The organism is Rhodobium orientis, assembly GCF_003258835.1.
Taxonomy (GTDB): Bacteria; Pseudomonadota; Alphaproteobacteria; order Rhizobiales; family Rhodobiaceae; genus Rhodobium; species Rhodobium orientis.
The window spans coordinates 51,250-108,920 of sequence record NZ_NPEV01000006.1; the positions used below are offsets into that span (position 1 = coordinate 51,250).

Below are 57,671 nucleotides of genomic sequence, written 5' to 3' on the forward strand. Positions count from 1 at the left end.
CGCCGGGCCTCCGGCGCGGACGAGGGTTGATGTCAGTCAGAAGGGTCGCCCTTTTATGAGGGCTTATGCGATCAGTCGCAGACCTCGACGGTGCCCGTCTTGACGCCCTGGCAGACGGTTTCCTTGCTCACCCAGCCGGCGTCGATGACGACGTCGAGATTGTCGCGGGTGATCGGAATCGGCGCCAGGAACGTGGAAATCATCTCCACGCCCTTCGGCCCGCCGGAGAATTTCTGCGCACCCTCGACATCGGCCATCTTGGTGCCCTTTGCCATTTCCACGGCGATCTTGGCGGCCGCCTTGCCGAGTTCGCGGGAGTCCTTCCAGACCGACACGGTCTGGGTGCCGAGCGCGATGCGGTTGAGGGCCGCGTGGTCGCCGTCCTGGCCGGAGACCGGAACCGAGCCGGCCATGCCTTGCGCGGAGAGCGCGGCGATGGCGCCGCCGGCGGTGCCGTCATTGGAGGCGACGACCGCGTCGACGTCGTTGTTGTTGGCGGTCAGGAACTGCTCCATGTTGCGCTGGGCGTTGGCCGGCAGCCAGCTATCGGTATAGGCCTCGCCGACGTTCTTGATCTTGCCGGAATCGAGCGCTTCCTTCAGCACTTCCATCTGGCCGGAGAACAGGAAGTCCGCGTTCGGGTCGGCAGCATTGCCCTTAATGAAGACGTAATTGCCTTCCGGCTGCACCTTGAAGACCTCGCGGGCCTGCATGCGGCCGACTTCCTTGTTATCGAAGGTGATGTAGAAGGCGTCGGGGTTCTCGATCAGGCGGTCGTAGCCGACCACCGGAATGCCCTCGTTGACGGCCTTCTGGACGGCCGGGGCGATGGCGTCGGTGTCCTGGGCGAGAATGATCAGCGCGTCGGCGCCGTTGGCGATCAGGCTCTCCACGTCGGTGAGCTGCTTGGCGGCGGACGACTGGGCATCGGCCGAGATGTACTTGGCACCGGCCTCGTCAAGGGCTTCCTTGATCGCTGCCTCGTCGGTCTTCCAGCGCTCTTCCTGGAAGTTCGACCAGGACACGCCGACCACGAGATCGTCAGCCAGGGCCACCGTCGCCATGGTCGTGGCGATCGCGGCCCCCGCAATGAGGGTAACGAACTTTTTCATGAGATCCTCCCGGTGTTCCGGCGAACACCAATCCATTTTTGATCACGTCTCGCCGGAAGGCTGCGTGAATTTCTGTATGACGGGTCTTATTTTTTTCGAGACCCGAGAAAAAGAGTGACGCAATTCCAAATTTGCGTCAACATCTAAACACCACTCCCCGGCAAAAAGACCGGAACGGAAACTCCGGGCCGGAACCGGGTGCACAAAAAGCCGGGAAACCAACGAAAACCCGGACCCTTCGGAAACGCTCGATCGACACGCCAGCCATGTCCTACCGCACCGTCAAGGCCGACAGCGAAACCGTCCGGCGCCAGAACCGCCACCTGATCCTCGACCGGGTCCGGCGGCACGGATCCGTCTCGCGCACCTGGCTCGCCGCCTCCACCCAGCTCTCCTCCGCGACCATTTCGGCGATCACCGGCGACCTCATCGCCGAGGGCGCCCTCATCGAGGCGCGCGGCAAGCGCCCGGCGGGAACGCCGCGCGGCCGGCCGCAGGTCCGCCTCAAGCTCAATCCCGATTTCGCCCGGGTCGTCGGCGTGCTGGCGTCCGTCGAAGAGATCGGCGTCGTCGTCGCCGACTATTCCGGCGCCACCGTTGCCAGCCGCAAGACCTCGATCGCCGGCGCCCGGCTCGGCGCGCGCGAGACCGTGGAGGCGATCGCCGGCGAGATCGAGGCGGCGCTGGCCACTGAGAACATTCCGCTCGATACGGTCCGCCGCCAGGTGGTCGCGGTGCAGGGCATCGTCGATGCCTCGCGCCAGCGGCTCCTGTGGACCCCCTTCTCCACCGTCCGCGACATCAACCTTGCCGAACCGCTCGGCGCCCGGCTCGGCGTGCCGACAAGCGTCGTCAACGACTGCGCGACCATGGTCGAAGGTCTGCACTGGGCCGAGCCCGACCGCTACAGCGGCGATTTCGTCGTCGTGCTGGTCGGCTGCGGCGTCGGCATGGGGCTCTATCTCAACGGCCGCAATTTTTCCGGCTGGCGCTCGTCGGCGGCAGAACTCGGCCACACCATCCACCGGCCGGAAGGCGCGCTCTGCCGCTGCGGCCGGCACGGCTGCATCGAGGCCTATTCCGGCGACTACGCCATCTGGAGGACGGCTAACGGGCTCGACCCGAAGACCAACCCAGCCTTCATCAATCCGAGTGCGGAGGAGATGGCGGACCTTGCCAGCAGGGCCCGCGCCGGCGACGACGCCGCGCTCCTTGCCTTTCGCGATGCCGGCACGGCGCTCGGCCACGGCCTTGCCAGGGTCTTTGCCCTCGTCGATCCGCGCAAGATCGTCTTCACCGGCACCGGCATGCCCTATTTCGACCTCCTGGAGCCGCATATCCGCAAGGGATATGACGACGGGCTCGTCGAGGCGCTGTTTTATCCGCTGGAATTCGACCTTGTCGCCGACGAGACCGCGCTGGTCTTCAAAGGCACGGTGATGGACGCGCTCTCCGCCCTCGACCGGGACATTTCACGGGCGGCGCATGCGAGCGCGGTCCCGGCCGCGGACCGCAACGCATCGTCGCTTTCCTGACCACGTCGTCCGGAGTAAGACCGCTCTTCACTGCTTACTGGAATACATCTAACTAACTTTTTCAATTCATTGGGTTATACGATAGTGGCAGTTTTCGCCGACCGCGCTGCCACGGTGCGACAGGAAAGCGGCCGGACAGGCTTTTTAGATGTTGAATTCATCCCCGTATGCCGCCTATACGGAGACCTTCCCGCCGCGGCGACATCGTGACCGCTTCTGCTGCCGCCATCGTGACGACACGATGGACCGGCATAGCAACGGTTGACGCTTTTCTTGCCGCGTCCGATCCGTCTTTTCGAGCCCGACAATGCCCGACAACACCACCTACTACGACACCTCGACCGGCCGCAGCGACGAGATCGACACGCTCATCGCCGTTGCCGCGACGGCTGTCGAGGGTCCCGTGGCAGCGTTTGTCAGGGATATGTCGGAGCGGCTGGCGACCATCGAGGCGGAGACCCCGTACAAGCTCGGCATCAACGAGACGCGAATCGCCAAGGAGATCGCCCGCGCGCTGGTGCTGGACATCGTCCATGGCGGCATCCGCTCGTTCGAGAACGGCAAGGCGCTGCGCAGCGACACGGTGCTGGAGGTCTACGAGCAGGCGTGCGTCGAGGCCGAACGCGCGGTCGAGCTGGCCCTCAGGCGCAGCGCCGGCGACGGGGACGACGAAGAAAACTAGCCCTGCCGGCCCTCGGCCAGGCGCAGGCGCATTTCCTCGTTGATTCGCTTCAGCTTTTCCAGGCTCTCTTCATAGGCAGCAAAGCGCGAGCTCAGCTCGCGCGCCGCAGACAGCGCACCGGGCTCCGGCGTCGCAGCGCGGGCCGGTTCTGCGCGCGCCGCTTCGGCGGCCGCCGTCGGCGGGTCCTGGCGAATGAGGCTCAGATTCGAGGTTCTTGACGGGAACTGAAAGGCATTGGCCATCGCGTCCGCTCCAGCAGGTCTCACGTTTCGGAAATGTCGGGGACGCAACCACAGACCGAATCAGATTCGGCTCATACTTTCCGTACCTTAGCGATCCAGGCGAAAATGTGCCAGCGCTAATGCACGCAACCTTTCCGGGCCGCCGACGCATTGCAGCTCCGAAGCATTGGACATGGAGCACGAACCGGCGCAAACTCATGCATCTTTTTGAATATAACGGCTCGGCAAACGGGCCGGACGGGAGGATGTCATGCTATCCATTTCGCGCGGTTTCGCGATTGTACTCGGCCTTGTCATGCTGGCGGCACCGCTAGCGGCCTCGGCCGCTTCCGGGCTGTTCGTGCGTCAGGTTGAAAGCGACTTCGACAGCGTCGCCTTCGACGTCAACGATGCCATCGTCAATCGCGGCTATGTGGTCGACTATACCGGCCGGATCGGCGAGATGCTGAAGCGTACCGAGGCCGACGTCGGCGCCGACGCCTCGCCCTACGTCAACGCGCAGATGACCCAGTTCTGCTCGGCCGTGCTGTCGCGAAAGGCGATGGAGGCCGACCCGCAGAACATCGCCTTTTGCCCCTACACGATCTTCTATTTCGAGCGCAGCGATGCGCCCGGCACCGTCCATGTTGGGTTCCGCCGGCTGGCAGGCGCCGAAACGCCGGCCTCGGAAGCCGCCCTCGGCGAGATCAACGCACTTCTGGAAGAGATTGTCACGGAAGTGACGGGCGAGTAGGGACCTACGCCCCCTCGCCCGTCGAAAGCGTCCCGGAAAGGATGTCGGCAAGGGTGCGGGCCACCACGGCCGTTGCCGCATGCAGATCGTCGAGCGCGATGTGCTCGTCGGCGCTGTGGGCGCTCATCTCGCGGATGTCCTTGGGTCCCGCGCCGTAGAGCACGGTCGGGATGCCGGCCGCGGCATAATGGCGGGCATCGGTGTAGAGCGGCACTCCGGTGATCGGCACGTCCGAGCCGAGCACCGCGCCGGCGTTTTCCTGCACCAGTTGGGCGAGCGGCAGGGTCTCCGGCGCCGGGCACAGCGGCTCGGCCAGCATCTTGCGCCGGCATTCCACGTCGAGACCCTCAAGCGCCGGCGTCGCTTCGGTGACGAGCTCGATGAGGCCGGCCTCGACCGCCTCGCCGTCCTCTTCCGGGATCAGCCGCCGGTCGAGCTGCAGCACGACCCGGTCCGGCACCACGTTGAAGCTGATGCCGCCGGTGATCATGCCGACCGTCAGCTTGGCCGTGCCGATGCCGGGCTCGGCGCTGCGGATGCCGGAAAGCCGGTCGCGTTCGGCATAGAGGGCGGTCAGGATCGGCGTTGCCGCGGCGAGCGCATCGACGCCCGTCTCCGGGATCGCGGCGTGGGCCTGGCGGCCGCGCACGACGATCTCCAGATGCAGGCAGCCATTGTGGGCCGTCGTCACCACGTGGGTGATGCCGGACGAAATGGCGAAGTCCGGCTTGCTGAGCCCCTGGCCGAGGATCCAGGACGGCCCGAGCGCGCCGCCGACCTCGCCGTCGAAGGTGACGTGCAGTTCGACCGCGCCGTTAAGCCCCTCGGCGGCCGCGTCGATGAGGGCGAGCAGCGCGAAGGTGTAGGTGGCGATGTCGCATTTGGCGTCGGCCGCGCCCCGGCCGTAGATGGCGCCGCCGCGCTTGTGGCCGCCGAAGGGGTCCTCCGACCAGCCGTCGCCCGGCGGCACGGCGTCGCCATGGGCCTGCAGCACCACGGTCGGCCCGGTGCCCTCGCCGAAGGTCTTGCGCACCAGGAGGTTGGCGGTGCTGCGCATGCCGTATTGGTGGACGAAAGGTTTCGGAACCGGCAGGCGGGCGACCTCAAAGCCCTGCTTTTCCAGGAGCTTTGCCACCGATTCGGAAACCTTGGCGCATTTGCCGGGCGGATTGCTGCTCGGGATGCGGATCAGGCTTTTCAGGAAACCGATCTGGTCGTCGAAGCGTGCGTCGATATCGGGGGTCATGCCGCAACGCACCCCGCCGCTTGGCGCGCGCGGCCGCTTTGCGGCGGGCGTCTACTGTCCGGGTCGTCGGTCACGAAAGGGTTCCAGGGTCATTCAGGTGCCGGCGATCTTGCAACCATTCGCCGGCGCGGCCAAGGGATAATGGACCGCGATTTCAAAAAAACCGGCGCCACAAGGCGGCGCCGGCTGTTTCCATCGATGGGGCCGCAGCTTTCGCGGCCCGTTTCGACCGGCCTACTTCGGAAGCTGGTCGTCGATGCCCTTGACGTACCAGTTCATGCCGAGGAGCGTGCCGTCGTCGAGCGCCTCACCCTCGCCGATGACCTGGGTGCCGTCCTGCTTGAAGATCGGCCCCTTGAAGGGATGCAGCTCGCCGGATTCGATCGCCGCCTGGGTGGCCTTGGCCTCCTCTGCGACTTCCGCCGGCATGTTGGTGTAGGGCGCCATAACGACCAGGCCGTCCTTCAGGCCCTCCCAGCTCGCCTGGGACTTCCAGGTGCCGTCGATGACCGCCTGGATGCGCCTGACATAGTACGGGCCCCAATGGTCCTCGATGGCCGTCAACTGGGCCTTCGGCGCGAACTCGATCATGTCGTGGGCCTGGCCGAAGCCCTGCAGGCCGCGCTCCTGGGCGATCTGCAGCGGTGCCGGCGAGTCGGTGTGCTGGACGGAGACGTCGGCGCCCTGGTCGAACAGGGCCTTGGCGGCGTCGCCCTCCTTGCCCGGATCAAACCAGGTGTTGACCCAGACGACCTTGATCTTGAAGTCCGGATTGACCGACTGGGCGCCGAGCATGAAGGCGTTGATGCCCATCACCACTTCCGGGATCGGGAAGGAGGCGATGTAGCCGGCGACGCCGTTCTTGGAGACCTTGGCCGCGATCTGGCCGATGATGTAGCGGCCCTCATAGAAGCGGGCGTTGTAGGAGGTGACGTTTTCCGCCGTCTTGAAGCCGGTGGCGTGCTCGAACTTGATGTCCGGGAACTTCTTGGCGACCTTGATGGTCGGATCCATGAAGCCGAAGGAGGTGGTGAAGATGATGTTGCAGCCGGAGCGGGCGAAGCGCTCGATGGCGCGTTCGGCGTCCGGACCTTCCGGAATGCTTTCCACATAGGCGGTCTCGACGGCGTCGCCGAGCTTCTCTTCGGCGTAGAGCCGGGCGGTGTCGTGGCCCTGGGACCAGCCGCCGTCATTGTGCGGCCCGACATAGACGAAGCAGGCCTTGACCTTGTCGGCGGCGTTGGCGCCTCCGGCCATCATGCCGAGGGCGAGGACCGCTCCGGCGAGGGCGAAGCTTTTGCGCATGGATAAATCTCCCTGTTCGCGGCGGGCGAGACAAAACGCCCGCCGGTTTGACGTCAGTGAACCCCTCATGAGCGTAAAACTTGCGCCATTAGACGGGTCCGTACAAGAGCGTGCCGGCCGCGCTCAGCGATCGGGCACGAAGGACTGGCCGAGGCAGGCCGGCGTGTTGACCCTCAACAGCGTGCGGTCGCGCGAGATGATGACGAGCACGATGACGGTGGTGAGGTAGGGCAGCATCGACAGGAACTGCGAGGGGATGCCGACGCCGATGGCCTGGGCGTGAAGCTGCAGGATGCTGACGGCGCCGAACAGCACCGCACCGATGACGATGCGCGACGGCAGCCAGGTGGCGAAGACGACGAGGGCGAGCGCGATCCAGCCACGCCCACCGGTCATGTTCTGGGTCCATTGCGGCGTGTAGACGAGCGAAAGGTAGCCGCCGCCGAGACCGGCGCAGGCGCCTCCGAACATCACCGCCAGGAAGCGCACCTTGATGACGTTGTAGCCGAGCGAATGGGCCGAGACGTGGTTGTCGCCGACGGCGCGCAGGATCAGCCCGGCGCGGGTGTGGAACAGGAACCACCAGACGCCGACGGCGAGCACGATGGCGAGATAGGTGAGCGGATCCTCGCCGAAGACGATCGGGCCGACCAGCGGAATGTCGCTCAGCACCGGGATATCGAGCTTCGGCAGGCCGATGCCGGGAATGCCCACATAGGCATTGCCGATCAGCGCCGAAAAGCCGAGGCCGAAGAGCGTCAGCGCCAGACCCGAGGCGACCTGGTTGCCGACGAAGATCAACGTGACGACGCCGAACAGCGCGGCCATCAGGGCGCCAGCGGCGGCGGCCGCGGCGATGGCGATCACCGGCTGGTCGGTGAGATGGGCGGCGGCAAAGCCGCAGACGGCGCCGACCGCCATCATGCCTTCGACACCCAGGTTGAGAACGCCGGAGCGCTCCGTCACCAGTTCGCCGATGGCCGCGAACAGGAGCGGTGTCGCCGCGGTGATGATGGTGAGTACGATGCCTTCGAACATCTCCATGACGTCAGGCTCCCTCCGCCCGCGCGCCGGCGGCCGGCGTGCGCACGAGGCGGACCCGGTAGAAGATGAAGGTGTCGCAGGCGAGTACGAAAAACAGCAGCATGCCCTGGAAGACGCGGGTGATCTGGTCGGACATGCCGAGTTCGATCTGCACCCCCTCGCCGCCCATATAGGAGAGCGCCAGTAAGAGGCCGGCGAAGATGATGCCGATCGGATTGAGGCGGCCGAGGAAGGCGACGATGATGGCGGTGAAGCCGTAGCCCGGCGAGACCGACGTCCTCAGCATGCCGGTCGGGCCGGCGACCTCGCAGATGCCGGCGAGCCCGGCAAGGCCGCCGGAAATCAGGAACGCCAGCACCACCATCTTCTTGTGGCTGAAGCCGGCAAAGGCGCCGGCGCGCGGCGCCTGGCCGAGGACGGTGATCTGGAAGCCGGTGATCGTGCGGCGCAGCACGAACCAGGCGATGACGGCGATGACGATGGCAAAGACAGCGTTGAGCCGGACGCTGTCGCCGAAGACGACGGGCAGGATCTGGTCGCCGTCGAAGGGCCGGCTGTCGGGGAAATTGTGGCCCGCCGGATTGCGCCAGGGGCCGCGGGCGAGCCAGTCGACCATGAGCTGGGCGACATAGACCAGCATCAGGCTGGTCAGGATCTCGTTGGCCCCGAAGCGGGTCTTCAGGAGCGCCGGAATGGCACCGTAGGCCATGCCGCCGGCAATGCCGAGGATCAGCATCAGCGGCATCACCAGGGGGCCCTGGAAATCCGGAAACAGGATCGGCAGGGCCGAGCCGGCCATCGCGCCAGCGACGAGCTGGCCCTCGGCGCCGATGTTCCAGGTGTTGGAATAGAAGCAGAGCGACAGGCCGACGGCGATGATGACGATCGGCACCGCCTTGACGATCAGCGCCTCCACCGACCACCACGCCGTCAGCGGCTCGATGAAATAGATGTAGAGCGCGCGGAACGGGTCGACGCCGACAGCGGAAAACACCAGAAAGCCAGCGACGACGGTGAGGAAGATCGCGACCAGCGGCGACAGCACCGCCATGGCGCGCGAGCGGTTCGGCCGGCGGACGAGCTCAATGCGCATCGGCGAGCTCCATGGCCATCGCCTGGCGTTCTCCGGCCCCGCCCATCAGCAGGCCGATTTCCTCGCGGGTGATGCCGCGGGCGTTCTGCGGCGCCGACAGGCGGCCTTTCGAGATCACCGCGATGCGGTCGGAGATCTCCAGGATCTCGTCGAGGTCCTGGCTGATGACGAGGACGGCCGAGCCCGAACGGGCAAGGTTGATCAACGCCTGGCGGATGATGCTCGCCGCGCCCGCATCGACGCCCCAGGTCGGCTGGCAAACGACCAGGACGCCGGGCTTGCGGTCGATCTCGCGGCCGACGACGAATTTCTGCAGGTTTCCGCCGGACAGCGACATCGCCTCCGGGTCCGGATCGCCCTTGCGGACGTCGAACAGCTCGGTGACGCGGCCGACGACGCCCTTGGCGCCGCCTCGCGAGAGGACGCCGCGGCGCACCAGCCCCTCGCCGGTGCCGTGGCGGGTGAGGAGCACGTTTTCCGACAGCTTCAGACGCGGCACGGCGCCATGCCCCAGCCGTTCCTCCGGCACGAAGGCGGCGTGCAGGCGCCGGCGCGCGGTAACGCCGAGCCGGCCGCAGGGAATGCCGTCGATCTCGATCGCCGCGTTGTCGCGGGCCGGCGTTTCGCCGGAGAGCGCATCGAAGAATTCGTCCTGGCCGTTGCCGGCGACGCCGGCGATCGACACCACCTCGCCGCCATGCACTTCCAGCGAGACCCGGTCGATGGCGACGGCGAAGGGATGGGGTGGCGGCACGGAGAGTTCGTGGACGCGCAGGCGCACCGGCGCTTCGCGGTCGAGTTCCGCGCCGGTCTGAAGTTCCAGCACGTCGGCGCCGACCATCATGCGGGCAAGCTGTGCGGCCGAGGCCTGCTGCGGGTCGCAGGCGCCGACCACCTTGCCATGGCGCAGGATGGTGGCGTTGTGGCAGAGCCGCTGCACCTCTTCCAGGCGGTGGCTGATATAGAGCACCGCCCTGCCCTCGCCGGCGAGCCGCTCCAGCGTGACGAAGAGCTGGTCGGCCTCCTGGGGCGTCAGCACCGAGGTCGGCTCGTCCATGATGATGAGTTCGGGATCCTGCAACAGGCAGCGGATAATCTCGACCCGCTGGCGCACGCCGACGGACAGATCGGCAACGACGGAGCCCGGGTCGACGGCGAGGCCATATTCAGTGGAGACCTCGCGGATGCGGCCGGCGAGCCTGGCATCGGCGCTGGTGCCGGCGAGCGCAAGGGCGATGTTCTCGTTGACGGTCAGCGCGTCGAACAGGGAAAAATGCTGGAACACCATGCCGATGCCGATCCGGCGCGCGCGGGCCGGGTCGGTCAGGTGCACCGCCTCGCCCTTCCAGCGGATTTCGCCGGCGGTCGGCTGCAACGCACCGTAGAGGATCTTGACCAGCGTCGACTTGCCGGCGCCGTTCTCGCCGAGAAGGGCATGGATCTCGCCGCTCTGGATGGTGAGGTCGACGGCGTCGTTGGCGACCACCGCGCCGAAGCGCTTGACGATGCCACGCGCCTCAAGCAGCGGCACCGGTTGCGGCGCGGTGTCGATCTTCGCGGCTACGCCGTCCAAGGGCGGGCCCCCAATGCTGTCGCTGTTCCACCGGGCCCGCCGCGGAAGGGTCGGCGTTCAACGGCCTCGTCCTTCAAAGAGAAGACGGGCGCGGGGAAAAGGTCAAGAGCAACAGTGCCGTTGCATACAGTTTCCACAGGGCGCATGTCGCAGCGGCAACGGTGGAGCGCGGATGGCTGACGGCGGCGGCAATGCACCGGCAAACGAAAAACCCGGCCGCTGGGGTGCGGCCGGGTTCGCTCGTCGGATGTCGAAGACGTCAGCGGGCGGTCGAACCGTCGTCCTCGGGCTCCTCGCCGGCGTCGGGTTCCTCCCCTGCCGGCTCGTCGCCATAGGCGTTCTCGTCCCCGTAGCCGCTCTCGTCTTCGCCGTTATGGCTGGCGCCGAGGCCCTTGCCGCGTTCCTCGTCGTCGCCGGCCGTCAGGCAGTTGTAGTAGGCGGTGCGGTCGAGGTTCGGGTCGATGCAGCGGTAGAAGCTGTCAAGCTGGTTGAGCCGGTAGTAGTTGATATAGGGATTGACCAGGAAGCGGCCGTCCTGGCCGATGAAGACGCCGTGGTCGTCGATCTCATCCTTCAGCGAGGGATGCTTTTGAAGGATCGCGGCCTTGAACTCGCCGTGGCGCATGAAGTTGTCGGGCAACTGGTCGAACGGGCCGTCGAAATAGTTGTTGGCCTCGACATTGACGCGGTTGACGCCGATCAGGAGCTTGCGGTCCTGGCGGCGGTCGTCGAAGAAGACGAAGCCGGTGCGCATGCCGACGAGGATGACCGGCGTGTCCTCCGAATAGGGCACCAGGATGTCGGACGGCGTGCCCTCCTCGTTGAGGACGAAGCGGAACTGCTTCAGCTCGCGGTCGAAGAGGAAATAGAACTCCACGCCCGACTCATCAAAGACGGGGCCGAGATAGTCCTCCTGGGGCGCGACGCGGGCCGCCGGCGGCTCGACGCCGGTCAGGTCGTTGAGCTGGAACTCGACGGAGATGTCCTTGTAGGTGACGCGGTAGAGGAAGTCGTCGACCTTCTCCACCTTGACCCCGTCCTCGGCGTTCAAAGCCTTGTACTGGGAGAGGATCTCCATGTTCCAGGGCTCGGTCTTGGAGAAATAGGCGAAATGCAGCACGCCGTCGTCGCGGTCGCCGACGTCGAGGCGCATGTTGCCGGCATATTCCATGCCGCTGTGCTTGAAGGTGAAATAGAAATAATTCTCGGTCGGATAGACCTTCACCTTCGGCGGCAGGGCGCGCAGCAGGAACTCGAAGGTCTCCATGCGGTCTTCGACGTTGAAGGAGCGCGCGGCCCGGGCCCCGGCGACGAAATTCTGGTTGAGCGAGATGCCGGGCACGGTCACCACCGCCTTTTCTTCGGCGGACGCCGGCCAAGCCGCGAGCGCACCGAGCGCCGCGGCCACGGCCAGGTATCGCAACCGGCGGGCACCGCGGGTCGACTGGGGAATATGCTTTTGCATCTTTTTGGCTGCTCCTTCTGGACGGGTTTGGGCGGGGCGGACCGCGCCGGCGAGGCCGGCGGGCGCCGGACCGCTTTCCGGGGGTTACGACCCCGATGTAGGACGCCTCGTTCCGCTCCGGTGTGATCCACGCCACACAAGCCGGCTTTGTCGATGCCGCGGGCGGCGACGGGCGATGTTGGCGTTGGAAGGTGGCGATCACGCGGCGGCCGGAAAGCCATTGGCCGGGCCGTTCCGCATCGGCAGGTGCCGGGAAAAGCGCGGCGGACGAAATGCTCGCCCGCCGCGTTGTCTTTTCTGCAGCGTCATCAGTTGCGCTGGCTGCGCCGTTGATTGTGCTGACGCCGCCGCTGTTGCTGCTGGCGTTGCCGCTGTTGGCGCGCCCGCTGCTGCTGCTGGCGTTGCCGTTGCTGCCGTGCCCGCTGCTGCTGCTGGCGCTGACGTTGCTGCCGTGCCCGCTGCTGCTGCTGGCGTTGCCGCTGTTGCCGTGCCCGCTGCTGCTGCTGGCGTTGCCGTTGCTGGCGTGCCCGCTGCTGCTGCTGGCGTTGCCGCTGCTGGCGCGCCCGCTGTTGCTGCTGACGTTGCCGTTGCTGGCGTGCCCGCTGCTGCTGCTGGCGTTGCCGCTGCTGCTGGCGCGTCCGCTGCTGCTGCTGACGTTGCCGCTGCTGCTGGCGGGTGCGCTGTTGCTGGCGCTGCCTTTGCTGCTGGCGGGCACGCTGCCTTTGCTGCTGACGTTGCCGTTGATTCACATTGGCATCGTCCCGGCGCCGCGACCGGTTCGCATTGTGCCGCTGGTTCTGTTGACGCGTCCCATCGCGGCGGCGCGAGCGGTTGACGTTGTGACGCTGGTTCTGCTGGCGCGCGCCGTCACGGCGGCGCGAACGGTTGACGTTGTGGCGCTGGTTCTGCTGGCGCGCCCCGTCACGGCGACGCGAGCGGTTGGCGTTGTGCTGCCCTCCGTCCCGGCGCCGTGACCGGTTCACGTTGTGACGCTGGTTCTGCTGGCCGGCACCGTCGCGGCGGCGCGAGCGGTTGACGTTGTGCTGGCCGTCCCTGCGCCGGGAGCGGTTCACATTGTGCCCGTCGCGCCGGCGGGACCGATTGACGTTATGCCGCTGGTTCTGGCGACGGGAGCGGTTGGCGTTGTGCTGCCCACCGTCCCGGCGCCGTGACCGGTTCACATTGTGCTGGCCGTCGCGGCGACGCGACTGGTTCACGTTGTGCCGCTGGTTCTGGCGGCGCGAGCGGTTGGCGTTGTGCCGCTGGTCTTGGCGGCGCGAGCGGTTCACCGTGTGGCGTCCGTCGCGTCCCCGCGACCGCCGCACATTGTGCTGCTGGTTCTGCCGACGCGAGCGCCGCACATTGTGGCCCGGCCTGATGCCATTGCGGGAGACGCGCGGACGGTGCCCGCCACGCCAGACCGAGCGGCGCCTGTTATGGCCCTGGGACTGGAACCGGCGATGGAACCGCGAGCGACCGGCGCCGTGGATCGGCCGGCCGATGGAGCGGCCCCTCGCGTGGTAGATCGAGCGGTAGTTGCGGTGGAACCGCGACGGACCGCGCAGATGTCCCGGCCTGCCGGTGGAGGTGCGCCAGTTGTGCCAGTGCGACCGGCGTCCGCCATGGAAGGTGGAGACGCGCGGGCCGTGGCCCGGACGCACGACCGAGTTCCAGCGATTGTGCCAGCCGGATTCCCAGCGCCGGTGCAGGCGCGAGATACGGCGCCAGTGGCCCGGGCCAAGCCGTGTCAGGTTGCGGTCGTGGAGACCCGAGCGATAGGCGAAGTGGAAGGCGGAAATCCCCGGATTGTGGATGCCCACGGCGTCCGTGAAGATGCCGTCATGGCGCCTCGACCGGAAGTCCTCGTGGAACCGCGACAGGGCGCGCCGGTGGATCGGCACCAGCCGGGTGACGATGCCGTCGTGGCGGTCGGAATCCCAGCGCCGGTGGAACCGCGAGAAGCCGCGATCGTGCTCGTCGACCGGATCGGTGGTGACGCGGTCATGCTGGACGGAGCGGAACTCCTCGTGGAACGAGGACAGCGCTTCGTCATGCACCGGAATGAATCGGGTGATGCGTCCGTCATGGGAAGCGGAGCGGAACCGGCGATGGAACCGCGACAGCCCCCGGCGATGCCACGGGATCGGCGCCGTCGTGGTGCCGTCGTGGCGGATCGAGCGGAAGCGGCGGTGGAAGTTCGACAGGGCCGGTTCGTGGGTGTCGATGAACTCCGTGTCGGCCTGGTCGTGGCGCTCGGAGACGAAGCGGCGATGGAAGGCGGACAGGGCGCGCCAGTGATCGGTCGGCGTCTCGCCCGGAATGGTGACGCGGTGGCAATCGCGGTCGTTGACCGGATTCTCGTCGCCGTCGAAGCCGGAAACGGAGCCGAACAGGGCTTCGAGCAGCTCGTCGGTGATCTCGCTGTCGACCGGCAGCCCGAGTTCCTGCTTGACCGCCTCGATGGCGGCGTTGGTCTCCGGGCCGTAGATGCCGTCGATGGACGAGATGTCCTGGCCGCGGTCGCGCAGCGCGCGCTGCAGGAAGCGGATGCGGGTCCGGTATTCGCGGCCGAGCCAGCCGACCTCGATGCAGTTGAGCAGAGAGCGTGCCGGCGGTTCGGGCGGAAGGTCGATGGCGATTTCGAGGGTTATGCTCTCGCTGACCGCGAGGGTGATGTCCGGCGCGTCGCAGAAGATCATGCCGTCGATCTTCTCGCAGGTCCACGGCTCGCCGACGTCGCCGGCCAGGCTGACGGAGGACAGCGACAGCTCGTCATAGAGGAAGAGCGGGCCCTGGAACGGGCCGGAGCCGGAATTGGTGATGGTCACCTGGAAGCCGCAGCCCTCGCCGGGCAGGCATTCGACGGGACCGGTCTTGGAGATGGCGAGGTCGAATTCGGTCGACTCGTCGCCCTCCGGAATTTCCGGATCGCGCGGCAGGCTGTCGTCGTAGGCGATCTCCTCTTCCGTCTCGCCGCCGCCGACGACGACTTCGACGTCACCGGGATGGGAAACGCGGAAGGCGGCGCGCTGGGGCGGTTCGTCGGCAAGGTTGCCGGGCACGATATAGGCCGAGTCGACGCCGTCCGGCGGCGTCGCCGTCGCGCCCTCCGCCGGCGCGTTCAACGCCTCGGGGGCCAGGATTTCCGTGCCGCCGTCGACGGGCACGCCCTGCAGGCCGTCGACCTCGTCGCTCTCGTCGCCGGAGCACGGACCATCGGGCGAGCAGAGATTGTCGCCGGTCGCCCAGACGAAGGCATCGGGCGCTTCCGGGTCGAGCTCGCCGGCATCGGTGTAGCCGAAGCCGAAGGCAACGCCGCCATTGGCGTTGGCGCGGATGAAGGGAGGACCGTCGTCCTCACCGCGTTCTGTGTTGCCCACATTGTAGCGGGCGTCCGGCTGCCAGATGCCGTCGTCGTCGCGCAGGTAGCGCAGCACGCGGGACATCTTCGGCGCGGCATAGAGTCCGGCACCGGCGCCGTCCGGAACGAGGCCACCGCGCTCGGCGACCAGCATGACGCCGTCGCGGGAAATCGCGATATCGGTCGGCGCGCCGTTCGGCTTCTGGGCCGCCGGATCCGGGTCGTTCCCGCCCTCCCCTGCGGTGTCGCCGTCTTCGCCGGCAGGACGGCGCTCGCTGGCGAAGAAGTTCGGCAACACGAATTCGCGGCGGATGTCCTCGACGTCGAAGTCGCCGGAGGCGGAAATGCCGATCGACCAGACCGTGTTCCTGGAATCCTCGCCGGCCTCGGCCCAGGTCTCGTCGCCGAGCGGGTCGGCGCCCCAGACCGTATAGAAGAGCCGCGAACGGCCGGAGCGCTCGTCGCGGTCGACGGCAAGGCCGTAGACCCGGCGCCGGTAGTCGGCAACGTTCCAGCAGGCCGGCGTGACGGCCGCATCGGCCCTGGCGCCGTCCGGCGTCTGGCAGTTGTCGAGCTGGGCCTGGGTCTCGGGATCGAATTCCACGACCGGCAGCACGTGGTAGTCGCCCGAGGCAACGTCGAGGAAATAGGAGCGGCCGTCGACGCCGTGGTCGAAGGTGCCTGCGATGTCGCCGCTCTCGGTCGAGACGCGATGGATCAGGCCCGATTCCAGGTCGGTGACGAAAAGCTGCTTGTGGGCGGCGTCATAGGCGAGATTGCCGAGCGCGGCGCCGGTGTTGTAGCGGTCGTTCGGGGCGATTTCGGTAAAGGCTTCGGGGATATAGTCGTTTTCCGGCGAGATCCGGTAGATCGTGCCGGCCGCGCCCTGCGGGCCCCACTGGCCATCGAGCCAGGAGCCGTCGGATTTCAAATGCAGGCCGAAGGCGGAGGTGGCGCCGACATAGATGGTCGGCTGGGCGCCGTCGTCGATGGCGATGCCGAAAACCTGGCCGACATCGAGGGCCCGGGCAAGGATCGAGGTGGGGGCGTCGCGCCAGACCTGGCCGGTCGGCGGCTGGCCGGGCGAGCGCACGTTGATGAGTTCGACGGTGGTGCCGCCGGCGTCGATCGCCGGTCCCTCGCCGCCATTTTCCAGACCCGAGAACCGTGTCACCACGGCATCACCGGTGGACAGACGGGTTTCCTGCGCGGAGGCATTCGTCGACGCGAACGCAATCCACACCACTGCCGCAGCCGCGGCTGCCTTGACGGCATGCAACTTGGTCATTTTTCGGACGCTTCTTTCCCGACTGATTGTGATTGGGTCCGCGAAACGGGATCGATTTGGGGGATTGCGGCGGCGTGGCGATCCGCGGCGTGCAAACAAAGCCCGGAATCGGCTCGTGACGGCTACACGATGCACCGACATGCATGTTCCCCGTAGCGGCTTCCGTCCCTCAAGCGAGGTCGAAAGCAAGCTCCCCATCCGGCGGGCACTATAGACAGCCGACACCGTATTCACAATATGAGACAGGCGTATGGCTTAATTTTTATAGGCTTTTCCGCACTGCAACACCCGCGAGCGCCAACCGGTCTCTTAAATCACGGGCGCGGCGGGTGCATTGCAGCAGGCGGGTGCCGCTCAGACCACGAAAACGGACGAGCCGGTGGTCTTGCGGCCTTCCAGGTCGCGGTGGGCGGCGACCGCGTCCGCGAGCTTGTATTCCTGGTTGACGCGGATCTTGACGGCGCCCGAGGTCACCACCTCGAACAGCTCGTCCGCCATGGCGACGAGGTCCTCGCGCGCCGCGGCATAGGTGAAGAGGTTCGGCCTGGTGCAGAACAGCGAGCCCTTCTGGTTCAGGAGGCCGATCGAAAACGGCGGCACCGGCCCGGAGGCGTTGCCGAAAGAGGCCCACAGGCCGAGCGGGCGAATGCAGTCGAGCGAGCCCGGGAAGGTGTCCTTGCCGACGCCGTCATAGACCACGTCGACGCCCTTGCCGCCGGTCAGCTCGCGGACCTTTTCGACGAAATCGTCCTCGCGGTAGTTGATGACGTGATCGTAGCCATGGGCGAGCGCCAGCTCGACCTTTTCCGGCGAGCCGGCTGTGCCGATGGCGGTGACGCCGAGGTGCCGCGCCCATTGCCCGGCAATCAGCCCGACGCCGCCGGCCGCGGCGTGGAACAGCATGGTGTCGCCCTGCTTCAGGGGATAGGTGCGGCGCAGCAGGTACTGGGCGGTCAGGCCCTTCAGCATCAGGGCGGCGGCGGTCCTGTCGTCGATGCCGTCCGGCAGCAGCACCAGCCGGTCGGCGGCAACGTTGCGCTCCTCGGCATAGGAGCCGAGCGGGCCGACATAGGCGACGCGATCGCCCGGCTTCACCTCGGTGACGTCCTCGCCGACGGAGACGACCTCGCCGGCGCCTTCATTGCCGGGCACGAAGGGCAGGCCCGTCGGCGCCGGATAGAGGCCGGAGCGGAAATAGGTGTCGATGTAGTTGAGGCCGACGGCGGTGTGGCGGATGCGCGCCTCGCCGGGCTTCGGGGCGCCCGGATCGAAGACATCCCACCGCATGACTTCCGGACCGCCGGCTTCGTGGACCTGGACCGCATGGATCATTTTGTTGCTCCTTTTGTCATATCGGCGTTCCCGCTGCCCGCCCCTTGTCAGGATTCGCCGGTGCGCTTGCGGGCGCGGCGGGCGGCCAGCACGTTGAAAATCTCCACCAGCGCGGAAAACAGCATGGCGAAGTAGATATAGCCGCGCGGGATGTGGAAGCCGATGCCATCGGCGATCAGCGCCACGCCGATCAGGAACAGAAAGGCGAGGGCCAGCATCTTCGTCGTCGGATGACGCGTGATGAAGCGCGCGACGGCGCCGGAGGCGAAATACATGATCGCCATGGCGATGACGACGGCGGCGATCATGACCTCCAGGTGCTCGGCCATGCCGATCGCGGTGATAATGGAATCGACGGAAAACACCATGTCGATGACGACGATCTGGGCGATGATCGCCGCGAAGGTGGCGGTAACCTTCGACGGTCCCTCCTCCCCCGCGCCCTCGATGGCGCCGTGAATCTCGTGGGTCGCCTTGAAAATCAGAAACAGCCCGCCGGCCATGAGAATGAGGTCGCGCCAGGAAACGGGCTGGCCGAAGGCCTCAAAGAGCGGCGCCGACAGGCCGATCAGCCAGGTCAGCGCGGCAAGCAAGGCGATGCGGAAGACGAGCGCGAGCGCCAGGCCGATCTGGCGGGCGCGCTTGGCCGCCGCGTCCGGCAACCGGCCGACGATGACGGAAATGAAGACGACGTTGTCGATGCCGAGGACGATCTCCATGACCGTCAGCGTCATCAGGCTGGCCCAGACCTGCGGATCGCTGAGGCTGGGGATCATAGTCCGAGGGGTCTCCCGCGGCGCGGTCCGGCGCGCCCGGCGTTGATCCACTGGTGGACGAAACCGATGCAGAAGAGATAGAGGCTGGTGACGGCGAGACCGAGGACGATCCACAGCGGCGGCGCCAGGCCGGCGGCGAGCGCCAGGCCGGCAAAGACGCCCCAGCCGACGCACATGGCGAGCGTGACAAGGCGCCAGCGCTTGACGCGGACCGGGTGGACGAAGTCAAGCGGCGCAAAGGTCAGCACCGTCAAGACGACGACCACGCCGAGGGTCACGAATTGCGGTGGGTTCAGCACCATCAGCACCAGAACGACCATGTTCCAGACCGCCGGAAAGCCCTTGAACGAGCCGTCCTCGTTCTTCATGCGCGTGTCGGCGAAATAGAGCGCGCCGCCGGTCACCACCAGCACTGCGCCGATGAGGTCGAAGGGCGTGGAGGCAATGCCGGAGACGACCAGGATCATCGCCGGCAGGAAAACGTAGGTGGTGTAGTCGATGACGAAGTCGAGGGCCGCGCCGGACCAGCGCGGCATGCGGTCGCCGATCGACAGCCGCCGGGCCATCGGGCCGTCGAGGCCGTCGACGATGAGCGCAACGCCGAGCCAGACGAAGGCGCTGATGAGGTCCCCCCGAACGATCGCAATGCCGGCAAGCAGCGCGAAGGCCGCGCCGGAGGCGGTGAAGAGATGGATCAGGAAGGGAAGACGCGGCACGACGGTCGCCGTTTTACGCTGGAAATGGCCGCTCACTTGTGCCCCCGGGAAAGGCGGCGGAGGCCGCGCGCGGAGCGGCCCTCGATTCGCTGATTTGATGGACCCCGATGGTCGCCGCAGGCGTTGCGACCGCCACCGGAAACGGCGGCACACGGGCGGAAAACGGCGCGGTTGCGCGGCAGAACCGATATCCCCTTCATTCTCCCAGGCACCTCGCCAACGCACGCCCCCCTGATCGCACCCGCCGTACTATAAACCGATCGCACGGCGAATGGGTTCCGACATCAACAATACCGCACAACCCCAAAGGAAAAAAACGACGCCGAGGATGCGCGGGATCCAGATGCTGATGACGATCTTCTCAAGTGCCATAGCTGCACCGAGAATGGCAATCCAGATTACGTTCATGACGCCGACGGCGAACATCACCGCCATCAGCGCCCAGCAGCAGCCGAAACAGAACAGCCCCTGCTCGACGCCTAGCCGGAAGACGCCGGCCGTGTCGCCGCGCCATTTGGCGTGGAAATAGGGCACCGGCGCCTGGCAGCGGGTCAGGCAGGCGTATTTCGCCGGCGTGAACTGGTAGATGCCGGCGGCGATCATCGTCGTGCCGGCAAGGACGAGGCTCGCCGGCGCCATCATCGGCGTCATCGCCTGTAGCGCGGTGAGGCCCCACTGGGCGAGCGAGGCAACGACGGCAAAGGCGACCCACACCGAGAGATAGCCTGCGGCAAGGACGACGACCGGGGCCGCGCGGTTGCCGGTCCGCCGGCCGCTGTCGGCGATGTCGGCATAGGTGGCGAGCATCGGACCTGCCGTCGGCAGCATCATCGCCATCACCATCATCACCCACATCACCAGCACCAGGAAGAAATCGGCGACGTCCCAGGGGCCGGCCGAGGGCATGCCGAAATAGCCGCCGGCGGTCGGCGCGCAGATCGCTGCCAGCGCCGCCCGCGCCGTCGCATCGAGGCCGGAGAAATTGTTGAAGACGTTGAAGGCGCCCATGCCGGGCCCGAGCGCGCCCATGTCCATGTCGGGAACCATGACTCCGACCATGATCAACAGATAGACCCAGCCGAGCCCGGCCAGCACGACGACGGTCAGGATGACGGTCATGCGCGGCCGGCGGGCGAACCAGGCAACGCCCCGGTCGGCGGCACCGAGATAGCTGAGATCGTCTTTGTCCGGGGTCTTCGTCACGCTGGTCTCGCTGGCGGGCGGCGCAGTCCCTCAAAGGCGCCGCAGGCGTCTTCTGCACCAAGGTGCAGCAGGCGCGGGCGCACCAAACCAAGCCGGCGCGGCAATGGCAAGCGGATTGGCGGTCGCGACGCCCAAAGGGACGCCGCTGCGACTATACGTCAAAGCAATGCGACCTTACGTCAAAGCGATGCACATCGGGAATTGATCGAAAGATAGCCCATTGGGGACAGAAGAGGTTGCGCGTGTCACTGGATGCGAACGATTTCCTGATTCTCGCGGCCATCGGCGGATTGCTGATCGGACTGGGTGCAGCCCTTGCTTGGCTGTTTTCCGGCCGCCACTACAATCCGGCAGACTGTCTGCCACCGCTTACCGCGCGAACCTTTACCGGCGTGCCGCTACTGCTCCTGGTCGGGCTGGCGCTCGGCGGCGCGTTCGGCTGCCTTGCCGGCCCGCACGGGCTTTGCGCCGCGGCCGACGGCTTGCGACAGCGGCCGGGCCTTGCGCTTGCCGGCGGCGTCCTCGGCGGCGCCGGGCTCAGGCTGCTGCACGGCTGCCTGGTCGACCATTCGGTCTGCGGCCTGGCGCGCCAGTCGGGCCGTTCCACGGCAGTTGCCGCGGTCTTCTTTTCCGTTGCGTTCTTTGCCGGCGTGATCGCCCTGGAGATGGGACAATGACGCTTCGCGACGTCGGCGAGCAGGCGGCTATGCTGCTGACCGGCGTGCTCTACGGCGCCGGCTACGTCTTTGCCGGCCTTGCCGATCCGGCCCGCGTGCGCGCCATGCTGGGCTTTTCCGGGCTCGGCACCGACGGCTGGCACGCCTGGCCGGTGTTTTCGCTGTTCGTCGCGCTGATCGTCGCCATGTGGGGCATCCGCATGGGACAACGCCTGCGCCGGCCGGTTCTGGCGCGCTCGTTTTCCCGCATTATCTATGACGAGATGGACCTGCGGGCTCTCGTCGGCGCCGTACTCCTCGGTGCCGGTTGGGGGATTGCGGGTTTCGTCCCGTCGACGGCGCTTGCCGCGCTGACGTCCGTGCCGATCGATGCCGGGCTGTTTCTTTTCGGTGCGATCATCGGCATTGTCGGCGTCGATCTGGTCGCCCGGCGGGGCAACGAGCCGCAGAAGCGCCTGTGACGGCAGGGGCGGCCATCGCCGCCCGCCGAAACCAACGAGTACGACAATGACGAGAAAACCGATCCGCAAGGAAACGCCCGACGATTCGAACGCCGCTCCGGCTGCGGGGCCGGCGACGAAGATGCTGAAGGCCGATGTGACGATCATTGGCGGCGGTCCGGCCGGTCTCGTCGCGGCCAACGTCTTTGCCCGCTCCGGCTTCCATACGGTGCTGATCGCGCTGAAGACCGTTCCGGGCGACCGGCGCACGACCGCGCTGCTTGCCGCCTCCGTTGAGATGCTGCGGGTCTCGGGACTGTGGCCGGCGATCGCGCCGCACACCGCGCCGCTCGCCACCATGCGCATCGTCGACGACACGGGAAGGCTCTTCCGGGCGCCGGAAATCGCCTTCGAGGCCAACGAGATCGGCCTCGATGCCTTCGGCTACAATGTGGAGAACACGCCGCTGGTCACCTGCCTCGGCGCATCGGCGGAGAGCCGGCCAACCCTCACCTGGCTCGACGCGACGGCCGAGGACATCGCCATCGGCGAGGACGCGGCGCGGATCACCGCCTCGGACGGCACGGTGGTGGAGACGGCGCTGATTGCCGGCTCCGACGGGCGCAACTCGCCGAGCCGCGAGGCGGCGGGGATTTCCGTGCGCCGCTGGAAATACCGACAGGCGGCGTTCGTCGCCAATTTCGGCCACGACGCGCCGCACCACAACGCCTCGACCGAATTCCACACGCCGTCCGGTCCCTTCACGCTGGTGCCGCTGCCCGGCGACCGCTCCAGCCTCGTCTGCGTGGCGCGCCCCGATGCCGCGGAAGAGCTGGCGGCGATGGCGCCGGACGCACTGTCTGCGGAGGTCGAGCGGCGCGCCCATTCCATCCTCGGGCGCATGGACCTTGAAGGCGTCGGCCAGGTGTTCCCGCTGTCGAGCTTCGTTGCGAAGAAATTCGGCGCCAACCGGGTCGCCCTCATCGGCGAGGCCGGCCACGGCTTTCCGCCGATCGGCGCCCAGGGGCTGAACCTGTCGCTGCGCGATATCGCCTCGCTCGTGGAGATCGCCGAGGACGTGCGCCGCGTCGGCGGCGACATCGGCGGGCCAAAGGCGCTGTCCCGATACGACCGGGCGCGCCAGCCGGACGTCTGGTCGCGCACGCTCGGCGTCGACGCCCTCAACCGGGCGCTGCTCAGCGATTTCCTGCCGGTGCAGGCGCTGCGCGGCGCCGGGCTCTACCTTGCCAACCGGGTCGGGCCGCTCCGGCGCATCATGATGCGCGAGGGCATCACGCCGCGCTTCCGGCTGCCGAAGCTGATGCGCGGGCACAAACCAGACCCGGCCGCCTGACCGCGCCTGGGTTACAGCCCGAAATCGATCACCGGAAGCATGTCGCCGCGGACGAGGAAGATCACCAGGGTCACGGTCGCCACCGAGACCACCGTGCCGACGAGGATCGCGCTGGAGGCCCGCTCCATATAGACCCGGTATTGGCGGGCGATGACGAAGACATTGGCGGCCGGCGGCAGGCAGGCCATGAGCACGGCCGTCGCCACCCAGACCGGATCGATGCCGCCGACCCAGTTGAGCAACAGGAACACGATCGCCGGGTGGATCACCAGCTTGGTGAACAGCAGGAACGGCAGTTCCAGCGGCACCCTGCCGAGCGGCCGCAGCGCCACAGTGACGCCGAGCGCAAACAACGCGCACGGTGCGGCGGCATTGCTCAGGTATGTGAGCAGCGTGTCGATCGCCTGGGGCGGGCGGAACTCGACGGCCGCGGCCAGCACCCCGACGATGGTGGCGATGATGAAGGGATGGGTGAAGATCCGCTTCAGGACGAGCGTCACCGTCGCCCCCAACGAATGTTTTTCGGTGCCGGCAATGGCCATCATCATCGGCGCCAGCACGAACAGGAGCGTGTTGTCGAAGCAGAAGATCAGCGCGGTCGGCACGGTGGCGGCCGGGCCGAGGGCGGCGAGCGTCAGGCCCGGGCCCATATAGCCGATGTTGGAATAGGAGCCGGCAAGGCCCTGGATCGTCGCCTCGGCGATGTTGCCGCGGGTGAAGACGACACCGATGCAAAAGGCGAGCGCAAAGGCGCAGTAGGTCGCGAATGTGGTGGTCGCCACATAGCTGAAATTGGCCAGTTCCTCGATCGGCGTCTGCGACAGGAGCCGGAAGAACAGCGCCGGCAGGGCAAGGTAGATGACGAAGAAATTGAGCCAGGCCAGCCCCTCGTCGGGCAGGTGCATCAGCTTTCCCGAGCCGTAGCCGAGGAAGATCAGGCCGAAAAAAGGCAGCGCGAGGGAGATGACGTCCTGCATGGGGAAAGCTCAGACTCCGTTTCGCACCCTTGCAGATCCGTCTGGTGCCGGCGACGACAGCTTGATTTGTGACCTACCGGCTCACCCGCTGCGGGTCAATGAAGCGGACGCGGTAACCTTTGCTGCAGTGCAACCGGATACCGCCTCCCCGCGCCCAAAGGCCGGTTGCCCATTACGTCGAAGTGTGCAACGCAATATGGCAATGGCCGCCGCCTCGCGCGGCACCGAAAACGGAAGAAAACGGGCAGGAAATCACAGCAATGAAGACACCCAAGGCGTTTTTCAAACCGCTCGCCATCGGCGCTCCGCAGCCCCTGATGGAGCCGCCGGTGCGGCTTGAGCGGATGATCCATTTCGTACCGCCGCATGTGGAAAAGATGCGCGCCAAGGTGCCGGACATCGCCAGGAAGGTCGACGTCGTCCTCGGCAACCTTGAGGACGCCATCCCAGCCGACAAGAAGATCGAGGCGCGCCAGGGCTTCATCGAGATGGCGCGCGACACCGATTTCGGCGAGACGGGCCTTTGGACGCGGATCAACTGCCTCAACAGCCCCTGGGTGCTCGACGACCTCCTGGAGATCGTCGCCGGGGTCGGCGACAAGCTCGACGTCGTCATGCTGCCGAAGGTCGAAGGGCCCTGGGACATCCACTATCTCGACCAGTTGCTGGCCCAGCTCGAGGCGCGCAACGGGGTGACGAAGCCGATCCTCATCCACGCCATCCTGGAGACCGCCGAGGGCGTCAAGAACGTGGACGCGATCGCAACGGCGAGCCCGCGCATGCACGGCATGAGCCTCGGCCCGGCCGACCTTGCCGCCTCGCGCGGCATGAAGACGACGCGGGTCGGCGGCGGCCATCCGGACTATGTGGTGCTGGCCGATGCCGGCGCGGACGCCGATGCCCCTCGCCCCGCCTACCAGCAGGACCTCTGGCACTACACCGTCGCCAGGATGGTCGATGCCTGCGAATCCGCCGGCATCAAGGCGTTCTATGGCCCGTTCGGCGACTTCTCCGACGCCGCCGCCTGCGAGGCGCAGTTCCGCAACGCCTTCCTGATGGGCTGCCACGGCGCCTGGTCGCTGCATCCGAACCAGATCGACATCGCCAAGAAGGTGTTCTCGCCGGATGTGGGCGAGGTCGCTTTCGCCAAAAAGATCCTCGATGCCATGCCCGACGGCACCGGCGCGGTGATGATCGACGGCAAGATGCAGGACGACGCGACCTGGAAACAGGCCAAGGTCATCGTCGACCTGGCCAGGTTGATCGCGGTCAAAGACCCGGACCTTGCAAAGGCCTATAATTTATGATGGTTCAAAGGAGGCGGTCTCTCCCACCGCCTCCGGCCGGCGGCTCGACAGCCATTTAACGTCCGTTTAAACTGGGCCGTCGTATACTAATGTCGTCAAATGCTTAGTGGACCAATGCGCAACGCGAAGTTCAACATCGGCCAGGTCGTACGGCACCGGCACTATCCGTTCCGGGGCGTGATCTTCGACGTCGATCCGACCTTCAGCAACACCGACGAATGGTGGGAAGCCATTCCGGAGGACGTGCGGCCGGAAAAGGACCAGCCGTTCTATCACCTCCTGGCCGAAAACGCCGAGACGGAATACATCGCCTATGTGTCGGAGCAGAACCTCGTTCCGGACACCTCCGGCGAGCCGATCCGCCATCCGCAGCTCAACGAGATCTTCGAGCCCGACGAGCACGGCCAGTACCGCACGCGGGAATCCATCCTGAACTGACGCGGGCGACGGCGTCGCGGCCCCCGCCCATTCCGGTCCTCAAATGCAAAAACGGCGCGTATCCCCCGATACGCGCCGTTTGCATTCGTAGCAACGAAGGGGAGCGGCCTTACTCGGCCTTCTCCTTGGCTTCCTTCTGGGCCTCGATCAGCTTTTCGCGGGCAGCGGCGGCCTTTTCGAAGAGCTTTTCCTGAAGCGTCTTCTGGGCCTGCTGATACTGCTGCGGGTTCAGGCCCTCGCTGTCGTAGCTGGCGGTGAAGCCGTTCAGGGACAGGCGGAAATTGATCTGCTTGTTCTGCCGGTTGAGCGCGGTGATGATGAGGTCGGCGCCCTTCTTCATGGCGGCGACGAAGGCCTCGTCGATCGGCACCCGGCCGTAGCAGCCGGAGTTCAGGCAGACATCGATCTTGCCGCGGGTCGGCTTGTTCTTGTCGACCTGAATGTTGACGCCCGGCTGGATCAGAAGACCGAGCGGGATCGAATAGGCCAGCACCTTGCGCTTTTCGCCGACCACTTCCTGGACCATGATCGAGCCGAGCACCTGACCGGTCTCGGTGGTGACCTCACGGTTGACGAAGCAGTGCTTCTTGTTGGTCTTGGGATCGACGTTGCAGATCTTCAGCCATTCGGAGAGCAACTCCGGCGCCTCGGTGGCGCCGGCGTCCTGCGCCCGCGCCGGACCGCCGACGGCAATCGAGGCCGCCAGCATTGCGGTCGCGGCAAACGCCAGGGCAAGCGTGCGGCCGCGCACCCGACGAGCGACACCGGTCGTGTGGGAAAATGACTTGTTATCCGTCATGCGGGTTTCCTTGCGATGTCCTGTTGATTGGTGCGACGTGCACCTTCCCGGCAGCACGGTCGCAACGATGAATCATTCATTGCCGCATGTCCTGTGGGTGAAATGCGGCGAATTATTGGCCCGGTCGTTGTCGGCGCCATCATTAGCGCGGTCGCGACCGGATTTCCAGTCATGCCGGCGCCGGCAGGCCGGTTTTTGGCGGCAGGCGGCCGGCGACCCGGCCGCGCGCGACGGCAACGCAACCGCGCCGTGCTTGCATGGGTCACAACGTGGTCAAACTCATCTAAAATTCAAGACAAGAGAATCAGCATGCCGTTTCCGGCGTGCCGAACAGTCACGAGGATGCGTCCGATCCCTGCCCTTGACCCCACGACCGCCGAACGGTGTTCCGGCCGGCGGCCGATACGGTTTCTCGCCGGCCTTGCCGTTGCCGCCGTGGCGTTGGCGCTCGCCGCGCCGCTCCGCGCTGCGGAACCGACGCACGGCATCGCCATGCATGGGGCGCCGGCGCTTGCCCCCGACTTCGCCCATCTGCCCTACGCAAATCCGGACGCGCCGAAGGGCGGCACGGTGACCTACGGGCTCGTCGGCACCTTCGACAACCTCAACCCGCTGATCGTCAAGGGCACGGGAGCCGTCGGCATCCGCGATCCGCTGTTCGGCAACAACGTCATCGAGAGCCTGCTGGAACGCAATCGCGCCGAGCCGTTCTCGCTCTACGGCCTTTTGGCCGAGCGGGTCGAGATGCCGGACGACCGCAGCCATGTGACCTTCTACCTCAATCCGAAGGCGCGGTTTTCCGACGGCGATCCGGTCGATGTGGACGATGTCCTGTTCTCCTTCGAGACGCTGAAGAAAAAGGGCCGTCCGAACCACCGAACGCCCTATTCCAAGGTGCTGTCGACGGAACGGGTCGGCGACACCGGCATCCGCTTCAACCTGAAGGGCGACGACCGGGAGCTGCCGCTGATCCTGGGGCTGATGCCGGTCATCCCGAAGCACCGTTTCGACAACGGCCGGTTCGACAGGACGACGCTGACTCCGATCGTCGGCAGTGGGCCGTACCTCATCGCCGAGGTCGATGCCGGCACCCGCATGGTGCTGAAGCGCAATCCGGACTACTGGGGCCGCGACCTCCCCCTCAAGCGCGGCTTCGACAATTTTGACGAGATCCGCTTCGACTACTATCGCGACGAGAACACCCGGTTCGAAGCCTTCAAGAAGGGGCTCGTCGACGTCCTCACCGAGCGCGATCCGACCCGCTGGGCGACCGGCTACGACTTTCCGGCCGTCAACGACGGCAAGGTGGTCAAGGACGGGTTCGAGACCGGCACGCCGAAGGGCATGTACGGTTTCGTCTTCAACACCCGCCGGCCGCCCTTCAACGATCCGAAGCTGCGCGAGGCGTTCGGCTATTTGTTCGATTTCAAATGGATCAACGAGAACCTCTATTTCGGGCTCTACCGGCGCACGACGAGCTATTTCGAGGGCTCCGAACTCGCCTCCACCGGGCGTCCGGCATCCGAGGGCGAGCGGGCGCTCCTGGCGCCCTTCCCCGGCGCGGTCCGCGCCGACATCCTTGAGGGCACCTGGGCGCCGCCGGAACCCGACGGCAGCGGCCGCGATCGCGCCGCCATCCGCAAGGCCCTGGCGCTCTTTGCCGAGGCCGGCTGGAAAATCGACGGGCGGACGCTGACCGGGCCGAACGGCGAGGCGCTGTCCTTCGAGATCACCACCGCGACGCCCGACCACGAGCGCCTGGCGCTGGCCTATGCGCGGACGCTGAAGCGGATCGGCATCGCCGTTACCGTGCGCACCGTCGATGCCGCGCAATACCAGCGCCGCTTGCAGGGCTACGACTTCGACGTCATCCTCAACACCTGGGCCTCGTCGCTGTCGCCCGGCAACGAGCAGGCGTTCAGGTGGAGCAGCCGGGCCGCCGACCTGGAAGGCACGTTCAACTTTGCCGGCGCCCGCGAACCGGCGCTCGACGCGATGATCGCGGCGATGCTGGCGGCACGCACGCGCCCGGCCTTCGTCGATGCGGTCCGCGCCTTCGACCGGGTGCTGCTTTCCGGCTTCTACGTGGTGCCCCTGTTCCATGCGCCCGAGGTCTGGGTGGCGCGCTGGGAGCACGTCGCCCACCCTGACAAACCCGCACTCGACGGTCCACGCTTTGAGACGTGGTGGTCCAGAAAGGCCGCGAAATGATGCTCATCGACCATGAGGCGACGAAGCCCTACCGTGCCTCCGGCGCCTGGGGGCGCGTGGCGCTGGACATGCTGGTCCACCGGGCCGCGCAGGGGCATCCGGAGCACGCCGCGATCGCCGATGCGGCGGACCGGCCCGAATGGACCGGCGGCACGCCGCGCAGCCTGACCTTTGCGGAACTCGACCGCGAGATCGACGCCACCGCCGCGGCCTACCGCGCCCTCGGCCTTGAGGAAGGCTCGGTCGTCGGCCTCTTTTCCCCCAACACGGTCGATACCGTCGTCGCCCTCCTCGGTGGTCTTCGCGCCGGGCTCATCGTCGCGCCGATGCCGCTGACCTGGCGCGGCGCCGACATCCAGGCCGGGCTCGACCTCGTCGGCGCCAAGGCGGTGATCGCCGCCGACCGGCTGGAGGATGCCCCGCTCGCCGAGATCGTCCGCGATACCGCGGTCAACGTCTTCGGCGTGCGCTTCGTGCTCGGCCTCGGCGACGACCTGCCGGACGGCGTCGCGCCGTTTGCCGAAGTCCGCGATCCGGACGGAAAGCTCGCCGAGCCGGCCGGCTTCACCGCCGATCACGTCGCCACCATCACCTGGACGGAAGGGCGCAAGAACGCGCCACAACCGCTGCCGCGCAGCCACAACCAGTGGATCGCCACCGGCCTCATGCATCTCCTGGAAGGCCGCATCGAGCCGGCAACGGTCCTTGCCAGCGCTTTTGCGCCGACCGGGATCGTCGGCATCGGTGCCGTGCTGGTGCCGTGGCTCCTGACCGGCGGCACCCTCCACCTTTCCCACTTCCGCAGCCTCGACGGCCTGGCCGGTGACATCGCCAGGGCCGGCGCGCGGCATGCGATCCTGCCGGAACCGCTGGTCGATGCGGTCGCCGAACGGCTGGACGCGGCAGGCGCGGAGCAACCGGCCTATACGGCGGTCTGGCGCAACGGCCACGGCGCCGCCGACGCAAGGATCGGCAGCACGCGTGCCGGCGTCGACATCTTCACGCTCGACGAATGGGCGCTGGTCGCATCGCTGAGGTCCGGCGACCGGCCCTCCCCGATCCCGATCGGCCCGGTCAATGCGCCGCGCGGCACGGAACAGGCGCCGATCCTGGCCGAGACACGGCTCGTCGCCCGGCAACGGCGCAACGGCGAGTCCGAGGGAACCCTCGTTTCCGGCGAAATCGCGGTCGCCGGCGCGATGGTGCCGGAGATCGGCTGGCCGGGCGGGCGGGCCGAGCCGCCGCTGCGCGACGACGCCGGCTTCGTGCGCACCGGGCTTTTCGCAAGGCCCGTCTCGGAATTCCCGGTCACTGCGGAAATCACCGGACGCGGTCCGGGAACGGCGAGCCTCGGCGGGTTCTCGGTACCGCTCGACCAGGTGCAACGCCTCATCGGCGAGCGGCCAGACGCCACGAAATCCGCCGCTTTCAGCGAGACCGACCGCATCGTCGGCGCGCGGCTTCGCGCCGCAGTCGTCGGCGAGGCCGAACCCGGCTTCACGGCCGCCGAGCTGGAGGCCTATCTGGACGGACGCGGCGTCGCGCTGCACAAGCGCCCGCACGGGGCCGATGCGGTCAGGGGCCTTCCCGTCAGGATCGACGGCGGCATCGATCGCGAGGCCCTTGCGCGGCGTTTCGGCAAGTAGCCCGCCCCCCGAAATCTGCTGGAAACCGGTCTTTTCGGCAGAACCCTTTACCGAACGTTTACGCTCCCGGGCGGAAAGTTGGTCGATTGATTTGACCTTGGTGTTCTGGGGGAAACCATGTCGCCGTCCACGCGTCTTCTCATGGTCGGTCAGACCGACGTCGACGACCAGCAGCCGGAGCTGGAAAGCGAGCTCTCCCGGCGCGGCTTCGAAATCCACCACAGCGATGCCAAGGCCGCCTCAAACCTCTGGGCCGCGACCCGCTCCGACGTGGTCATACTCGACCTGCTCGCCGCCACCGCGGCAGGCGAACGCGAGGTGTTTTCCTCGCTCGCCGAACGGCTTTCCCGGTCCGGCCTTTCCGACCACCGGCCGGTGATCGCGCTCGCCGACCCGTCCGCCGCCGACACCTTCAAGGAGACCGTCGCCAATGTGGACGATGTGCTCTATGCGCCGCTGACCGCGGCCGAACTCGTCTCGCGCATCGACGGGCTCCGGCGCCTCACCACCATGCAGACCGAGCTGGCGCGCCGCACCGCGACGGCGGCGAGCTTCGGCGTCGACCTGCCGGAGATCCTGCCGCCCGGCGAAATCGCCGACGCCAACGTGCTGGTGGTCGGCGAGGCGACCCATTTCCTGGCGCTTGAAACCGCGCTCAGCGCCCATGCCGTGCTGGTCGGCGCATTCACCACCGACACCGCCTTCGACTACCTGTCGCGGCGGGAGTTCGATGCGGTCATCGTCGCGCTCGGGGCCGACGACGCCTTCGATTTCGTCCAGGACGTGCGCCGCAATCCGCTCCACTTCAACCTGCCCCTCGTCGTCATCGGCGAACGCGGCAACGAGGCGGAGACGACGACCCTGTTCGATGCCGGCGCCTCGGAGGTCGCAGCCATCGCCGGTGCGCCCGGCGAGCTTGCCGCGCGGCTCACCGCCCATATCCGCGAATTCCGCTTCCGCCAGCGCCTCAATGCCGTCTACCGGCATAGCCGCCGGCACGTCATCTGCGACGGGCTGACCGGGCTCTATACCCGCGGCTTCCTCTTGACCCACCTCACCCGCATCATCGACGATGCGGAGCGCTGGGAGGAGCCTTTCACCGTCGCCGCCTTCGGCGTTCCGGCGATGGACGCCATCAACATCGAATACGGCTATCCGGCCGGCGACCTGGCGCTGCGCCAGCTCGGCAACGTCATCGGCCAGGTGGTGCGCGGCGAGGATCTCGCCGCCCGCTTCGACGGGCCGCGCTTTGCCGTGGTCTTCACCGACACCAACATGGACGCGGCCGAGACGGCCGCGCGGCGCATCGCCGCCATTGCCGGCAACACCGCCTTTTCGCTCGACGGCGGCGAGGCCTTCTCTGTCGACCTGTGGACCGGGCTTGCCCAGTTCAAGCCAGGCGACACGCCGCAGTCGCTGATCGACCGGGCGCTCGCCCAGACGGGGTGTTGAGGACGAAACGCCCTCGCCCTTCCGGTCAAGGCCCTCGCATTTCCTGTGCCGCGCCCTACCCTGAAGGGGCAAGACGCGTTGCCCACCTGCGAGGGATCATGACCGACGACGAGCTGAAAAAATCCGTCCTGCCGATCGATGTCGTCTCCGACGTCATGTGCCCGTGGTGCTTCATCGGCAAGCGCCGGCTGGCGAATGCCCTTGAAAAGGCCGCCGACGTGCCGGTGCTCGTCCGCTGGCGCCCGTTCCAGCTCGACGCCACCCTGCCGCCGGAGGGCAAGGACTACCGGCGTTACCACGAGGACAAGTTCGGTTCGGCCGAAAAGGTCGATGCGTTGCGCGCCCGCGTTACCGAGGCCGGCCGCGCCGAAGGCCTCGACTTCAAGCTCGACGCGATCCCGCGCGCGCCGAACACGCTCAACGCCCACCGGCTGATCCGCTGGGCCGGCCCGGTCGGTGCCCAGAACAAGCTCGTGGAACTGCTGTTCTCGCTGTACTTCCTGGAGGGTGCCGACCTTACCGACGATGCGGTGCTGGCCGAGGCGGCGGACGCCTGCGGCATGGCCAAAGACCGGGCGCTGGAACTGCTTGCCACCGACCAGGACGTCGAGGCGGTCCAGACCGACATCGCCGTCGCCCAGCGCATGGGCATCAACTCCGTCCCGACCTTCGTAATCGCCGACCGCTACGCCGTCGTCGGCGCGCAGGAGGCCGATACCCTCGCCCGGGCGATCCGCGAGGCCTGGATCGAGCGGTCCGAGCAAGCGGAATTCACGGTGCCTTCCGGCACCTGATTTTTTGACGTTCAAACGCCGCTAAGGCTTCACGGCGCAACGGCGCCGGCGCGCGCTTGCGCTTACGACGCTTTGCAGCGTCGAATTGATCATCCCGCACAGCTTTGGACCTGATTACGCCGCCTTGCGGGCGTCTTCGGCAAGGCGGGCGAGCTTGGTGAGGATGGTCGCCGCGCCCTTCAGGCGGTCGTCGGGTCCCGGCCAGTCGCGGCTGAAGAAGACCCGCTGGTCGGGCCGGATCTTGGCGAGCGCGCCCTGCTCGGTGATGTAGCGCACGAGGCCCGCCGCATTCTCGAACTCGCCCTTGCGGAAGGAAACGACGACGCCCTTGGGGCCCGCGTCGATCTTTTCCACATTCGCTTTCCGGCACAAGCCCTTGATGAACATGATCTTTAGCAGGTGCTCGACCTCGTCCGGCATGGGACCGAAGCGGTCGATCATCTCCGCGCCGAAGCCGTCGATCTCGCTCGCCTCGCCAAGGTCGCCGAGCCGGCGGTATAGGTTCAGACGCAATTGCAGGTCGGGCACGTAGGACTCCGGGATCATCACCGGGGTGCCGACGGAGATCTGCGGCGACCAGTGGTCCTCCAGCTCTTCCTCGCCGCCGGCGCGCTGGCTGGCGACGGCCTCTTCCAGCATCTGCTGGTAAAGCTCGTAGCCGACCTCGCGGATGTGGCCGGACTGCTCCTCGCCGACGAGGTTGCCGGCGCCGCGGATGTCGAGGTCGTGGCTTGCGAGCTGAAAGCCGGCGCCGAGCGTGTCCAGCGATTCCAGCACCTTCAGCCGGCGCTCGGCAGCCGGCGTCAGCTTACGGTCGGCCGGCACGGTGAACAGCGAATAGGCGCGGACCTTGGACCGCCCGACCCGGCCGCGGAGCTGGTAGAGCTGGGCAAGGCCGAACATGTCGGCGCGGTGAACGATCAGCGTGTTCGCCGTCGGGATGTCGAGGCCGGATTCCACGATGGTGGTGGACAACAACACGTCGTAGCGGCCCTCATAGAAGGCCGTCATGATGTCTTCCAGCATCCCCGGCGTCATCTGGCCGTGGGCGACGGCAACCTTCACCTCCGGCACGTTCTCATCGAGGAAGGTCTTGATCTCGGAAAGGTCGGAAATGCGCGGGCAGACATAGAACGACTGGCCGCCGCGGTAGCGCTCGCGCAGCAAGGCCTCGCGCACCACCAGCGGATCGAAGGGCGAAATGAATGTGCGCACGGCCAGCCGGTCGACCGGCGGTGTCGCGATGATCGACATCTCGCGCACGCCCGACAGCGCCAGTTGCAGGGTGCGCGGGATCGGCGTCGCCGTCAGCGTCAGCACATGGACGTCGGTCTTCAGCTCCTTCAGCCGCTCCTTGTGCTTGACGCCGAAATGCTGCTCCTCATCGACGATGAGGAGGCCGAGATTGCGGAATTTGATCGCCTTGCCGAGGAGCGCATGGGTGCCGACGACGATATCGATAGTGCCGTCGGTCAGCCCGGCCTTGACCCGCGACATCTCCTTGGTGCCGACGAGGCGCGAGGCCTGTGCGACCTCAAGCGGCAGCCCCCGGAACCGTTCCTGGAAGGTCTTGAAGTGCTGGCGCGACAAGAGCGTCGTCGGCACGATGACGGCGACCTGGCGCCCGGACATGGCGACCGCGAAGGCGGCCCTCAGCGCCACCTCGGTCTTGCCGAAGCCGACATCGCCGCAGACGAGCCGGTCGGCCGGCCGGCCGGAGCCGAGATCCTCCAGCACCGCTTCGATGGCGCCGAGCTGGTCTTCGGTCTCTTCGTAGGGGAACTTCGCAGCGAACTCGTCGGAGAGCCCTTCCGGCGCGTTGATGACCTCGGCCGTCTTCATGGCGCGGGCCGCGGCCGTCTTGATGAGGCCGTCGGCGATCTCGCGGATGCGCGCCTTCATGCGCGCCTTGCGGGCCTGCCAGGCGCCGCCGCCGAGGCGGTCGAGCTGGACTTCGGTCTCCTCCGAGCCGTAGCGCGTCAGGAGCTCGATGTTCTCCACCGGAAGGTAGAGCTTGTCGTCGCCGTGGTAGCGGATGTCGAGGCAGTCATGCGGCGCGCCGGCGGCCTCGATGGTCTTCAGGCCGACGAAGCGGCCGATACCGTGGTCGACATGGACGATGAGGTCGCCTTCCGCGAGGCTCGTCACGTCGGAGAGAAAATCCTGGGCCCGGCGCGACTTGCGGCGCGAGCGCACCAGTCGGTCGCCGAGAACGTCCTGCTCGCCGATGACGGAAAAATCGCCGGTCTCAAAGCCGGTCTCGACGCCGAGGACGACGAGGGCCACCACGTCCTTCGGCAGCGCCTCCACGGCCTGCCAGTCGCCGACGCGCTCCACACGCTCAAGGCCGTGGTCGGCAAGGACGTTTTGCAGGCGGTCGCGCGCGCCCTCCGACCAGGAGGCGATGACCACCCGCTTCGGCTTCTTCAGGAGCGCACGGACATGGGCGACGAGCGCATCGAAGACGTTGACGTCGCCGCTCGCGCGTTCCGCGGCAAAGGAGCGACCGACGTGGCCGCCGATATTGACGATCCCCGCCTTTTCCTCCGGCGCGCCGAAGGGCGTCATCTTCGCCGTGTTGCGGTCGGCGAGGAACAATTTGTACGCTTCTTCGGTCAGATAGAGGGTGTCGGGGTGGAGCGGCTTGTAGGGCGCCGCGCCGTCGGCGCTTTTTTCCAGCGCCTCGCGGCGGGCCTGATAGTGGTCCTCGATCTGCTCGTGACGTTCGTGGACAACGTCGTCGATGAGGGCGTCGAACAGCACCGGCGCGTCGCCGAGATAGGCATCGAGGGTGTCGAGCCGCTCGTAGAACAGCGGCAGCCAGTGCTCCATGCCCGGATAGCGCCGGCCCTCGCTGACGGCCTGGTAGAGCATGTCGTTCTGGGTGTTGCCGCCGAACTCGGACCGGTAGGCCTGGCGGAAGCGGGCGACCGTCTCGTCATTGAGGACGATCTCATTGGTCGGCACCAGGTCGATGCGCCGGTTCTGGCCGGTCGACCTCTGGGTTTCCGGGTCGAACGGGCGGATCGATTCCAGCGTGTCGCCGAAGAAGTCGAGGCGGAGCGGCGCGTCGGTGCCGGCGGCGTAAAGATCGACGATGCCGCCGCGGACCGCGTATTCGCCGGTCTCGCGCACGGTGGGCGATCTCTGGAAGCCGTTCGATTCCAGCCAGCCGGTGAGGTCCGACATGTCGACCCGGTTGCCGGGCGCGACCGTCAGGCTCTGGCCGGCGACCCAGTCGCGCGGCGGCAGGCGCTGCAGGAGCGCGTTCGCCGTCGTCAGCAGGATGACTGGCTTTTCGGTTCGCTCCATGTGGGCGAGCCGGGCGAGCGTTGCCATGCGCCGGGCCGAGACGCCGGCATTGGGCGAGACCCGGTCGTAAGGCAGGCAGTCCCAGGCCGGCAGGATGAGGGTCTCGACGCCGGGCGCGAAGAAGCCGATGGCATCGGCGATCGCGGCCATGCGGCCGCCGTCGCGGACGACGAAGGCAAGCGCCGGGCCTTTTCCCTTGCCGAACCCGGCCATGGTCAGCTTCGCGGCGACCATCGCCTCCAGGCCGTCGACGACGCCGGCAAGGGTCGCCGAAGATTGGCGCTCGAACAGGGTAGTGAGGTCGGTCACCTTGCGGTCCTCGGCATCGGAACGGTCACGGAATCGGGTCGGCGTCGACGGATCAGGATCCGGCGGCGTGGAAGGCGCAGATGCGCTTGAAGAGCGGCGTGTCGTAGCCCTCCGGCGTTTCCTTGGCCCCCGTGAACCAGGCATAGAGCTCCTGGTCCGGGGCATCCATCAGGTGCTCCAGCACGTCCAGTTGGTCGGCATCGAGCCCCTCCACCTCGGCCTCGACGAAGGGGCCGAGCAAAAGGTCCATCTCGCGGGTGCCGCGATGCCAGGAGCGGTAAAGGATGCGCCGCCGGCGCGGATCGAGCCCGTCGCTCGTTCGGGTCATGCCCGTCATATTTCTCAAAATCCCTTGTGAATGACGTTTCTATATAGTCAGGATGCGCCGCTGTCAGCAGCATGTCCGCAACATCCCCCGGGGGAATCGCCGATAATCCGGCCCGAAACGCTTTTCGCCAACCGTCAGGTGCCATGCGCCCCGATATTCTGAACCCGCTCTACCGTTCGCTGCAAAGCCTTGAGGGCATCGGCCCCAAGCTGGAAAAAACCCTCGGCAAGCTCCTCGTCGGTTCCGGGGCGGAGCGCGAGGCGCGCATTCTCGATCTCGTTTTCCACCTGCCGGCCGCCGCCATCGACCGCAGCCTGCAGCCGGGCATCGCCAAGGCGCCCGAGGGCGCCATCGTCACCCTGAAGGCCTGGGTCGACCGACACCAGCCGACGCCGCGCCATTCCCGCGCCCCGTACAAGGTCTTCTGCCACGACGAGACGGGCGAGATCGCGCTCGTCTTCTTCCACGCCAAGGAGGACTGGCTGCAGAAGCAGCTTCCCGTCGGCGAGACCCGCTATGTGAGCGGCAAGGTCGAATGGTTCAACGGCCAGGCGCAGATCGTCCATCCGGACCATATCGTCGCCGAGGCCGATTTCGCCGAGCTGCCACTGATCGAGCCGGTCTATCCGATGACGGCGGGGCTGTCGCCGAAGACGCTGCGCCGCGTCATCGACGAGGCCGTCGGCCTCGTGCCCGACCTGCCGGAATGGCAGGACGCGGCGTGGCTGAAGCGGCAGAACTGGCCGGGCTTTACGGTCGCGCTTCATACCGTGCACCACCCGGAGGCGGCGGCGGACATCGACCCGGCAACGCCGGCCTGGTCGCGGCTTGCCTTCGACGAGATTCTGGCCGGCCAACTGGCCCTGGCGCTGGTCAGAAAACACATGCGCAAGACGGCCGGCTCGGCGCGCACCGGCGACGGCAGCATCCGGCAAAAGATCCTCGCCGCCCTGCCCTTTTCGCTGACCGACGGCCAGCGCCAGGCGGTGGCGGAAATCGAGGCCGACCTTGCCGAGCCGAAGCGCATGCTGCGGCTGCTCCAGGGCGACGTCGGCTCCGGCAAGACCGTCGTCGCGCTGATGGCCGCCGCCGCCGTTGCCGAGGCCGGCGGCCAGACAGCGATGATGGCGCCGACGGAACTGCTCGCCCGCCAGCACCTGAAGACGATCACGCCGCTGGCCGAGGCCGCGGGGCTGACCGTCGCCGTGCTGACCGGCCGGGACAAGGGCAAGGAGCGCAAGGCCGTGGAGGCCGCGCTGGCGGCCGGCGAGATCGACATCGTCGTCGGCACCCACGCCCTCTTCCAGTCGGCGACCGCGTTCAAGAACCTTGCGCTCGCCATCGTCGACGAGCAGCACCGCTTCGGCGTCCACCAGCGGCTGGCGCTGACGGCAAAAGGCTCCGGCACCGACGTTCTCGTGATGACGGCAACGCCGATCCCGCGCACGCTGGTGCTGACCTATTTCGGCGATATGGATGTCTCGCGGCTCCTGGAAAAGCCCGCCGGCCGCAAGCCGGTGAAGACCTCGAGCATCGCGCTCGACCGCATGGGGGAAGTGCTCGACGGCCTCAACCGGGCGCTTGCCGACGGCGCCAAGGTTTATTGGGTCTGCCCGTTGGTGGAGGAATCCGAAGCGCTCGACGCGGCGGCGGCCGAGGACAGATATGCGGCGCTCCGGGCCGAATTCGGCGACATCGTCGGCCTCGTCCACGGCCGCATGAAGGCGGCCGAGAAAGATACGGCGATGGCCGACTTCCTGGCCGGGCGCACGAAGATCCTCGTTTCGACCACCGTCATCGAGGTCGGCGTCGACGTTCCCGACGCCACCATCATGGTGATCGAACACGCCGAACGCTTCGGCCTCGCCCAGCTCCACCAGCTCCGCGGCCGCGTCGGGCGCGGCGACAAGCCCTCGACCTGCCTCCTCCTCTACAAGGGCCCCTTAAGCGAGACGGCCCATGCCCGGCTTGCCATCATGCGCGAGACCGAAGACGGGTTCCGCATCGCGGAAGAAGACCTGAAGCTGCGCGGCGAAGGCGAAGTCCTCGGCACCCGCCAGAGCGGCACCCCGGGGTTCAGGGTCGCCCGCATCGAGGCGCACGGCCACTTGTTGGAGGCCGCCCGCGACGACGCGCGGCTGATCCTTGAGAGAGATCCTGAGCTTGGGGGGACGCGCGGAGATGCGCTGCGGATTTTGCTGTATTTGTTCGGGCGGGATGAGGCGGTGCGGTTGCTGCGGGCCGGGTGAGGAAGCCGAGGACATTCGGCTTTCCCGCTTATAAGTCTTCCCAACGACTCAGCTTGTGTTTTCTTGCCTTGTTTTTATTAATGAGCGTCATGAAAAAACCGAAGAATGCACCTTGAAAAACTAAAAAGAATATTTTTCCTTCAATCGTTCTCGGGTGAAGGCCGATCAGCCAACTCGAAAACGTCAACCCCACAGCCAAAAGCCCTCCATACAATAAAACACTTCGCCAAAACTCAAAATAATAGGGCGGCCGCAATCTGACGCCGAATGTTCGATAGATAAAATTCTTGTCCGGACTGTATTCTTGTCTCACGAGTCCAGCATTTTTTAGTTCAGCTATCGCTTTTGCGTATTTCTGCTCGTAGCTCATTATCGCACCCGAACAATTGCCTTGAGATAAACCGGTCAATTCCGCTGCTGCGACCTGACGGCACGTGCGGTCCGGCCTGACGCCACCATTTCACGCTTCGGTTGAATTCTGAAACGGCACAGGCCTTTTGGCAAACACAAGCCCGCCGGAAAACAGCGCGATATCGACGCGCCGGCGCGTTTCGCCATCGCGGAGATCATCGCATGTCCTTCCCGATGCTGGATTGCCGCGTCGGCCTATCAGCCTCCTCGCAATGACATTGCAGACATTGAGATAACCGTCATTGCGAGCGCAGCGAAGCAATCCAGTGCGGCGGTGTCGCCGGTACGGCGCGAAAGCGAGTGAGTGGGTAGCCGCAAACGCACATGAAAAAGCCGCGCCCTTCTCAAGGAAAGACGCGGCCGTTGTTGTCTCTATGTGCCGCTGGATAAGCTGCTTTGAGGGCTCAGCCCCCAACCGGCACGCGCCGCCTCACCCTCTGAGGATCGACCGCCCGGCGTAAACCGCCTGGGTATCCAGCTCTTCCTCGATGCGGAGGAGCTGGTTGTACTTCGCCAACCGGTCGGAGCGGGCGAGCGAGCCGGTTTTGATCTGGCCGCAATTGGTGGCGACCGCGAGGTCGGCGATGGTGTTGTCTTCGGTCTCGCCGGAGCGGTGGGACATGACCGCCGTGTAGGCGTTCTTGTGGGCCATTTCCACGGCCTGCAGGGTCTCGGTCAGCGTGCCGATCTGGTTGACCTTGATGAGGATGGAGTTGGCAACGCCGCGGTCGATGCCCTGCTTCAGGCGGGAGACGTTGGTGACGAACAGGTCGTCGCCGACGAGCTGGCAGCGGTCGCCGATGGCCTGGGTGATGGCGGTCCAGCCCTCCCAGTCGTCCTCGGCCATGCCGTCCTCGATGGAGATGATCGGGTAGCGGCCGACGAGATCGGCATAGACGGCAGCCATCTCCTCCGGGCCGAGCACCTTGCCCTCACCGTCGAGGTGGTACTTGCCGTCCTTGAAGAACTCCGAGGAGGCCGGATCGAGCGCCAGATAGACGTCCTCGCCAGGCTTGTAGCCGGCTTTCTCGATCGCCTTCATAACGAAGTCGAGGGCTTCCTGGGCGGAGGCCAGGTTCGGGGCGAAGCCGCCCTCGTCGCCCACATTGGTGTTGTGGCCGGCGTCCTTCAGCGACTTCTTCAGGGTGTGGAAGATCTCCGCGCCGGTGCGCAGGGCCTCCGCGAAGGTGTCGGCGCCGACCGGCATGATCATGAATTCCTGGAAGTCGATCGGGTTGTCGGCATGGGCGCCGCCATTGACGATGTTCATCATCGGCACCGGCAGGGTGCGGGCCGAAGCGCCGCCGACATATTTGTAAAGCGGCAGGCCGGAGGCCTCGGCCGCGGCCTTGGCGACGGCGAGCGAGACGCCGAGGATGGCGTTGGCGCCGAAGCGGCCCTTGTTGTCCGTGCCGTCGAGCTCGCACATCACGTCGTCGATGCGGATCTGGTCTTCCGCGTCGAGACCGGTGACGGCGTCGTAGATGTCGTTGTTGACGGCGTCGACCGCCTTGGTCACGCCCTTGCCGAAATAGCGCTCGTCGCCGTCGCGCAGCTCGACCGCCTCGTGGACGCCGGTGGAGGCGCCGGACGGCACGGCCGCGCGGCCCATGGAGCCGTCTTCCAGCACGACATCGACCTCGACCGTCGGATTGCCGCGGCTATCAAGAATTTCACGTCCCAGAATATCGATGATTGCGGTCATGACAGGGCCTTTCGGAGTGGGGGAAGAAACGTCGCGATCTGTCTAAAACGTTTCGCGGCGGTTGGGAACCGGATTGCGGCCGGGAATGCCGCATTGCGATGCGTTTTTTTGCGCCGCAGCGGGCGTCGGGTCAGTCGGGTTTGGCGGCGAGTTGCAGGGCGGCGCCGACGGCCTCGAAATGCTTGTCCCAGCCATAGCGCTGGAAGCGGGCGACGCGCTCCATCTGGGTGGCGCGGCGGGGCGAGTCCGGATCGGCATAGTCGAGGATGACCTGGCGCCAGCCGATGCCGTCGAGCGGGTCGAGGTGCTCGGGAATCCCCTGCCCGACCTCGACCAGCGCCGGAATGTCGGAGGCGATGACCGGCACGCCGAGGGTTAGCGCCTCGGCGATCGGCAGGCCGAAACCTTCGGCGAAGGACGGCATCAGGGCGGCGCGCGCGCCGTTCAGCAGCACCACCAACTCGTCGTCGGAGAGGTTTGAGGATTCCAACACGTGCCCCTTGATGCTGCGGCACCGCTCCAGCATGTCGATTGCCGCCTCGGCCTCCCAGCCGCGCCGGCCGACGACGACGAGCTTGGGCGCCTTCTCGCCATGCTCCTCGACGATCTTGCGCCAGACCTTCAACAGGAACAGGTGGTTCTTGCGGGCCTCGATGGTCGAGACGATGACGAAATAGGGATCGGCGCCGATCAGCCGGCCGAGCGGCTTGCGGCGGCCGAACTGGGGCTCCAGTCCGAGATGGGCCGGCACGACGTTGATCGGCCGGCCGTCGATGTGGTCGCGCAGGCGCCGGCCGGTGTCGTGGGAGTTGACGATCACGGTGTCGGCGAAGTCGGCGACGGTGCGCACGCGCTTGCTGTGCTTTTCCGCGTCGCCGTCACGGCAATATTCGGGGAAATCGAGCGGGATGACGTCGTGGATCAGGAAGGTGATGTGGACGTTGCCGAGATGGCGCAAATGCGCAAAAAGGTGCCTCTTTTCAAGGTGATGGTGGGAGACGTTCATGTAGATAACGCGGGCGCCGCGCTGCTCGGCATTGAGCACGATGCGGCGCACCCGGCGCCGCGCCCAGAGCCTCACCGGATTGGCGAGGCCGAAGCCTGACGGCCCGCGCGGGTCCTCGCCGTCCTCGCCTGGGGCAACGACCGGCTCCTCGCCGATAAAGACTACCGGCTTTTCCGGCAGTTGCCGCACCGGCCGCTCGACATTGGGCTGCCAGGTGGCATTGAGGAAGCGGGCGACGTCGAGGATCTCGCGGGCATTGACTGACGTGCCGGCGCCGGCCCAACTGCGGGAGATCCAGCGAATGAGGCGGCGGGCGAGGACGTCGGTGACGGCGCGGATCTCGCCGCCGGTGACGGCGACGAAGCGCACGTCGGCATCGACGTCGCGCATGACCCAGTTGGCAAAGGCGAGTTCGACCCGGTCGATGCCGGTGGGCGCGGCGCGCTTGACGCGCGAGATCAGCCGCGAAATGTCGAACAGCACCAGCGGCCGGGTCGTATCGGTGCTCGGGGTCAGGTCGGTCGGTCCGATTTGTTCGTTCATGGAGTTCCCTGGGCCTCCCGGGGCACAAGGCCTGCGCCTTTTTTCGCCCGTCTGTCAAGTCCCGGCGCCGGTCGCGGCCGGACCGGAGACCGCGATCAGGCGAGCGTCACCGGATTGGCCTTGGCAACCTCGTCGAAGCGCTTCAAGAGGGTTAGCAGCGCCTCCATCTCGCCGAGCGGCACCATGTTCGGGCCGTCGGAGGGGGCGTTGTCCGGATCGTCGTGGGTCTCGATGAAGACGCCGGCGACGCCGATGGCAACGGCGGCGCGGGCAAGCACCGGCACGAATTCGCGCTGGCCGCCGGAAGCGGTTCCCTTGCCGCCCGGCTGCTGCACGGAATGGGTGGCGTCGAAGATCACCGGTGCGCCGGTTGCGGCCATGATCGGCAGGCCGCGCATGTCGGTGACCAGGGTGTTGTAGCCGAAGCTGGCGCCGCGCTCGGTCAGGAGCACGTTCGGATTGCCGCTGTCCGTCACCTTGGTCAGAACGTTCGCCATGTCCCAGGGGGCGAGGAACTGGCCCTTCTTGACGTTGACGACGGCGCCGGTCTTTGCCGCGGCGATCAGCAGGTCGGTCTGGCGGCAGAGAAAGGCCGGGATCTGCAGGACGTCGACGACTTCCGCAACGGGCGCGCACTGGCCGGCCTCGTGGACGTCCGTCAGAACCGGAAGACCGAAGCGCTCGCGGATTTCCGCAAAGACCGGCATCGCGTCCTTGAGCCCGACGCCGCGCTTGCCGGAAATGCTCGTCCGGTTGGCCTTGTCGAAGGAGGTCTTGAAGACGAGGCCGATGCCGACCTTTTCGGCAATCTCCTTCAGCGCCGCGGCCATTTCCAGGGCGTGATCGCGGCTTTCCATCTGGCACGGCCCGGCGATGATGCCGAGCGGCAGCGCATTGGAAAAGCGGACTTTGCCGGCGGCAACGGTGCTGTTGGGACTGCTCATGAAGCGGAATTCTCCTGGAACGCAAGGACGGTGGCAAGGCCCGGCGCCGGGGCGACGACGATGCGGCTGCCGCGCTCCTCGAAGGCCACGCCGTTCTCAGTCAGCAAGGCCTTCACGCGGGTAAGGTCGACGACAGTGACGACGAAGGCTGAGAGCCGCGGGCCGCGGCCGGAAAGCTTGGCGTCGCGCCCGAAGATCATGCGGAACGCGGTCGGTGTGACGATGGAAAAGGCGCCCTTCGGCAGCTCGGCATGGATGCCGAGTGATGAGGCGTGGATACCGCGCTCGCCGGTGACGACCTCAAGGTCGTACTGGAAGTCGCTGGGGTTTTCCTCTGCGGCGAACACCTCGGCGATGCCGAGCGCGCCGTTGCCGTGCGTGGTGTTTTTCGGCGCCCAGAAGCCTTCGGTGCCGATGTGCTGGCAGCAGAACAGCGTCATGTCGGGCGAGCGCTCGTCGAGCGCGAAGGCGAGCCGGACGCCGATGGTGGTCTCCGACCCGTCGGCGGCGACGGCCTTCCGCTCGAACGGGAACACCGGACCGCCGCCATAGCCGGCCTCGTCGAGCCGGGCGCGGTCGGCATCGGCGTCTTCGGTCGTCAGCGCCAGCTTGGAAAAGCCTTCGGGACCGCAACGGAAGCGATAGGCATCGAAGCGCCGCAGGAAGACATAGCCCTTCCTGGCGTTCTCCTCCATCTGTATCCGGTTGGCGACGGCAAGCGGCTCGATATAGGTGCGGTTCTGGAAGAAGACGCAGGCGTTCTTGGTGCCGAAGGGATGCAGCGCGTCGGGCGCGACGGTGAAGCCGAGGGCGCTCAGGCGGGCCCGCGCGACGGCAAGGTCGCGGACCGGGAGAACCAGATGATCGATGCCGTGAACCATAGCTTACCGCCCCTTCAGGCGACGTTCCTTCGCGCGCGATTGTGGCACCCTCGCGACCGCCCGGGCAAAAGGCCTCAGACCAGGCGACTTTGGGCCAGAGCCGCGGCGATGAACGAGGCAAAGAGCGGGTGCGGGGCAAAGGGGCGCGACTTCAGCTCCGGGTGGAACTGCACGCCGATGAACCAGGGATGGTCGACGAACTCGACCGTTTCCGGCAGCACGCCGTCCGGCGACATGCCGGCAAAGCGCATGCCCCGTTCCTCCAGCCGGTCGCGATAGGCGCAGTTGACCTCGTAGCGGTGGCGGTGCCGTTCGGAAATCTCCGTGTCGCCATAGATCGCCGCGATGCGGCTGTCGGCCGCGAGGCTCGCCGGATAGGCGCCGAGGCGCATGGTGCCGCCGAGATCGGTATCGAAACCGCGCCTTTCCAGATCGTTGCCCTTCAGCCATTCCGTCATCAGGCCGACGACCGGCTCCTCGGTCGGGCCGAATTCGGTGGAGCTTGCCCCGCCGATGCCGGCGAGCGAGCGCGCGGCCTCGATCACGGCCATCTGCATGCCGAAGCAGATGCCGAAATAGGGCACCTTGCGTTGCCGGGCGAAACCGGCTGCCTTGATCTTTCCTTCCGCGCCGCGCTCGCCGAAGCCGCCGGGCACGAGGATGCCGTTGACGTGGTCGAGATGCGGCGTCGGGTCCTCCACGTCGAAGGTGGCGGACTCGATCCATTCGATGTTGACGCGGATGTTATTGGCTATGCCGCCGTGGATCAGCGCCTCGAACAGCGACTTGTAGGCGTCTTTCAGCCCGGTGTACTTGCCGACGACGGCAATCGTCACCTCGCCTTCCGGGTGGGTGATGCGATGGGTGATGGTCTCCCAGCGCGACAGCTCCGGGGCCGGTGCGCCCTTGTAGCCGAAGGCGTTCAGCACCTCGTCGTCGAGCCCCTGCGCGTGGTAGGCGATCGGCACGGCATAGATGGAATCCGCATCGAGTGCCGGGATCACCGCCGATTCCCGCACATTGCAGAACAGCGCCAGCTTGCGCCGCTCGGCCATCGGGATTTCCCGGTCGCAGCGGACCAGCAGGATGTCCGGCTGGATGCCGATCGAGCGCAGCTCCTTGACCGAGTGCTGGGTCGGCTTGGTCTTCAACTCGCCGGCGCTCGGGATGTAGGGCATCAGGGTCAGGTGGATGTAGACCGCCTCGCCGCGCGGCAGGTCGTTGCCGAGCTGGCGGATCGCCTCGAAGAACGGCAGGCCCTCGATGTCGCCGACGGTGCCGCCGATCTCGCACAGCACGAAGTCGTAGCCCTCGTTGCCGTCGAGCACGAATTCCTTGATGGCGTCGGTGACGTGGGGAATGACCTGGACGGTGCCGCCGAGATAGTCGCCGCGGCGCTCCTTGGCGATGATGTCCTGGTAGATGCGGCCGGTGGTGATGTTGTCCATCCGGTTCGCCGGCCGCCCGGTGAACCGCTCGTAATGACCGAGGTCGAGGTCGGTTTCCGCCCCGTCATCGGTGACGTAGACCTCGCCGTGCTGGTACGGCGACATCGTGCCCGGATCGACGTTGAGGTAGGGATCGAGCTTGCGCAGCCGGACCTTATATCCGCGCGCCTGAAGCAGGGCACCGAGGGCCGCCGACGCAAGCCCCTTGCCGAGTGACGACACCACGCCGCCGGTGATGAAAACATACCGCGCCATGGGCGACCGTTATACCGTTCAGCTTGCCGATTCGAACAGCATCGAATCGCGCGATCCAGAGGTTTCCACCGCGCCCTTTTTTCGGGCGCGGCGGGATGATCGGAAAAAGCCCGGCTATTGCGAGTTCGGAACCTGCGGACCGCTCGGCTGCGCGGGTGCCGGCTCCGGCGTCTGCAGACGGTCGAGCAGGCTCGGGCCGCTGTCGCCACCGGACGGAGCAGACGGCGCGGCGGGCGGCGCGGTGCCCTCACCGGCCGGAGCGCCCGGCGTTGCCGGCGGTGCGGTCGGCTGGGTGTCCGTTGCCGGCTCTTCGGTGGTCTGCGTGCCGACCGCCGGGATCAGATCGAAGATCGACGTCGGCGCCTCGCCCATGCGCGCAATCACCGTCAGGATGATCGACGTGGCGAAGAAGGCCGCGGCCAGGATCGCGGTCGTGCGGGTCAGGAGATTGGCCGTGCCGCGGCTGGAAAACAGGCCGCCGCCGCCACCGCCGCCGCCGATCCCCAGCGCGCCCCCTTCGGAGCGCTGCAGCAGGATGACGGCCACGAGGGCGATCACGACCATCAGATGGATGACGATGATGACGGTTTGCATACGTGTCCGGCTCGAAAATGTGCGGAAAGTTGAGCGCGTCTTACACCATCGCCGCGGTACGTACCACCCCGGCGATCGCCTCGACGCGTGCCCCTCATATAGTGTCCGTGCGGCGATCGCAACACGGCAAAGCCCCGGCGACGCGTGCCGCCGGGACGGTCATTGCTTCTGCCGGCTCCCGTCGGCCGGTCGGTGACGGCCTACTTGTAGGCGGCCAGGATACCGAGGAAGTCGGCCGCCTTGAGGCTGGCGCCGCCGACCAGCGCGCCGTCGACATTGGCAACCGCCATCAGCTCGGAGGCGTTCGACGGCTTCACCGAGCCGCCGTAGAGGATGCGCACCTTGCCGCCCTCGTCGCCATACATGGCAACGAGCTTTTCGCGGATGAAGGCGTGCACCTCCGCGACGTCGTCAGCGGTCGGGGTGAGGCCCGTTCCGATCGCCCAGACCGGCTCGTAGGCAACGATCAGGTCGGCGGCGGTGGCGCCTTCCGGCAGCGAGCCGGCGACCTGGGTGCCGACCACGTCGAGGGTCTTTCCGGCCTCGCGCTCGTCCTTGGTCTCGCCGACGCAGACGATGGCGACGAGCCCGGCGCGATGCACGGCAAGCGCCTTGTCCTTGACGACGGCATCGGTCTCGCCGTGGTCCGTGCGGCGCTCCGAATGGCCGACGATGACGGCGGCGGCGCCGGCATCGGCGAACATTTCCGCGGCGAGGTCGCCGGTATGGGCGCCCTTTTCGGCCGCATGGCAGTCCTGGCCGCCGACGGTGACCGGCGTGCCGGCCGTCTTTTCGGCGAAGGCCGTCACCAGCAATGCCGGCGGGCAGACCATGGCATCGGCCTTTTCGGCCAGTGCGGCATCGAAGCCGTCGATCAGCGCGGCGAGTTCGCCGGCCGAGGCCTTGAGGCCGTTCATTTTCCAGTTACCCGCGACGAGCGGCTTGATTCCGGTTGTCGTCATAGCGCTTGGATCCCCATTTCATGGTGAGTCACCCGGTCCTGTCCGTCATCTATCAGAAAGGGCCGCAAGCACAAAGGCCGATGCCTTGCGGCGCGCCGACACGGTCTCTATGATCCGCGCGCTTCGGTGCCAGTGGGCATAAGGCCTTGGGTCAAGACCCGATCGGGCGGGGCCGGCGCAGACAACGCACAACGGAAAGACAGAATGCTCGAAACCTTGCGGAAAAGCGCGACGGGTTGGGTCGCCAAGATTTTCATCGGCCTCTTGGTCATCAGCTTTGCGGTCTGGGGCATCGCCGACATCTTCCGCGGCTACGGAACGACGACGGTGGCAACGGTCGGCGAGACCGAGGTGCCGGTCGAGATCTTCCGGACCACCTATAACCGCGAACTGCGGCAGCTCGGGCAGCGCCTGCGCCGCCCGGTGACGGCCCAGGAGGCCGCCGCCGTCGGCCTGCCGCAGCAGGTGCTGAGCCGTCTCGTCAACGAAGCGACCCTCAACGAGGAGGCGCGCCGGCTGAAGCTGGGCCTGTCCGACGAAAAGCTGGCCGAAACCATTCGCTCCGACCCGAACCTTCAGGGCCTGAACGGCAAGTTCGACCGCAACCGGCTGCAGGATCTCCTGTTCTCGCTCGGTATGAACGAGGCCTACTACCTCGCCGAACAGCGCCGGCTGTCCATGCGCCAGCAGCTTGCCGGCGGGATCGGCGGCGGGTTCCGGGCTCCGGACGCCTATCTGGAAGCGATCAACCAGTACGTCAACGAGGAGCGGACGATCTCCTACATCGCGCTGCCGGCATCGGCCGTCGGCGAGATCCCCGATCCCTCCGACGACGACCTGAAAACCTATTACGAGGCCAATAAGGCCGACTTCCGCGCGCCGGAATACCGCAAGCTGACCGTCATCTCTGTCGATCCGGAGGCCGTCGCCGACCCCAAGAGCGTCAAGGAGGCCGACATCCAGCAGACCTACGAGACGTCGGAGGCCTATTTCACGCCCGAGAAGCGGTTCATCCGGCAGATCGTGTTCCAGGATGACGCCGCCGCCCAGGCCGCCGCCGACAGGCTGCAATCGGGCGCCAGCTTCGAGGACATCGCGGCGGAGCGGAACCTGACCGCCACCGACACCGATCTGGGTCTCCTCGGCAAGTCCGAAGTGCTCGACCCGGCGATCGCCGAGACGGCGTTCTCCATGGCGGAGCCCGGCACCAGCGGCGTCATCGACGGCCGGTTCGGCACCGTCATCGTCAACGTCAAGGACATCCAGCCGGAACAGCGTAAGCCGCTCGCAGAGGTGCGCGACCAGATCGCTCTCGACATCGCCGTCAAGCTCGCCGAGGGCGAGGTGCTGCAGATGCATGACGAGATCGAGGACGCGCGCGCCGGCGGCGCCACCCTTGCCGAAATCGCGGAGCGCTTCGGCCTCACGGCCCGGACCATCGACGCGGTCGATGCTACCGGCAAGGACCCGGAGGGCAACGACGTCCAGTTGCCGATCGCCCAGGACCTCCTGCAGGCCGCGTTCGACAGCGACGTGGGGGTGGAGAACGACCCGCTGCAGCAGACCAAGGGCTTCGTCTGGTACGACATTCAGGGCGTCACCCCGGCCCGCGACCGCACCCTTGAGGAAGCCCGCGACAAGGTGGTCGCGGCCTGGCGCGCGGAAGAACTCAACCAGCGACTCAGCGCCAAGGTCACCGAACTCACCGATCGCCTGAAAGGCGGCACGGACCTTGCCGCGATCGCCGGGGAAGTCGGCACCGAGGTCAAGACTGCCGAGGGCCTGAAGCGCAATGCGCCCAAGGACGGCATCGACAGCGCCATCGTCGCCGCCGCGTTCCGCGGCCCCGAAGGGGACATCGAAAGCGTCAAGCTCGGCGACGGCAGCCGCGTCCTCCTCAAGGTCACCGCGGTCGCGCCGCCGGTGTTCTTTGCCGAGGCGGCCGACATGCAGCAGATCCGCGAGCAGCTCAATGCCCAGATCTTCGGCTCCGTTCTGGCACAATATGTCACCCAGATTCAGGAGCGGCTGGGCGTTACCATCAACCAGCAGGCGGTCGCCTCGACACTGGGCCTCAACGACCTGCGATAGAGCCAACCGGATTTTTCGGGTGCGGCCCGGCGCCGCCGCCCGAACGTGAGTAAGGGATCTTTCGCCGATGGCCGATTTCAAATCGCTGATCGCCAAGGTCGCCGACGGCAGGGCGCTCGATGCGGCGGAGGCTACCGACGCCTTCGAGGTGATCATGTCGGGCGACGCGACGCCCTCGCAGATCGGCGGCTTCCTGATGGCGCTGCGCGTCCGCGGCGAGACCGTCGACGAGATCACCGGCGCGGCCTCGACGATGCGGGCCAAGATGGTGCCGGTCGAGGCGCCGGAGAATGCCATCGACATCGTCGGCACCGGGGGCGATGCCTCCGGCTCCTACAACGTGTCGACCTGCGCGGCGTTCGTCGTTGCCGCTGCCGGCGTTCCCGTCGCCAAGCACGGCAACCGGGCGCTGTCGTCGAAATCGGGCGCCGCCGACGTGCTGATGGCGCTCGGCGTCAATATCGAGCTTCAACCCGAAGCGATCTCGCGCTGCATTGCCGAGGCCGGCCTCGGCTTCATGTTCGCGCCCGCGCACCACCAGGCGATGCGCCATGTGGGTCCGACCCGCGTCGAACTCGGCACCCGCACGATCTTCAACCTGCTCGGCCCCCTCTCCAATCCGGCCGGCGTCAAGCGCCAGATGACCGGCGTCTTCTCGGAAGGCTGGGTCGAGCCCCTCGCCCATGTTCTCGCCAATCTCGGCAGCGAGCGGGCCTGGATCGTCCACGGCTCCGACGGCCTCGACGAGATCACCACAACGGGTCCGAGCAGCGTTGCCGAGCTGAAGGACGGCAAGGTGACGACCTTCACCATCGCGCCGGGCGATGTCGGGCTGTCGACGGCAAAGCCGGAAGAGCTGAAGGGCGGCGATGCGGCGACCAATGCCGCGGCGCTCACCGCGGTGCTTGCCGGGGCGCCCGGCGCCTATCGCGACATCGTGCTGATGAATGCCGGCGCCTCGCTCGTCGTCGCCGGCGTTGCCGACGACCTCGTTGCCGGTATCGAAAAAGCGGCCGCCGCCATCGACAGCGGATCGGCCAAGGCCACCCTTGACCGGCTGGTCGCCGTCTCCAATCAATAGGGCCTGATGACCGATATCCTGACCAAGATCGAAGCCTACAAGCGCGAGGAAATCGCCGTCGCCAAGGCAAAGCTGCCGCCGGCGGACCTTGCCGCGCGGCTTGCCGAGACCGAAGACCGCCCGCGCGGTTTCCTTGCCGCACTGCGGGAGAAGGTCGCTGCCGACCGGACCGGGCTCATCGCGGAGATCAAGAAGGCGAGCCCGTCGAAGGGCCTGATCCGCGCCGATTTCGACCCCCCTTCCCTTGCCCGCGCCTATGACGAGGGCGGCGCGGCCTGCCTGTCCGTCCTCACCGATGCGCCCTCCTTCCAGGGCCATCCGGATTTTTTGGGCGCGGCGCGGAACGCCGTTGAGTTGCCGGTGCTGCGCAAGGATTTCCTCTACGACACCTATCAAGTCGATGAGGCGCGCCTTTGGGGCGCCGACTGCATCCTCATCATCATGGCCGCCGTCGACGACGCGACCGCCAAAGAGCTGGAAGACGCCGCCTTTGCCCGCGGCATGGACGTGCTCGTGGAGGTCCATGACGATGCCGAGTTGGAGCGCGCTCTGAAACTCTCCTCAAAGCTCCTCGGCATCAACAACCGCAACCTTAAGACCTTCGAGACGACCCTTGAGACCAGCGAGCGGCTTGCGCGACAAGTGCCCGACGACCGGCTGCTGGTCGGCGAGAGCGGCATTTTTTCGCCGGCCGACATCGCCCGGCTCAACACTGTGGGCATCCGCAGCTTCCTCGTCGGCGAGAGCCTGATGCGCCAGGACGACGTTGCCGCCGCGACCCGCGCGCTGCTTGAGCCCGTATCCGACGCCAGCCGCGCGGCGGAGTGAGCCCATGGCCGACAGCGACCACCTCACCCATCTCGACGCATCCGGCAAGGCCGACATGGTCGACGTCTCGACCAAGGCGGTGACCGAGCGCGTCGCCGTCGCGACCGGCTCGGTGAAGATGCTGCCGGAAACGCTGGCGATGATCCTTGCGGGCGATGCCAAGAAGGGCGACGTCATCGGCACGGCGCGGATCGCCGGCATCATGGCGGCCAAGCGCACCCACGAGCTGATCCCGCTCTGCCATCCGCTGCTCCTCACCAAGATATCTGTCGACATCGAACCCGACGAGAGCCTGCCGGGCCTCGTCGTCACCGCGACCGCCAAGGTCGGCGGCCAGACCGGCGTCGAAATGGAAGCGCTGACCGCGGCGAGCGTTGCCTGCCTGACCGTCTACGACATGGCCAAGGCCGTCGACCGGTTCATGGAGATCGGCGGCGTCAGGCTGCTGGAGAAATCCGGCGGCCGCTCCGGCCATTGGCGCGCCCCCGGAAAGGGCGCTGGAAAGGATGGGGCATGAGCCTCCTTTCCGTCGAAGAGGCCTATAAGCGTTTGCTGGCGGGCATCCAGCCGGTCGGCACAGAGGTCGTTCCGCTTTCCGAAGCCAATGGCCGGTTCCTCGCTGAGGACGTCTATTCGCTGCGCACGCAGCCGCCGTTCGACGCATCGGCTATGGACGGCTATGCGGTGCGCGCGCACGATCTCTCCCGCGTGCCGACGACGCTGCAGGTGATCGGAACGGCGGCGGCAGGACACGGGTTCGACGGCACGGTCAATCCGGGCGAGGCGGTGCGCATCTTCACCGGCGCGCCCCTGCCGGACGGGGCCGATGCGATCCTGATCCAGGAAAAGACGCGCGCCGGCGAGACCGGGGATACCGTCACCGCCCTCTCCTCGGTCCCGGTCGATGAATATATCCGCCCGGCCGGGCTCGACTTCGCCCTCGGCCAGAAGCTGCTGACCAAGGGCCGCCGCCTCGGCTACCGGGAGCTGGCACTCGCCGCGGCCATGAACCACGACACGCTGCGGGTCGCCAAGCGCCCGAAAGTCGCGTTCCTTGCCACCGGAGACGAGCTGGTGCCGCCGGGCGAGGAGCCGGGTCCGGACCAGATCGTTGCCTCCAACGGCTTTGCCCTCGGTGCGATGCTTGCCGATCTCGGCGCCGAGCCGGTCGATCTCGGGATCGCGCCGGATGCGGCCGACGTCATCGCGGACAAGGCGCGGTCGGCCATCGACGGCGGCGCCCATGTGCTCGTCACCCTTGGCGGCGCCTCGGTCGGCGACCACGATCTGGTGCAGACGGCGCTCGGCGATATCGGCTTCGAGCTCGGCTTCTGGCGGATCGCCATGGTGCCCGGAAAGCCGCTGATTTCCGGGCATATCGGGCCGATGCGGGTGCTCGGCCTGCCGGGCAATCCGGTCTCCAGCATCGTCTGCGCGCTCCTCTTCCTGCATCCGCTGGTGCGGGCCCTGCAGGGCGCCAGCGAGGTGCACCGGCCGGAAGAAACCGCCGTCCTCGGCGATCCGGTCGGCGGGAACGGCGAGCGCCAGGCCTATTTGCGGGCGCGGCTCAGCTTCAGCCGTTCCGGCCATGTGGTGGCGACGCCCGTCTCGTTTCAGGATTCCTCGCTGCTGGCGACGCTGTCGGGCGCAGACGCCCTCGTCATCCGGCCGCCCTTCGCGCCGCCGGCCGAGGTCGGCAGCCCCTGCAAGATCATCCGGCTATAGGGCCTTTACCGGGTTTTCCAGCGTCCCGATTCCGCCGATCTCGATCCTCACCCTGTCGCCGTCCTTCAGGTATTTCGGCGGATCGAAGCCCATGCCGACGCCGGCCGGCGTGCCCGTCGCAATGACGTCGCCGGGCTTCAAGGTGATGCCGTTGGAGAGCGCTGCGATCAGCGTCGGCACGTCGAAGATCATCAGCGCGGTGTTGGAGTCCTGGCGCAGCTCGTCGTTGACCCAGCATTTGACGGGCGTGTCAGAAAGGTCGACCTCGTCGGCGGTGACCGCCCACGGCCCCATCGGACAGAAGGTGTCCTGGGATTTGCCGACAAGCCACTGGGTGTGCTGAAGTTGCAGGTCGCGGGCCGAGACGTCGTTGACGATCGTGTAGCCCCAGACGTGGTCCATGGCGTTCTCAGGCGAAATGCAGCGGCCCTGCCTGCCGATGATGACGGCAAGCTCGGCCTCGTAGTCGATGGCGGTGGAGACGGCGGGGTCGATCTCGATCGCCGCACCCGGCGCGATCACGGTCTCCGGCACCTTGGAAAAGACGATCGGTGCTTTCGGGCCGTCGGCGCCGACGGGGGCGCTCCTGAATCCCTGATTGGCCATTTCCGCGACGTGTTCGCGGTAGTTCTTGCCGATGCAAAAGACGTTGCGGGCGGGGCGCGGGATCGGCGCGCGCAAGGTGACCAGCGACAGCGGCACGGTGTCGGTCATCGGCAGCTTCGCACCGGAAAAGACGCAGCCGATGCCGGCGGCCTCGACCGTTGCGGCCGCAACGTCGAAGCGTTCGACGACGCCTTCCGCCTCCTTGACCCGCCCGACGTGACATCCGCCCTGCCAATCGAAAACCGCAAGTTTCATGGTCGCTGCCTTTCCGCCGTATGCGAGACCCGGCGGGCAACGCCCCGCCGACAGGTCCTTTCTGTTCGCTTCTAGCACGACGACGGGCCGTTGGCACACAGGGGGAACCGCTCGCCGCTTGCCGCCCTCGCCGGTTCGGCTATTGTCGCGGTCCCATGATCAAGCTCGACCGATACGACCTGAAGATTCTCCAGATCCTCCAGACCCAGGGCCGGATTTCCAAGGTCAGGCTGGCGGAGGCGGTCGGGCTGTCGACCAGTCCGACATGGGAGCGGCTGAAGCGGCTGGAAGAGGCCGGCATCATCACCGGCTACCACGCCGACATCGACGCCAAGAAGCTGGCGCCGGCAACGACCGTCGTCGTGGAGGTCACGCTGGCGCAGCACCAGGCCGGCGATTTCGAGCGCTTCGAGGCGGCTGTCGGCGCCATTCCGGAAATCGTGGAATGCCTCGCCACCGGCGGCGGCGTCGACTACGTCATGAAGGTGGTAAGCCCGAGCGTCGATGCCTATCAGCGGCTGATCGACCGCATGCTGGCCGAAGATCTGGGGATCGAGCGCTATTTCAGCTACGTCGTCACCAAGCCGGTCAAGGAAGCGGGCGGCGTCCCGCTCGACGTGCTGAACGGCGGGGCGTGACGGCGCCTCGCGGCGTCAGCGAAGGGCGATTTCCAGGCGTACCGCATCGCCGCGATAGATGCCGTCGCTGGCAAACATCACCCGCTTCTGGCGGGACAGCACGCACCGATGCATCAGGGCGACCGGCGAGTTGACCTCGATATTCAGGAGCGCCGCGGTCTCCACGTCGGCGGTTCCGACGGTGAGCGTCTGGTGGGCGGCGCCGATGTCGTTGCCGGCGAAATCCTGGACGAGGCTCGACAGCGCCTTGTCGTCGAGCCTGTCGGCCGGAAGACGGCTGAAAACCTCTTCGCCGATAAAGCCGGTGCCGACCATATAAGGCTCGCCGTCGCGGATGTGCAGCCGGCGCAGGGCGTGGTAGCGCGGCAGGTGCGGGGCGTCGCAGGAAAGGGAATCCGGCAGCCGCGTGACGATCTCGGACGACAGGGTGCGGATCGTAGCGTCGTCATGGGCCGTGCAGCAGCTCGCCCAGTCCATTTCCAGCCGGTGGACCCGCGCCCGCGCCGGCGCGCGGCGCACGAAGGAGCCCTTGGCGCGGTGGCGCTCGACGAGACCTTCCGCTTCAAGCTTGTCGAAGGCCTGGCGGATCGTCCCGCGGGCGACGCCGAATTCCTCGGCGAGATCGTCGATGTTCGGGGTCCGGCAGCCGACCCGCCACTGGCCGGAGGCAATGCGGTTGCGGAACAGGGTGGCGAGTTGCAGATAGATGGCGATGCGGCTTCGCTTCAGCGAACTTGCCGTGTCGTTTGCGTCAGATGACGCCGACTGGTCGACCACAGCCGTGATCCTTTCGAATTCGACATCCAGGGCGTGTGCGGGAGAGAGGGCCGAAACCGGCTCGTCGCGTCTTGCGCTCTGGCCTGTCGGTGCGCTCTTTCTTGCGCGTCAGCCACGGGCTTTCGTCCGGCTGGCAGCGCGCCCAACAATACCGAGGATACGACCCTGCCAGTCGTTCGGATCAGCCATTCATCAATAAATCGGACATCTGGACCAAATGCCGCATTCTTTTTTTGCAGACATTCGTTTTTGCACCCGTCTTCGCGTTCGGAGAAGGCCGGATATACAATCTAAGCGTGTTTTTCACACAAGCACGGATGTGGGCCTCTCGGCGGCTCAGTAAGAGCGCGGCAGATCGAGTTCGTGGGTGGCGAGGAAGGACAGGATCAGATTGGTGGAGATCGGCGCGACCTGGTAGAGCCGTGTCTCGCGGAACTTCCGCTCGATGTCGAATTCCTCGGCAAAGCCGAAGCCGCCATGGGTCTGCAGGCAGACATTCGCCGCCTCCCAGGAGACGTCGGCCGCCAGCATCTTGGCCATGTTGGCCTCGGCCCCGCACGGTCGCTCCGCGTCGTAAAGGCTCACCGCCTCGCGGCACATCAATTCGGCAGCGCGCATGTTGGCGTAGGCCCGGGCGATCGGGAACTGGACGCCCTGGTTCTGGCCGATCGGCCGGCCGAAGACGCTGCGTTCCCTGGCATAGGATGCCGCCTTGTCGAGGAACCACCTGGCGTCGCCGATGCACTCATGGGCGATCAGGATCCGCTCCGCATTCATGCCGGAGAGGATGTAGCGGAACCCCTCGCCTTCTGCCCCGATGAGGTTTTCCGCAGGCACCTGAACGTCGTCGAAGAAGACCTCGGTGGTGGCGTGGTTCATCATGGTGCGGATCGGGCGGATCGTCAGGCCGTTTCCGAGCGCCTCGCGCATGTCGAGGAGGAAGACGGACATGCCGTCGGTGCGGCGCGGGCCGACCTCCTTCGGCGCGGTACGGGCAAGCAGCACCATGAGGTCGGAATGCTCGGCCCGGCTGGTCCATATCTTCTGGCCGTTGATGAGGTAATGATCGCCGTCGCGGCGCGCCGTCGTCTTGATCGAGGTGGTATCGGTGCCGCTTCCCGGCTCCGTCACGCCGAAGGCCTGGAGGCGCAAGGACCCGTCGGCGACCTTCGGCAGATATTTCTGCTTCTGGGCGTCGCTGCCGTGGCGGAGCACCGTTCCCATCACATACATCTGGGCATGGCAGGCAGCGCCGTTGCAGCCGGCGTGGTGGATTTCCTGGAGGATGGCAGCGGCCGCCGACAGCGGCAGGCCCGAGCCGCCGTATTCTTCCGGGATCAGCGCGGCGAGGTAGCCGGCCTGCGACAGCGCTGCAACGAAATCCTCCGGATAGGCGTTCTCCGCATCGAGGCGGCGCCAGTAGTCGCCCGGAAAACCAACGCTGAGCTGGCGCACGGCGTCGCGAATATCTGAATAAGGATCGTCGAAGACCATAGGCTGTTCCTCCGGGGGCAATCCGTTTTTTTCGGCCGCACCATCGGGCGAACACCGGCAATTGGCAAGGCGGCGAGGCGCAATGGCGCTATGATGGCGGCGACCGACGCGAGATACGGCGATGCGCCGGAGAGGAATGCGGACAGCAAACATGACCCTTGTCGACGAAAGCCCCGAGACCCCTCCCCGTTTCCTCGACGTCGTCTCCTTCGTCTTCGATGGAAAGGGCGGCGCGCGCGAGATCGCGGCCGACGATTTTGCGAAAACGTCCTTCGCGACAGGCGAAAGCGGCTTTGCCTGGCTGCACCTGAAGCGGGAGGCGAGCGCCACGCCGGCGCTTCTTGCCGCCCTCGACCTCGACGGCTACGTCACCGACGCCCTGACCGCCGAAGAGACCCGGCCGCGCTGCACCGTCCATGGCGACGGCG

48 protein-coding genes (1 of these 48 running past the window's edge) are annotated in these 57,671 nt (G+C 66.8%); 20 read left to right on the top strand and 28 right to left on the bottom strand.

Features of this window, described 5'->3' with window-relative positions:
* Positions 1–71: 71 nt before the first annotated feature.
* A complete protein-coding gene (gene xylF / locus CH339_RS04590; RefSeq protein ID WP_111433174.1) occupies positions 72–1,112 on the bottom strand; it encodes a D-xylose ABC transporter substrate-binding protein in 1,041 nt (346 codons plus the stop codon).
* 266 nt (positions 1,113–1,378) lie between these two features.
* Here xylF and CH339_RS04595 point away from each other — a divergent pair, with 266 nt between their 5' ends.
* Positions 1,379–2,647, top strand: a complete 1,269-nt coding sequence (locus tag CH339_RS04595; RefSeq protein WP_111433110.1) for an ROK family protein — start codon at positions 1,379–1,381, stop codon at positions 2,645–2,647.
* A 307-nt stretch (positions 2,648–2,954) separates the two neighbouring features.
* Positions 2,955–3,329 (top strand): hypothetical protein, encoded by a 375-nt coding sequence (locus tag CH339_RS04600; protein WP_111433111.1) that lies wholly within the window; start codon positions 2,955–2,957, stop codon positions 3,327–3,329.
* Here the strand turns inward: CH339_RS04600 and CH339_RS04605 are convergent.
* On the bottom strand, positions 3,326–3,571 hold the full coding sequence (locus CH339_RS04605) for a hypothetical protein (RefSeq protein WP_111433112.1): 246 nt from the start codon (positions 3,569–3,571) through the stop codon (positions 3,326–3,328). The two genes, CH339_RS04600 and CH339_RS04605, sit on opposite strands and share 4 nt — an antisense overlap.
* A 250-nt stretch (positions 3,572–3,821) precedes the next feature.
* Here CH339_RS04605 and CH339_RS04610 point away from each other — a divergent pair, with 250 nt between their 5' ends.
* Positions 3,822–4,304 (top strand): DUF302 domain-containing protein, encoded by a 483-nt coding sequence (locus CH339_RS04610; protein ID WP_111433113.1) that lies wholly within the window; start codon positions 3,822–3,824, stop codon positions 4,302–4,304.
* Positions 4,305–4,308: 4 nt separating this feature from the next.
* Here CH339_RS04610 and CH339_RS04615 read toward each other — a convergent pair whose 3' ends face one another.
* The 11 genes from CH339_RS04615 to CH339_RS04665 all read right to left on the bottom strand — a co-directional run bounded on the left by CH339_RS04615 (position 4,309) and on the right by CH339_RS04665 (position 20,706).
* Entirely contained in the window at positions 4,309–5,550 is a 1,242-nt protein-coding gene (locus tag CH339_RS04615; protein ID WP_111433114.1) for a M20/M25/M40 family metallo-hydrolase, read from the bottom strand.
* A 234-nt stretch (positions 5,551–5,784) separates the two neighbouring features.
* Positions 5,785–6,855, bottom strand: a complete 1,071-nt coding sequence (locus tag CH339_RS04620) for a BMP family ABC transporter substrate-binding protein (protein ID WP_111433115.1) — start codon at positions 6,853–6,855, stop codon at positions 5,785–5,787.
* A gap of 123 nt (positions 6,856–6,978) precedes the next feature.
* Positions 6,979–7,899, bottom strand: a complete 921-nt coding sequence (locus CH339_RS04625; RefSeq protein ID WP_201240876.1) for an ABC transporter permease — start codon at positions 7,897–7,899, stop codon at positions 6,979–6,981.
* A gap of 4 nt (positions 7,900–7,903) precedes the next feature.
* Positions 7,904–8,992 carry an ABC transporter permease gene (locus CH339_RS04630; RefSeq protein ID WP_111433117.1) on the bottom strand — a complete coding sequence of 363 codons (1,089 nt, stop codon included), beginning with the start codon at positions 8,990–8,992 and terminating at the stop codon, positions 7,904–7,906.
* A complete protein-coding gene (locus CH339_RS04635) occupies positions 8,982–10,565 on the bottom strand; it encodes an ABC transporter ATP-binding protein (RefSeq protein ID WP_207189537.1) in 1,584 nt (527 codons plus the stop codon). The genes CH339_RS04630 and CH339_RS04635 overlap by 11 nt, the downstream gene beginning before the upstream one ends.
* A 259-nt stretch (positions 10,566–10,824) precedes the next feature.
* Positions 10,825–12,030, bottom strand: coding sequence for a hypothetical protein (locus CH339_RS04640; protein ID WP_146610111.1), 1,206 nt, complete (start codon positions 12,028–12,030; stop codon positions 10,825–10,827).
* Positions 12,031–12,338: 308 nt separating this feature from the next.
* Positions 12,339–16,679 carry a hypothetical protein gene (locus CH339_RS04645; protein WP_111433119.1) on the bottom strand — a complete coding sequence of 1,447 codons (4,341 nt, stop codon included), beginning with the start codon at positions 16,677–16,679 and terminating at the stop codon, positions 12,339–12,341.
* A 354-nt stretch (positions 16,680–17,033) separates the two neighbouring features.
* Positions 17,034–18,011, bottom strand: a complete 978-nt coding sequence (locus CH339_RS04650; protein WP_111433120.1) for a quinone oxidoreductase family protein — start codon at positions 18,009–18,011, stop codon at positions 17,034–17,036.
* A gap of 47 nt (positions 18,012–18,058) precedes the next feature.
* Entirely contained in the window at positions 18,059–18,787 is a 729-nt protein-coding gene (locus tag CH339_RS04655; protein WP_111433121.1) for a TerC family protein, read from the bottom strand.
* Positions 18,784–19,539 carry a CDP-alcohol phosphatidyltransferase family protein gene (locus tag CH339_RS04660; protein WP_201240878.1) on the bottom strand — a complete coding sequence of 252 codons (756 nt, stop codon included), beginning with the start codon at positions 19,537–19,539 and terminating at the stop codon, positions 18,784–18,786. Before CH339_RS04660 ends, CH339_RS04655 begins: the two co-directional genes overlap by 4 nt.
* Positions 19,540–19,752: 213 nt before the next feature.
* Positions 19,753–20,706 carry a DUF2182 domain-containing protein gene (locus tag CH339_RS04665; protein ID WP_201240879.1) on the bottom strand — a complete coding sequence of 318 codons (954 nt, stop codon included), beginning with the start codon at positions 20,704–20,706 and terminating at the stop codon, positions 19,753–19,755.
* Positions 20,707–20,948: 242 nt separating this feature from the next.
* Here CH339_RS04665 and CH339_RS04670 point away from each other — a divergent pair, with 242 nt between their 5' ends.
* The 3 genes from CH339_RS04670 (at position 20,949) to CH339_RS04680 (ending at position 23,177) form a co-directional block, all read left to right on the top strand.
* Positions 20,949–21,383, top strand: coding sequence for a YeeE/YedE family protein (locus tag CH339_RS04670; protein ID WP_111433122.1), 435 nt, complete (start codon positions 20,949–20,951; stop codon positions 21,381–21,383).
* On the top strand, positions 21,380–21,844 hold the full coding sequence (locus CH339_RS04675) for a DUF6691 family protein (RefSeq protein WP_111433123.1): 465 nt from the start codon (positions 21,380–21,382) through the stop codon (positions 21,842–21,844). The genes CH339_RS04670 and CH339_RS04675 overlap by 4 nt, the downstream gene beginning before the upstream one ends.
* 121 nt (positions 21,845–21,965) lie before the next feature.
* A complete protein-coding gene (locus tag CH339_RS04680) occupies positions 21,966–23,177 on the top strand; it encodes a UbiH/UbiF family hydroxylase (RefSeq protein WP_111433178.1) in 1,212 nt (403 codons plus the stop codon).
* Positions 23,178–23,188: 11 nt separating this feature from the next.
* On the opposite strand, the gene CH339_RS04685 is transcribed toward CH339_RS04680, so the two are convergent.
* Positions 23,189–24,154: an AEC family transporter gene (locus CH339_RS04685; RefSeq protein WP_111433124.1), complete on the bottom strand. Its 966-nt coding sequence runs from the start codon at positions 24,152–24,154 to the stop codon at positions 23,189–23,191.
* 260 nt (positions 24,155–24,414) lie between these two features.
* Between CH339_RS04685 and CH339_RS04690 the strand changes: the two genes are divergently transcribed.
* Together CH339_RS04690 and hspQ are read left to right on the top strand one after the other, a co-directional pair.
* Positions 24,415–25,461 (top strand): HpcH/HpaI aldolase/citrate lyase family protein, encoded by a 1,047-nt coding sequence (locus CH339_RS04690; RefSeq protein ID WP_111433125.1) that lies wholly within the window; start codon positions 24,415–24,417, stop codon positions 25,459–25,461.
* A 114-nt stretch (positions 25,462–25,575) separates the two neighbouring features.
* Entirely contained in the window at positions 25,576–25,899 is a 324-nt protein-coding gene (gene hspQ / locus CH339_RS04695) for a heat shock protein HspQ (RefSeq protein ID WP_111433126.1), read from the top strand.
* A 109-nt stretch (positions 25,900–26,008) separates the two neighbouring features.
* Here the strand turns inward: hspQ and CH339_RS04700 are convergent, their stop codons facing one another.
* The gene (locus CH339_RS04700) at positions 26,009–26,698 is read right to left on the bottom strand and encodes an invasion associated locus B family protein (protein WP_111433127.1); all 690 of its coding nucleotides are present in this window, start codon (positions 26,696–26,698) and stop codon (positions 26,009–26,011) included.
* A 342-nt stretch (positions 26,699–27,040) separates the two neighbouring features.
* Between CH339_RS04700 and CH339_RS04705 the strand changes: the two genes are divergently transcribed.
* The 4 genes from CH339_RS04705 to CH339_RS04720 all read left to right on the top strand — a co-directional run bounded on the left by CH339_RS04705 (position 27,041) and on the right by CH339_RS04720 (position 32,801).
* A complete protein-coding gene (locus CH339_RS04705) occupies positions 27,041–28,909 on the top strand; it encodes an extracellular solute-binding protein (RefSeq protein WP_111433128.1) in 1,869 nt (622 codons plus the stop codon).
* Positions 28,906–30,555, top strand: a complete 1,650-nt coding sequence (locus CH339_RS04710; RefSeq protein WP_111433129.1) for an AMP-binding protein — start codon at positions 28,906–28,908, stop codon at positions 30,553–30,555. The genes CH339_RS04705 and CH339_RS04710 overlap by 4 nt, the downstream gene beginning before the upstream one ends.
* Before the next feature lie 141 nt (positions 30,556–30,696).
* Complete coding sequence (locus tag CH339_RS04715) at positions 30,697–32,007, top strand: diguanylate cyclase domain-containing protein (RefSeq protein ID WP_201240880.1); 1,311 nt, start codon at positions 30,697–30,699, stop codon at positions 32,005–32,007.
* 98 nt (positions 32,008–32,105) lie between these two features.
* On the top strand, positions 32,106–32,801 hold the full coding sequence (locus CH339_RS04720; RefSeq protein WP_111433131.1) for a DsbA family oxidoreductase: 696 nt from the start codon (positions 32,106–32,108) through the stop codon (positions 32,799–32,801).
* Between the two features lie 114 nt (positions 32,802–32,915).
* Here CH339_RS04720 and mfd read toward each other — a convergent pair whose 3' ends face one another.
* Both mfd and CH339_RS04730 read right to left on the bottom strand, forming a co-directional pair.
* Positions 32,916–36,347, bottom strand: a complete 3,432-nt coding sequence (gene mfd, locus CH339_RS04725; RefSeq protein WP_201240889.1) for a transcription-repair coupling factor — start codon at positions 36,345–36,347, stop codon at positions 32,916–32,918.
* A gap of 127 nt (positions 36,348–36,474) precedes the next feature.
* Positions 36,475–36,750, bottom strand: a complete 276-nt coding sequence (locus CH339_RS04730) for an FAD assembly factor SdhE (RefSeq protein ID WP_420825898.1) — start codon at positions 36,748–36,750, stop codon at positions 36,475–36,477.
* 143 nt (positions 36,751–36,893) lie between these two features.
* Between CH339_RS04730 and recG the strand changes: the two genes are divergently transcribed.
* On the top strand, positions 36,894–38,999 hold the full coding sequence (gene recG, locus CH339_RS04735; protein WP_111433134.1) for an ATP-dependent DNA helicase RecG: 2,106 nt from the start codon (positions 36,894–36,896) through the stop codon (positions 38,997–38,999).
* Between the two features lie 28 nt (positions 39,000–39,027).
* Here recG and CH339_RS24265 read toward each other — a convergent pair whose 3' ends face one another.
* The 8 genes from CH339_RS24265 to tpiA all read right to left on the bottom strand — a co-directional run bounded on the left by CH339_RS24265 (position 39,028) and on the right by tpiA (position 47,748).
* Positions 39,028–39,369 carry a DUF6404 family protein gene (locus CH339_RS24265; RefSeq protein ID WP_146610112.1) on the bottom strand — a complete coding sequence of 114 codons (342 nt, stop codon included), beginning with the start codon at positions 39,367–39,369 and terminating at the stop codon, positions 39,028–39,030.
* Positions 39,370–39,840: 471 nt separating this feature from the next.
* Positions 39,841–41,115 (bottom strand): phosphopyruvate hydratase, encoded by a 1,275-nt coding sequence (eno, locus tag CH339_RS04740; RefSeq protein ID WP_111433135.1) that lies wholly within the window; start codon positions 41,113–41,115, stop codon positions 39,841–39,843.
* A gap of 130 nt (positions 41,116–41,245) precedes the next feature.
* Positions 41,246–42,664 carry a glycosyltransferase family 4 protein gene (locus CH339_RS04745; RefSeq protein WP_111433136.1) on the bottom strand — a complete coding sequence of 473 codons (1,419 nt, stop codon included), beginning with the start codon at positions 42,662–42,664 and terminating at the stop codon, positions 41,246–41,248.
* 95 nt (positions 42,665–42,759) lie between these two features.
* Positions 42,760–43,608: a 3-deoxy-8-phosphooctulonate synthase gene (gene kdsA, locus CH339_RS04750; RefSeq protein WP_111433137.1), complete on the bottom strand. Its 849-nt coding sequence runs from the start codon at positions 43,606–43,608 to the stop codon at positions 42,760–42,762.
* The gene (locus tag CH339_RS04755) at positions 43,605–44,489 is read right to left on the bottom strand and encodes a VOC family protein (RefSeq protein ID WP_111433138.1); all 885 of its coding nucleotides are present in this window, start codon (positions 44,487–44,489) and stop codon (positions 43,605–43,607) included. Before CH339_RS04755 ends, kdsA begins: the two co-directional genes overlap by 4 nt.
* Before the next feature lie 74 nt (positions 44,490–44,563).
* Entirely contained in the window at positions 44,564–46,192 is a 1,629-nt protein-coding gene (gene pyrG / locus CH339_RS04760) for a CTP synthase (RefSeq protein ID WP_111433139.1), read from the bottom strand.
* Between the two features lie 114 nt (positions 46,193–46,306).
* Positions 46,307–46,786 (bottom strand): preprotein translocase subunit SecG, encoded by a 480-nt coding sequence (secG, locus tag CH339_RS04765; protein WP_111433140.1) that lies wholly within the window; start codon positions 46,784–46,786, stop codon positions 46,307–46,309.
* A gap of 200 nt (positions 46,787–46,986) precedes the next feature.
* Positions 46,987–47,748: a triose-phosphate isomerase gene (tpiA, locus tag CH339_RS04770; protein ID WP_111433141.1), complete on the bottom strand. Its 762-nt coding sequence runs from the start codon at positions 47,746–47,748 to the stop codon at positions 46,987–46,989.
* 204 nt (positions 47,749–47,952) lie between these two features.
* Between tpiA and CH339_RS04775 the strand changes: the two genes are divergently transcribed.
* The 5 genes from CH339_RS04775 (at position 47,953) to CH339_RS04795 (ending at position 53,473) form a co-directional block, all read left to right on the top strand.
* Positions 47,953–49,839 (top strand): SurA N-terminal domain-containing protein, encoded by a 1,887-nt coding sequence (locus CH339_RS04775; protein ID WP_111433142.1) that lies wholly within the window; start codon positions 47,953–47,955, stop codon positions 49,837–49,839.
* 67 nt (positions 49,840–49,906) lie between these two features.
* A complete protein-coding gene (trpD, locus tag CH339_RS04780; RefSeq protein ID WP_111433143.1) occupies positions 49,907–50,920 on the top strand; it encodes an anthranilate phosphoribosyltransferase in 1,014 nt (337 codons plus the stop codon).
* A gap of 3 nt (positions 50,921–50,923) precedes the next feature.
* A complete protein-coding gene (gene trpC, locus CH339_RS04785; protein WP_201240890.1) occupies positions 50,924–51,748 on the top strand; it encodes an indole-3-glycerol phosphate synthase TrpC in 825 nt (274 codons plus the stop codon).
* Positions 51,749–51,752: 4 nt separating this feature from the next.
* Positions 51,753–52,265: a cyclic pyranopterin monophosphate synthase MoaC gene (gene moaC, locus CH339_RS04790; RefSeq protein ID WP_111433145.1), complete on the top strand. Its 513-nt coding sequence runs from the start codon at positions 51,753–51,755 to the stop codon at positions 52,263–52,265.
* The gene (locus CH339_RS04795) at positions 52,262–53,473 is read left to right on the top strand and encodes a molybdopterin molybdotransferase MoeA (protein ID WP_111433146.1); all 1,212 of its coding nucleotides are present in this window, start codon (positions 52,262–52,264) and stop codon (positions 53,471–53,473) included. The genes moaC and CH339_RS04795 overlap by 4 nt, the downstream gene beginning before the upstream one ends.
* Here CH339_RS04795 and CH339_RS04800 read toward each other — a convergent pair.
* The gene (locus CH339_RS04800; RefSeq protein ID WP_111433147.1) at positions 53,468–54,334 is read right to left on the bottom strand and encodes a fumarylacetoacetate hydrolase family protein; all 867 of its coding nucleotides are present in this window, start codon (positions 54,332–54,334) and stop codon (positions 53,468–53,470) included. The genes CH339_RS04795 and CH339_RS04800 overlap by 6 nt on opposite strands.
* 158 nt (positions 54,335–54,492) lie before the next feature.
* Here CH339_RS04800 and CH339_RS04805 point away from each other — a divergent pair, with 158 nt between their 5' ends.
* Entirely contained in the window at positions 54,493–54,972 is a 480-nt protein-coding gene (locus CH339_RS04805; protein ID WP_201240891.1) for an Lrp/AsnC family transcriptional regulator, read from the top strand.
* Positions 54,973–54,987: 15 nt separating this feature from the next.
* On the opposite strand, the gene CH339_RS04810 is transcribed toward CH339_RS04805, so the two are convergent.
* Together CH339_RS04810 and CH339_RS04815 are read right to left on the bottom strand one after the other, a co-directional pair.
* Positions 54,988–55,749 carry a GntR family transcriptional regulator gene (locus CH339_RS04810; protein ID WP_111433149.1) on the bottom strand — a complete coding sequence of 254 codons (762 nt, stop codon included), beginning with the start codon at positions 55,747–55,749 and terminating at the stop codon, positions 54,988–54,990.
* A 336-nt stretch (positions 55,750–56,085) separates the two neighbouring features.
* Positions 56,086–57,243 carry an acyl-CoA dehydrogenase family protein gene (locus tag CH339_RS04815; RefSeq protein WP_111433150.1) on the bottom strand — a complete coding sequence of 386 codons (1,158 nt, stop codon included), beginning with the start codon at positions 57,241–57,243 and terminating at the stop codon, positions 56,086–56,088.
* A gap of 151 nt (positions 57,244–57,394) precedes the next feature.
* Between CH339_RS04815 and CH339_RS04820 the strand changes: the two genes are divergently transcribed.
* Positions 57,395–57,671: the 5' portion of a zinc transporter ZntB gene (locus CH339_RS04820; protein WP_111433151.1), read on the top strand. The gene runs 734 nt beyond the window's last position; 277 of the gene's 1,011 nt are visible here — the first part of the coding sequence; it begins with the start codon at positions 57,395–57,397; its stop codon lies off the right edge, out of view.

Bases quoted from the DNA above. Each gene is read 5' to 3' on its own strand.
- trpD (WP_111433143.1), top strand. From the start codon at position 49,907: ATGGCCGATTTCAAATCGCTGATCGCCAAGGTCGCCGACGGCAGGGCG.
- CH339_RS04775 (WP_111433142.1), top strand. From the start codon at position 47,953: ATGCTCGAAACCTTGCGGAAAAGCGCGACGGGTTGGGTCGCCAAGATT.
- CH339_RS24265 (WP_146610112.1), bottom strand. From the start codon at position 39,369: ATGAGCTACGAGCAGAAATACGCAAAAGCGATAGCTGAACTAAAAAAT.
- CH339_RS04730 (WP_420825898.1), bottom strand. From the start codon at position 36,750: ATGACCCGAACGAGCGACGGGCTCGATCCGCGCCGGCGGCGCATCCTT.
- tpiA (WP_111433141.1), bottom strand. From the start codon at position 47,748: ATGACGACAACCGGAATCAAGCCGCTCGTCGCGGGTAACTGGAAAATG.
- CH339_RS04800 (WP_111433147.1), bottom strand. From the start codon at position 54,334: ATGAAACTTGCGGTTTTCGATTGGCAGGGCGGATGTCACGTCGGGCGG.
- CH339_RS04610 (WP_111433113.1), top strand. From the start codon at position 3,822: ATGCTATCCATTTCGCGCGGTTTCGCGATTGTACTCGGCCTTGTCATG.
- CH339_RS04815 (WP_111433150.1), bottom strand. From the start codon at position 57,243: ATGGTCTTCGACGATCCTTATTCAGATATTCGCGACGCCGTGCGCCAG.
- CH339_RS04685 (WP_111433124.1), bottom strand. From the start codon at position 24,154: ATGCAGGACGTCATCTCCCTCGCGCTGCCTTTTTTCGGCCTGATCTTC.
- CH339_RS04680 (WP_111433178.1), top strand. From the start codon at position 21,966: ATGCTGAAGGCCGATGTGACGATCATTGGCGGCGGTCCGGCCGGTCTC.
- mfd (WP_201240889.1), bottom strand. From the start codon at position 36,347: ATGGTCGCCGCGAAGCTGACCATGGCCGGGTTCGGCAAGGGAAAAGGC.
- CH339_RS04700 (WP_111433127.1), bottom strand. From the start codon at position 26,698: ATGACGGATAACAAGTCATTTTCCCACACGACCGGTGTCGCTCGTCGG.
- CH339_RS04645 (WP_111433119.1), bottom strand. From the start codon at position 16,679: ATGACCAAGTTGCATGCCGTCAAGGCAGCCGCGGCTGCGGCAGTGGTG.
- moaC (WP_111433145.1), top strand. From the start codon at position 51,753: ATGGCCGACAGCGACCACCTCACCCATCTCGACGCATCCGGCAAGGCC.
- CH339_RS04755 (WP_111433138.1), bottom strand. From the start codon at position 44,489: ATGGTTCACGGCATCGATCATCTGGTTCTCCCGGTCCGCGACCTTGCC.
- kdsA (WP_111433137.1), bottom strand. From the start codon at position 43,608: ATGAGCAGTCCCAACAGCACCGTTGCCGCCGGCAAAGTCCGCTTTTCC.
- CH339_RS04605 (WP_111433112.1), bottom strand. From the start codon at position 3,571: ATGGCCAATGCCTTTCAGTTCCCGTCAAGAACCTCGAATCTGAGCCTC.
- CH339_RS04650 (WP_111433120.1), bottom strand. From the start codon at position 18,011: ATGATCCATGCGGTCCAGGTCCACGAAGCCGGCGGTCCGGAAGTCATG.
- CH339_RS04625 (WP_201240876.1), bottom strand. From the start codon at position 7,899: ATGGAGATGTTCGAAGGCATCGTACTCACCATCATCACCGCGGCGACA.
- secG (WP_111433140.1), bottom strand. From the start codon at position 46,786: ATGCAAACCGTCATCATCGTCATCCATCTGATGGTCGTGATCGCCCTC.
- pyrG (WP_111433139.1), bottom strand. From the start codon at position 46,192: ATGGCGCGGTATGTTTTCATCACCGGCGGCGTGGTGTCGTCACTCGGC.
- CH339_RS04655 (WP_111433121.1), bottom strand. From the start codon at position 18,787: ATGATCCCCAGCCTCAGCGATCCGCAGGTCTGGGCCAGCCTGATGACG.
- xylF (WP_111433174.1), bottom strand. From the start codon at position 1,112: ATGAAAAAGTTCGTTACCCTCATTGCGGGGGCCGCGATCGCCACGACC.
- CH339_RS04595 (WP_111433110.1), top strand. From the start codon at position 1,379: ATGTCCTACCGCACCGTCAAGGCCGACAGCGAAACCGTCCGGCGCCAG.
- CH339_RS04600 (WP_111433111.1), top strand. From the start codon at position 2,955: ATGCCCGACAACACCACCTACTACGACACCTCGACCGGCCGCAGCGAC.
- CH339_RS04715 (WP_201240880.1), top strand. From the start codon at position 30,697: ATGGTCGGTCAGACCGACGTCGACGACCAGCAGCCGGAGCTGGAAAGC.
- CH339_RS04690 (WP_111433125.1), top strand. From the start codon at position 24,415: ATGAAGACACCCAAGGCGTTTTTCAAACCGCTCGCCATCGGCGCTCCG.
- CH339_RS04675 (WP_111433123.1), top strand. From the start codon at position 21,380: ATGACGCTTCGCGACGTCGGCGAGCAGGCGGCTATGCTGCTGACCGGC.
- CH339_RS04615 (WP_111433114.1), bottom strand. From the start codon at position 5,550: ATGACCCCCGATATCGACGCACGCTTCGACGACCAGATCGGTTTCCTG.
- CH339_RS04745 (WP_111433136.1), bottom strand. From the start codon at position 42,664: ATGAACGAACAAATCGGACCGACCGACCTGACCCCGAGCACCGATACG.
- CH339_RS04630 (WP_111433117.1), bottom strand. From the start codon at position 8,992: ATGCGCATTGAGCTCGTCCGCCGGCCGAACCGCTCGCGCGCCATGGCG.
- CH339_RS04710 (WP_111433129.1), top strand. From the start codon at position 28,906: ATGATGCTCATCGACCATGAGGCGACGAAGCCCTACCGTGCCTCCGGC.
- recG (WP_111433134.1), top strand. From the start codon at position 36,894: ATGCGCCCCGATATTCTGAACCCGCTCTACCGTTCGCTGCAAAGCCTT.
- hspQ (WP_111433126.1), top strand. From the start codon at position 25,576: ATGCGCAACGCGAAGTTCAACATCGGCCAGGTCGTACGGCACCGGCAC.
- eno (WP_111433135.1), bottom strand. From the start codon at position 41,115: ATGACCGCAATCATCGATATTCTGGGACGTGAAATTCTTGATAGCCGC.
- CH339_RS04640 (WP_146610111.1), bottom strand. From the start codon at position 12,030: ATGCAAAAGCATATTCCCCAGTCGACCCGCGGTGCCCGCCGGTTGCGA.
- CH339_RS04720 (WP_111433131.1), top strand. From the start codon at position 32,106: ATGACCGACGACGAGCTGAAAAAATCCGTCCTGCCGATCGATGTCGTC.
- CH339_RS04705 (WP_111433128.1), top strand. From the start codon at position 27,041: ATGCGTCCGATCCCTGCCCTTGACCCCACGACCGCCGAACGGTGTTCC.
- CH339_RS04795 (WP_111433146.1), top strand. From the start codon at position 52,262: ATGAGCCTCCTTTCCGTCGAAGAGGCCTATAAGCGTTTGCTGGCGGGC.
- CH339_RS04620 (WP_111433115.1), bottom strand. From the start codon at position 6,855: ATGCGCAAAAGCTTCGCCCTCGCCGGAGCGGTCCTCGCCCTCGGCATG.